This is a genomic window from Pedobacter kyungheensis, assembly GCF_000812965.1.
In the GTDB taxonomy this organism is placed as follows: Bacteria; Bacteroidota; Bacteroidia; order Sphingobacteriales; family Sphingobacteriaceae; genus Pedobacter; species Pedobacter kyungheensis.
Genome location: NZ_JSYN01000002.1, coordinates 460,758 through 518,428 on the forward strand (window position 1 = coordinate 460,758; position 57,671 = coordinate 518,428).

At 40.0% G+C, this 57,671-nt stretch carries 37 protein-coding genes (2 of these 37 cut by a window edge); 27 read left to right on the top strand and 10 right to left on the bottom strand.

What is annotated here, in order from left to right; translation table 11 throughout:
• The 14 genes from OC25_RS02915 to OC25_RS02980 form a co-directional block, all read left to right on the top strand.
• A protein-coding gene (locus tag OC25_RS02915; protein WP_039471467.1) for a cytochrome c oxidase subunit 3 crosses the window boundary here: on the top strand, positions 1–47 show its final stretch. The gene continues 661 nt to the left of window position 1, outside the view; 47 of the gene's 708 nt are visible here — the last part of the coding sequence; its start codon lies off the left edge, out of view; its stop codon occupies positions 45–47.
• 24 nt (positions 48–71) lie between these two features.
• Positions 72–425 carry a cytochrome C oxidase subunit IV family protein gene (locus OC25_RS02920; protein ID WP_039471469.1) on the top strand — a complete coding sequence of 118 codons (354 nt, stop codon included), beginning with the start codon at positions 72–74 and terminating at the stop codon, positions 423–425.
• Complete coding sequence (locus OC25_RS02925; RefSeq protein WP_039471471.1) at positions 425–1,120, top strand: SCO family protein; 696 nt, start codon at positions 425–427, stop codon at positions 1,118–1,120. Before OC25_RS02920 ends, OC25_RS02925 begins: the two co-directional genes overlap by 1 nt.
• Positions 1,121–1,199: 79 nt before the next feature.
• Entirely contained in the window at positions 1,200–1,742 is a 543-nt protein-coding gene (locus tag OC25_RS02930) for a DUF420 domain-containing protein (protein ID WP_039471473.1), read from the top strand.
• Between the two features lie 163 nt (positions 1,743–1,905).
• A complete protein-coding gene (locus tag OC25_RS02935; RefSeq protein WP_039471474.1) occupies positions 1,906–2,505 on the top strand; it encodes an RNA polymerase sigma-70 factor in 600 nt (199 codons plus the stop codon).
• A gap of 63 nt (positions 2,506–2,568) precedes the next feature.
• Positions 2,569–3,732 (top strand): FecR family protein, encoded by a 1,164-nt coding sequence (locus OC25_RS02940; RefSeq protein WP_039471477.1) that lies wholly within the window; start codon positions 2,569–2,571, stop codon positions 3,730–3,732.
• Positions 3,733–4,172: 440 nt separating this feature from the next.
• A complete protein-coding gene (locus tag OC25_RS02945; RefSeq protein ID WP_052265909.1) occupies positions 4,173–7,802 on the top strand; it encodes a SusC/RagA family TonB-linked outer membrane protein in 3,630 nt (1,209 codons plus the stop codon).
• Between the two features lie 13 nt (positions 7,803–7,815).
• Positions 7,816–9,276 (top strand): RagB/SusD family nutrient uptake outer membrane protein, encoded by a 1,461-nt coding sequence (locus OC25_RS02950; protein ID WP_039471479.1) that lies wholly within the window; start codon positions 7,816–7,818, stop codon positions 9,274–9,276.
• Positions 9,277–9,290: 14 nt separating this feature from the next.
• Positions 9,291–10,673, top strand: coding sequence for a substrate import-associated zinc metallohydrolase lipoprotein (locus tag OC25_RS02955; protein ID WP_039471481.1), 1,383 nt, complete (start codon positions 9,291–9,293; stop codon positions 10,671–10,673).
• Positions 10,674–10,676: 3 nt separating this feature from the next.
• A complete protein-coding gene (locus OC25_RS02960; protein ID WP_039471483.1) occupies positions 10,677–12,023 on the top strand; it encodes a DUF4302 domain-containing protein in 1,347 nt (448 codons plus the stop codon).
• 119 nt (positions 12,024–12,142) lie between these two features.
• On the top strand, positions 12,143–12,415 hold the full coding sequence (locus tag OC25_RS02965; RefSeq protein ID WP_039471486.1) for a hypothetical protein: 273 nt from the start codon (positions 12,143–12,145) through the stop codon (positions 12,413–12,415).
• Between the two features lie 4 nt (positions 12,416–12,419).
• On the top strand, positions 12,420–12,815 hold the full coding sequence (locus OC25_RS02970; RefSeq protein ID WP_039471488.1) for a hypothetical protein: 396 nt from the start codon (positions 12,420–12,422) through the stop codon (positions 12,813–12,815).
• 96 nt (positions 12,816–12,911) lie between these two features.
• A complete protein-coding gene (locus OC25_RS02975) occupies positions 12,912–13,571 on the top strand; it encodes a DUF2461 domain-containing protein (RefSeq protein WP_039471490.1) in 660 nt (219 codons plus the stop codon).
• 174 nt (positions 13,572–13,745) lie between these two features.
• Entirely contained in the window at positions 13,746–14,585 is an 840-nt protein-coding gene (locus OC25_RS02980; protein WP_039471492.1) for an OmpA/MotB family protein, read from the top strand.
• A 100-nt stretch (positions 14,586–14,685) separates the two neighbouring features.
• Here the strand turns inward: OC25_RS02980 and OC25_RS02985 are convergent, their stop codons facing one another.
• Positions 14,686–17,277, bottom strand: a complete 2,592-nt coding sequence (locus OC25_RS02985) for an NACHT domain-containing protein (RefSeq protein WP_156131377.1) — start codon at positions 17,275–17,277, stop codon at positions 14,686–14,688.
• Positions 17,278–17,523: 246 nt separating this feature from the next.
• On the opposite strand from OC25_RS02985, the gene OC25_RS02990 reads away from it, so the two are divergent.
• The 4 genes from OC25_RS02990 to OC25_RS03005 all read left to right on the top strand — a co-directional run bounded on the left by OC25_RS02990 (position 17,524) and on the right by OC25_RS03005 (position 36,209).
• Positions 17,524–30,186 carry an Ig-like domain-containing protein gene (locus tag OC25_RS02990; protein WP_052265910.1) on the top strand — a complete coding sequence of 4,221 codons (12,663 nt, stop codon included), beginning with the start codon at positions 17,524–17,526 and terminating at the stop codon, positions 30,184–30,186.
• A 37-nt stretch (positions 30,187–30,223) separates the two neighbouring features.
• Positions 30,224–31,225, top strand: a complete 1,002-nt coding sequence (locus OC25_RS02995) for a PorP/SprF family type IX secretion system membrane protein (protein WP_039471497.1) — start codon at positions 30,224–30,226, stop codon at positions 31,223–31,225.
• 71 nt (positions 31,226–31,296) lie between these two features.
• A complete protein-coding gene (locus tag OC25_RS03000) occupies positions 31,297–33,297 on the top strand; it encodes an OmpA family protein (protein WP_039471706.1) in 2,001 nt (666 codons plus the stop codon).
• A 110-nt stretch (positions 33,298–33,407) separates the two neighbouring features.
• Positions 33,408–36,209, top strand: coding sequence for a lantibiotic dehydratase (locus OC25_RS03005; RefSeq protein WP_039471499.1), 2,802 nt, complete (start codon positions 33,408–33,410; stop codon positions 36,207–36,209).
• Here OC25_RS03005 and OC25_RS03010 read toward each other — a convergent pair.
• Positions 36,206–37,321, bottom strand: coding sequence for a sensor histidine kinase (locus tag OC25_RS03010; RefSeq protein WP_039471501.1), 1,116 nt, complete (start codon positions 37,319–37,321; stop codon positions 36,206–36,208). The genes OC25_RS03005 and OC25_RS03010 overlap by 4 nt on opposite strands.
• A 145-nt stretch (positions 37,322–37,466) precedes the next feature.
• Here OC25_RS03010 and OC25_RS27790 point away from each other — a divergent pair, with 145 nt between their 5' ends.
• Genes OC25_RS27790 through OC25_RS27800 form a run of 3 tightly spaced genes read left to right on the top strand, consistent with a single transcriptional unit; the run spans position 37,467 to position 38,022 of the window.
• A complete protein-coding gene (locus OC25_RS27790) occupies positions 37,467–37,622 on the top strand; it encodes a hypothetical protein (RefSeq protein WP_156131378.1) in 156 nt (51 codons plus the stop codon).
• Between the two features lie 44 nt (positions 37,623–37,666).
• Positions 37,667–37,822 (top strand): hypothetical protein, encoded by a 156-nt coding sequence (locus tag OC25_RS27795; RefSeq protein ID WP_156131378.1) that lies wholly within the window; start codon positions 37,667–37,669, stop codon positions 37,820–37,822.
• Positions 37,823–37,866: 44 nt separating this feature from the next.
• Positions 37,867–38,022, top strand: coding sequence for a hypothetical protein (locus OC25_RS27800; RefSeq protein ID WP_156131379.1), 156 nt, complete (start codon positions 37,867–37,869; stop codon positions 38,020–38,022).
• A gap of 204 nt (positions 38,023–38,226) precedes the next feature.
• Here OC25_RS27800 and OC25_RS03015 read toward each other — a convergent pair whose 3' ends face one another.
• Positions 38,227–38,970, bottom strand: a complete 744-nt coding sequence (locus tag OC25_RS03015; RefSeq protein ID WP_039471503.1) for a LytR/AlgR family response regulator transcription factor — start codon at positions 38,968–38,970, stop codon at positions 38,227–38,229.
• Between the two features lie 391 nt (positions 38,971–39,361).
• On the opposite strand from OC25_RS03015, the gene OC25_RS03020 reads away from it, so the two are divergent.
• A complete protein-coding gene (locus tag OC25_RS03020; RefSeq protein WP_039471505.1) occupies positions 39,362–39,736 on the top strand; it encodes a hypothetical protein in 375 nt (124 codons plus the stop codon).
• A 19-nt stretch (positions 39,737–39,755) separates the two neighbouring features.
• Positions 39,756–40,232 (top strand): type I restriction enzyme HsdR N-terminal domain-containing protein, encoded by a 477-nt coding sequence (locus tag OC25_RS03025; RefSeq protein ID WP_052265911.1) that lies wholly within the window; start codon positions 39,756–39,758, stop codon positions 40,230–40,232.
• Positions 40,233–40,409: 177 nt separating this feature from the next.
• Here the strand turns inward: OC25_RS03025 and htpG are convergent, their stop codons facing one another.
• The 6 genes from htpG to OC25_RS03055 all read right to left on the bottom strand — a co-directional run bounded on the left by htpG (position 40,410) and on the right by OC25_RS03055 (position 49,622).
• Positions 40,410–42,296: a molecular chaperone HtpG gene (gene htpG / locus OC25_RS03030; RefSeq protein ID WP_209435556.1), complete on the bottom strand. Its 1,887-nt coding sequence runs from the start codon at positions 42,294–42,296 to the stop codon at positions 40,410–40,412.
• Positions 42,297–42,484: 188 nt separating this feature from the next.
• A complete protein-coding gene (locus tag OC25_RS03035; protein ID WP_039471507.1) occupies positions 42,485–42,877 on the bottom strand; it encodes a response regulator in 393 nt (130 codons plus the stop codon).
• Positions 42,878–42,986: 109 nt separating this feature from the next.
• A complete protein-coding gene (locus OC25_RS03040; protein ID WP_039471509.1) occupies positions 42,987–43,850 on the bottom strand; it encodes an N-acetylglucosamine kinase in 864 nt (287 codons plus the stop codon).
• Positions 43,851–44,099: 249 nt separating this feature from the next.
• A complete protein-coding gene (locus OC25_RS03045; RefSeq protein WP_039471511.1) occupies positions 44,100–45,410 on the bottom strand; it encodes a TolC family protein in 1,311 nt (436 codons plus the stop codon).
• Between the two features lies 1 nt (position 45,411).
• The gene (locus OC25_RS03050) at positions 45,412–48,522 is read right to left on the bottom strand and encodes an efflux RND transporter permease subunit (protein ID WP_039471512.1); all 3,111 of its coding nucleotides are present in this window, start codon (positions 48,520–48,522) and stop codon (positions 45,412–45,414) included.
• Between the two features lie 2 nt (positions 48,523–48,524).
• Complete coding sequence (locus OC25_RS03055; RefSeq protein WP_039471514.1) at positions 48,525–49,622, bottom strand: efflux RND transporter periplasmic adaptor subunit; 1,098 nt, start codon at positions 49,620–49,622, stop codon at positions 48,525–48,527.
• A gap of 420 nt (positions 49,623–50,042) precedes the next feature.
• Between OC25_RS03055 and OC25_RS03060 the strand changes: the two genes are divergently transcribed.
• On the top strand, positions 50,043–51,821 hold the full coding sequence (locus OC25_RS03060; RefSeq protein WP_245221872.1) for a M61 family metallopeptidase: 1,779 nt from the start codon (positions 50,043–50,045) through the stop codon (positions 51,819–51,821).
• Between the two features lie 118 nt (positions 51,822–51,939).
• Here the strand turns inward: OC25_RS03060 and OC25_RS03065 are convergent, their stop codons facing one another.
• Complete coding sequence (locus tag OC25_RS03065; RefSeq protein WP_039471518.1) at positions 51,940–52,404, bottom strand: hypothetical protein; 465 nt, start codon at positions 52,402–52,404, stop codon at positions 51,940–51,942.
• A gap of 255 nt (positions 52,405–52,659) precedes the next feature.
• On the opposite strand from OC25_RS03065, the gene OC25_RS03070 reads away from it, so the two are divergent.
• From OC25_RS03070 to OC25_RS03080, 3 genes are all read left to right on the top strand, one after another.
• A complete protein-coding gene (locus OC25_RS03070) occupies positions 52,660–54,435 on the top strand; it encodes an AMP-dependent synthetase/ligase (RefSeq protein ID WP_039471520.1) in 1,776 nt (591 codons plus the stop codon).
• Complete coding sequence (gene ggt, locus OC25_RS03075; protein WP_039471522.1) at positions 54,407–56,128, top strand: gamma-glutamyltransferase; 1,722 nt, start codon at positions 54,407–54,409, stop codon at positions 56,126–56,128. Before OC25_RS03070 ends, ggt begins: the two co-directional genes overlap by 29 nt.
• A gap of 75 nt (positions 56,129–56,203) precedes the next feature.
• Positions 56,204–57,671, top strand: the 5' portion of a protein-coding gene (locus tag OC25_RS03080; RefSeq protein ID WP_039471524.1) for a GAF domain-containing protein. The gene runs 869 nt beyond the window's last position; the window shows 1,468 of its 2,337 coding nt (coding positions 1–1,468); its start codon is at positions 56,204–56,206; its stop codon lies beyond the right edge, outside the window.

Sequence of the window (57,671 nt, forward strand, 5' to 3'; positions counted from 1 at the left end):
TAGATTTAGTGTGGGTATTTGTATTTACATTCTTCTATTTGGTTTAATTTCAACGAAAAAAAATATTTAACATGTCAGAACACGCACATACAACAGAAGGCCACGAGCATGGAGAACATGCAGGCATGAATAAAGCAAAAATCTGGAAAGTAGCAGGTATTTTATCGCTAATTACAGCTATCGAATTTATGATCGCACTTTGGGCAATACCAGGTGGTCATATGTCGCAACACGTTGGTAACTATGTTTACATTGCTTTAACACTTGTAAAAGCTTTTTATATTGTAGCTTACTTTATGCACTTAAAATTCGAAAAACTGGGCTTGCAGTTAGCATTAACAGTTTCATTCATTTTCATCATTTACTTTATTGTTTTAATGCTAATAGAAGGTGGGTTTTTAAACCTGCACATGATGAGCCATTAATGAAAAGAAGCCCTATAAAAAAGGTATTAATCCTGGTAAGCATTTTAGCTATACCGGGATTTTTATTTTTTTACTTATTGCCCCACTTTGCCAAAAACAGGTATAAGAGTTTACCAATCTATGGCAAGAAGATTGTGGCCACTACATTTCACAGTGTAAAGGGGAAGAAAATACCCGATACAATCTATCATCAGATTCCGGATTTTAAACTGGTTAACCAACATAACGATACCATCAGCTGGAAATCGCTCGAGAATAAGATTGTAGTCTTAAACTTATTCCATACCGGAGCCGGTAACCAGCAAACCAGTCAGTATATTAAACAGCTATCAGATGGTTACGAACAGAAACCGTTGGTTAAATTTTTAAGTTTATCAGTAGATCCGGCCGATCAAAGTAAGATTAAAGATTTTGCTGCCAGCTTTAAAGCAATAGAAGGTAAGTGGGATTTTTTAGCCGGAGATACCTCACAAACCTATCCGCTAATTAAAAATGGCTTATTGCTTGATGTAATTGAAGATGATTCCCGTACAAAGCCTACCTTCATTTTCAGTAACAAAATATTGCTTATCGATAACCTGCACCGCATTCGTGGTATTTATGAAGCCGATAACAAAGAGGCCAATGCCAGACTGGAAGATGAAATCAAGGTATTGATTGCAGAGTATCTGAGAAATGTTAAAGACGGACGGTAGTTAGTCTTGAGCCTACAGTCTTTAGTAGGTAGTCTGAGGCGATTAACTTATTCATAAAAAATAAAGAGATTTAAAACTCATGGAAAATAGCCCAATTGAGAAAAAATATAATAAATGGATCATTATCCTATCCATTTTAATTCCGGTTGCTGTAGCAGTCTTATTTGTTGTTAAATTAAAAGATTTAGGAATAGATGCACCACCGCTTCCTTTTTTGCCACCAATATATGCTACGATTAATGGTATAACAGCCGTCCTTTTAATTGTTGCCGTTTGGGCCATTAAAAATGGAAAAGTTGCGCTTCACCAAAATTTAATGAAAACTGCAATAGCTTGTTCTTTATTGTTTTTGGTAATGTATATAGCCTACCACATGACTACGCCTTCTACTAAATTTGGTGGCGATGGAACAATCAGGTATGTTTATTTCTTTATCCTTTTAACCCACATCCTGCTTTCGATTGCCATTATCCCATTGGTATTGGTTACCTACGTAAGGGCCTTGGCTGAGCGTTTTGACCGCCACAGAAAGATTGCTAAAATTACTTTTCCTTTGTGGTTGTATGTGGCTATAACCGGTGTAGTTGTATATCTCATGATCTCGCCCTATTACCAGTATTAATAGCACGGGAAGAAAATATTGATAAAGCCTTGCACCAAAAATGTAAGGCTTTTTTTGTTAAACATGGCTTTGGCCGGAATAGTTATTTGTTTTAACTCAATTTTTTTTTCACTTTTATGTGGAGTATATCGCTCAATATGCGGGAGTGTAGGTAAACTAAGGTATGGCGCTGGTAAATAAGGAAGATGATCTTAAGCTTATAGAAAAAATAGTAGCGGGGGATGAGCAGGCTTTTTCTGTGTTGTTCTTCAAATACCTGCCTGTACTCCAGATTTTCGCCACAAAATTTACAAAATCTGATGATGCCGCTGAAGAAATAATCCAGGATGCCTTTTTAAGGGTATGGCTTAACCGCGATAAACTGGCCGAAGTTGAAAATATCAAAGCCTATTTGTACAAATACGTATCAAACGAATGTTTAAGTTATCTGCGTAAAAAACTCAAAACCGATAAAATGGTCGATGCTTTTGCCGCTAAGCAAACAGATAGCCATAACAATACTGTTGAAGCCATTAATCTGAACGAAGTAACCAGGATTATTGCCGTTGCTATCGACAAACTGCCCGATCAGCGTCGGAAAATATACCAATTGAGCCGCCGTGATGGTAAAACCATTCCCGAAATTGCTGAAATATTGAAGGTATCTCCAAATACCGTTAAAAATGCCTTGGTATCAGCTTTAAAATCTATTCGAATTCACCTCGATCAGCATGGCATTGCTTTCCTTTTTCCGTTTGTATTCCTCTTTTTTAAAATAAAATAATTTTTTTTGAAAACCGGATAGTCCTAAATCTGATTTCCTGCTTCTTAGTATTGTAGCCCCATTATGGAACAACGTATAAATTACTTATTAAAACAGTTTACGGCAGATGCATTAAGCCCGGCAGAAAAGCAGGAGCTTTTGGCATTGGCTACTGATCCGGCATCTGTTGTTGGCGATGAAATCGTAAAGCTGATTGAAGCCGAAGAGGGAGCTGCTACTGAAGTAACCGAAACTGAAAAGTGGGTGTCTGTTCTAAATAACATCGTGGCTACAGATAAACCGCAGAAAACACCGCGCAGCATTTTGCTACGCCCTTTAAAATGGGCAGCAGCCGCGGCTGTATTGGTGGTGTTCTCGTTCACGGCTTATTTATCGCTAAATAAAAAGAAAGAGCATGTTTTTGCTTCTGATGTAGCACCGGGGAAGAATAAAGCGGTTTTAACTTTGGCTAATGGTAAGAAAATATCGCTTTCTGATGCTTTAACAGGTGATATAGCAAAAGAAGCAGGCTTTTCTATTACTAAAACTGCCAATGGTGAATTGGTTTACAACATTGCCGAAGCTGAAAATGCAAACGATACCCGCTTAAATACCATTTCTACACCAAATGGTGGCGAGTGGCAAATCCGTTTACCCGATGGTACAAGAGTGTGGCTTAATGCAGCCTCATCAATCCAGTATTCGCTTAATATTGGTACGGCTAAAGAACGTTTGGTAAAACTGGATGGCGAAGCTTATTTCGAAGTTTCAAAAAACAAAGCACATCCGTTTGTGGTAGAAACAGCAAAGCAAACCGTTGAGGTGTTGGGTACACACTTTAATATTAACAGCTATGAGGAAGAGCAAGTAACCAAAACCACATTACTGGAAGGAAGTGTACGCGTTTCGCATAACGATACCAATGAAAGTGAAGTGCTCGAACCCGGTGAGCAGTCGCTGGTAAGCGCGAGGGGTATTGCGGTTAAAAACGTAGATGTAGATGAAGCTGTGGCCTGGAAGCAGGGCTACTTTATGTTTAATAATGAAAAACAGGAGAGCATTTTACGAAAAATTGCCAGGTGGTACAATGTAGAGATAGAATATGCAGATCCTGAGGCAAAAGAGGTAATGTACTATGGAACAGTAAGCCGTTTCGAAAAAATATCGAAGGTACTACACAAGTTAGAGCAGACTGGTGAAGTGCGTTTTGATATTAAAGGCAATAAAGTAATTGTATATAAAGATTAACAATAAAGGATAAGGACTAACTAACCATTATTCTCAAAAAATAAAAGATTAACCAACTTAACCCGACAGATGATTGTCCATATCGGGTAATCGTAACGGTTTAAAGAAAAAAGATGGAGGAGTAACTAACCTTTATCTCTAAAAAATAAATTAAATAACAACCTTAACTTAACAAATTATGAATACACTTCGACAAAACTCCTGACGATCCAACAGTTAAACGCATAAAAAAGGAGTGCTCGTAACACCCCTTTTATGATCTGTTTAGCTATTCCGTAAACCGGAATCGATTAAAAATCAATTATTTTCTTGGATAACCGCGAAACGTATTTTAGCGTCCAAACCTTCTTGCGTTCCGCACAAAAACAGACTATTAAATGTACAAAATTTATATTAGAATTTTATGTACGCATCGCCGCTACATCCCTAAATTGCTATTGATGATGAAGTTAATTACGGTCGTGCTGCTTGCCTCCTTAATGCAGGTAAGTGCAGCTTCATTTGGCCAGCTGGTTACATTAAAAGAAAAAAATGTAACGCTCGAAAAAATGTTTCGCGAAATCAGATTGCAATCTGGTTATGATGTACTGCTTTCTACCAATAAAATCAGCAGTACCACCACTTTTAATGCAAATTTTAGCAATTCGACCATTGAGGAAGTAATGGCTAAAATTATTGCCGGAAATGATTTAACCTATACCATAGAAGATAAAACCATCCTCATTAAGCCAAAAGAAAAAACAATTTTGGATAAAGTGATTGGTTATTTTGTGGCAGTAAAAGTAACTGGTAAGGTAAGGGATAAAAGCGGGGCAGCGCTTCCGGGTGTAAGTGTTAGAGAGAAAGGTGCTGCCAATGCGGTATCAACTAATAGCTCTGGTGATTATACAATCTCTGTTAAAGAAGGTGCAGTTTTAACTTTCAGTTACATTGGTTACAAAACACTTGAAGTTCCAATTGGTGCTAAAACCGTTATCAATGTTACTTTAGAAGAAGACGCCGCCCAGCTTAATGAAGTAAATGTGGTGTCTACAGGTTATCAGCAACTAGACAGAAAATTATTTACTGGTTCTTCAACTCAGGTTAAAGCAGCTGATGCGCAGCGTAATGGTGTACCTGACATTAGTCGTATGCTTGAAGGGCAGGTTGCCGGTGTATCTGTACAAAACGTATCGGGTACTTTTGGTGCCGCTCCAAAAATTCGTGTGCGTGGTGCTACTTCAATCTCAGGTGATAATAAACCGCTTTGGGTAGTAGATGGGATTATTTTAGAAGATGTAGTTAATATTTCAAATGATGCCTTATCAACGGGTGATGCCAATACGCTAATTGGATCATCAGTTGCAGGTTTAAACCCTGATGATATTGAAAGCTTCAATATTTTGAAAGACGCTGCTGCAACAGCCATGTATGGTGCACGTGCAATGAACGGTGTAATTGTTGTTACTACTAAAAAAGGCCGTCAAACAGAAGGTGCTCCAAGAATTAGCTACACGGGTAACTTTACAACTTACTTAAAGCCTAATTATAATCAATTTGATGTGCTAAATTCAGCTGATCAAATGTCCGTTATGATGGAAATGCTGAATAAAGGGTATTTTCAACATACTTCGGCTTCGAGAGGAGCTGATGGAGGTCCATTTTATAAAATGTATAATGCGTTATATGATTATGACGCTGCAACAGATAGTTATGCATTAAAAAATACAGCAACAGATCGTGCTCAGTTTTTAAACAGATATGCCAATGCCAATACAAATTGGTTTGATGTTTTATTTAAAAATTCATTATTGCAAGAGCATTCTATGAGTTTTTCTTCAGGTACCGAGAAATTTCAAACTTATGCTTCTACCTCTTACCTGCATGATAATGGTCAGACCATCGGAAATAGTGTGGATCGTTTTACGGGTAATTTAAGATCGACCTTTAAAATGAGTAATAAGTTGAGTGGTGAATTTATCATTAATGGTTCTGTTCGCGATCAAAGAGCTCCGGGAACTTTAACCCGTAATTCAGATCCAGTTTACGGAACCTTCTCAAGAAACTTCGATATCAACCCGTATTCGTATGCTTTAAATACAAGCAGGGCCATGACTGCGTATAATGAAGATGGAAGCCTGGAGTATTTTAACAGGAACTATGCGCCTTTTAATATATTAAACGAGCTAGATAATAATTATTTAGAATTGGGTCAGATTGATTTTAAAGTACAGGGTGGACTAAAATATAAAATTATCCCTTCTTTAACCTATTCAATTGATGGAGCTTATAGATATGCAAAAACCGATCGTAAGCATTATATCAAAGAAAATTCCAATATGGCTTTGGCATTTAGAGCAGCTCAGGACGCTACGACGGTAGGTGATAATCCATTTTTGTACACAAATCCTGACGATTTAACTAAGTTACCGGTTGTGACCTTACCTGAAGGAGGCTTTTATAATGTTACTTATGATAATTTAAAGAATTATTATTTCAGACAGAACCTTGAATTTGATAAGAAGTTTAACGAAAATCATCGCTTAAATGTCTTCGGATCAATGGAGGTAAGATATATAGATCGTCAAAATTCTAAATTTGATGGAGTAGGCTATCAATACGATAACGGGGGAATTGTTAATGCAAACTATCTGTATTTTAAGAAGGCCCAGGAATCGAATGCACCTTATTATAGTATGGGATACGGAGCAGATCGTTTTGCCGCATTTGCTTTAAGAGCAGCGTATTCATATAAAGATAAGTATAGTTTTAATGCTACAACCAGATATGATGGCTCAAATTTAATGGGCAAAAGCAGAACAGCAAGATGGTTGCCAACCTGGAACGTTTCAGGTGCATGGAACGTAGACCAGGAAAGTTTCTGGGCTGAGAACCCTGTACTGTCTTCAGCCAGAATTAGAGGAACCTATGGTTTGGTTGCAAATATTGGTAACGCAAATAATTCCGGTGCACTTTTCTATAACAGGTTAAGTAGAAGGCCTTATGAAAATGAGAAAGAGACCCTTACTTATATATCTAGTTTGGCCAACAGCGAATTAACCTGGGAAAAATTAAAAGAGGCCAATTTGGGTTTTGATTTGACATTTTTTAAAGACAGGGTTAATTTAACTGTTGATTTATATCAGAGAAATATTTATGATTTAATTGGGGAGATTAAAACATCGGGTATTGGTGGAGAGTATACAAAAGACGCCAATTATGGTAAAATGAAAGCCAAAGGTATTGAGATTACCCTAGGTGGTAACGCAATTACCAGCGGAGATTTTAAATGGAGAACTCAATTTAACACAGCTTACAACAAAAACGAGATTACAGAATTACAAAACACACCTAGAATTCTTGACTTGGTAAGTGACAATGGAGGTTCTGTAGTTGGTTATTCGCAAGGAGGTTTATTCTCAATTCAGTTCGCTGGTTTAGATCATAATTTTGGTTATCCATATTTCATTGATGAAAGTGGTAGAAAAAATACTTACGTATATCTTCAAAGTACTAAAGTTGCAAATCTAAAATATGAAGGCCCGATTGATCCGAAGCTAACAGGAGGTTTTTATAACCAGTTCAGGTATAAACAATTCAGTTTATCTACTTTGTTCACTTTCGCTGCAGGAAATTATGTGCGTTTAGCACAAGAGTTTTCTTCTAGCTACCCGGATATTTATTCTATGACTAAATCTATGCTAAACAGATGGGTGCAACCTGGTGACGAGGCCTTTACCAATGTTCCTGCAATATTGGATCCATATACGGCCGCAAGATTAGTTACTGATGCAACAGGGGCTACTACATCTGCTGTTTACCCTTACAATATTTATAACTTTTCAACAGAAAGGGTAGCAAAAGGTGATTTCATTAGATTTAAGCAAATATCTTTAACCTATGACTTGCCAAAAAAAATCACGTCTAAATTAAATATGTCTAATGCATCTATATCCTTTGTGGGTAACAACATAGCCTTATTGTATTCAGATAAAAAATTAAATGGACAAGATCCCGAGTTTTTTGGAAATGGTGGTGTAGCCTTACCAATACCAAAACAATATACATTATCATTAAAGGTTGGATTTTAAAAGATATTTTGTTATGAAATTTAATAAATTAAAATACGCTGTTCTTTTTGGAGCTGTTACTTTAGTATCATGTAACAAATATTTAGATACAGCACCTGACAATAGAACTGAAATTAATTCAGTTGATAAAGTAGCACAACTGTTAGCTACAGCATATCCTGAAGGAGATTATTACACTTTCGCTGAGGCAGCATCCGATAATGCTGAAGATAAAGGCTCTGGTGTTGGAACCTTATCTGATGTTTCGAGTAAACCTTATTACTGGGATGATGTTTTAGGTGCTGACAGAGGATCGCCATCTAATTACTGGAATACCTGTTACCAGGCTATTTCAGCGGCAAATCAGGCGCTAGAAGCTATTGAAACCAATAACTTTGGTACATCAGCATTACCATATAAAGGCGAGGCTTTAGTAGCAAGGGCTTATGCACATTTTATGTTAGTAACATTTTATGCAAAAGCCTATGTAATTGGTGGAGCAAATGACTCTCCGGGTATTCCTTATGTAACAAGTCCAGAAACTGTTGTAATTAAACAATATGACAGGGAGACAGTTGCTGCCACTTATCAAAAAATTGAAAAGGATTTAACAGATGGGATGGCCTTACTTTCTGCATCTGCATACAAGGTTCCAAAATATCATTTTACCCCAGCTGCAGCCCATGCATTTGCTGCCCGTTTTTATTTGTTTAAAGGTGAATGGCAAAAGGTGGTAGATCATGTTTCTTTAATTTCGACTGAAAACTTTGCGAGTATTATCAGGCCAATTAACGGTGCTTTATATGATATGAGTTCGGAGGATTTTCGAGCAGCTTTCACACGTTCAGATCAGAAATATAACCTGCTAATAATAAATCTGTATTCCAGCTATCAGAGATTAACATCTCCAAGATATGGTTATGGCGAAACCTTAGTTAAAATGTTTGGTACCGGTACCAATATCACTGGTAAAGCATTTGCAAACAAAATTCTTTTCTATACTAAGCCAAGTTATACCACTTATAAGTATAAGGAATATTTTTATGTAACTAATCAGGTTTCAAACATTGGTATTACTTATTTAATGTCTCCCGCACTTACAACAGATGAGGCCTTAATGAATAGGGCAGAGGCTTACGCGAGGTTAGGTCAGTTCGATAAGTCGTTGGCTGATATTAATACAGGACTTGCCGCCTATGTAAGGGGATATACTCCTAGTGATGCTGCTACTTTAGCTAAAATTTCGACTTATTATGGTATAACCGATCCAAAAGATGGTTTAATTAAGTTAATCTTAGATACCAAAAAAGCACAATTCCTGCAGGAAGGAATCAGATGGTTTGATATTCTTCGTACCAGAATGACGGTTAAACATAATATCATTGATGCGCAGGGTAATGAAACATTTATCGAATTGAAGGCTGATGATAACAAAAGAGTATTTCAAATCCCTGAAGAAGCAAGACTTTCTGGTGTGCCATTAAATCCTAGATAATTAATAAGAATATTATGAAAAGAAATTTAATAAGAATATTAGGATTGTTTTTATTGTTTACAACAATACAATCTTGTAAAAAAGAAGATTCAGCTAGCATTGATTTAACTAAATATGTTGATAATCCGGTAGCCAATGCTGCATTGGATAATTGGTTAAAAGCAACTTTCCTGGATCCTTATAATATGGATGTAATTTATCGCTATAGCGATTTTTACAAGGATAATGATAAAGTGGTTAGCCCAGTTAATCCGGCTAATGTTCAGCCACAGATGCAGACCGTATTAGAAGGTTTTATAGATCCGTATAAAAAAGTAGCAGGTATTCCTTTTATTAAAAAAATGCTACCAAAAGAATGGGTACTATATGGATCAGGTGCTTACCAAACCGATGGATCGATGATATTGGCTACTGCATCTGCCGGAAAGCGTGTTACCATTTACGATTTAAATAATTTTGATGCAAATAATGCGGACGGTGTAACTAGAAAGCTAAGAACCATTCATCATGAATTTACGCATATTTTAAATCAATTGGTTGCAATGCCTACTGATTTTCAAACTATTACCAAGTCGACCTATGCGGCAACGTGGACTACGGTATCTGATGCCACGGCGAGAGATAATGGCTATGTAAGTCCTTATGCATCAAGCCAGCCCGGAGAAGATTTTGCTGAAACAACGGCTCATTTACTCGTATTAGGTCAAGCCTGGTTCGATGCCCGTGCAAATGCTTCTACCACAGTAGGTAAAGCAGCATTAAAGGCTAAAGAAGCCAGTGTGGTACAATATTTTACTATAAATTTAGGGGTTGACTTTAGAGCATTACAAAGAGAAGTTCAGAATGTTGTTAGAAATACTTATAAGCTTCCGTCAGCGAGTTTTCCTTACTGGATTGGCCAGGGCTTATTTAAAAACATTACAATCGATCTTTCTAAACCGGTTTATGCTTCATCTGGTATTTCAACAAATTTTAGTGCTGCTTACCAGGCATCAGTAACTGCTGTGGCAGCCGTAGGCAATGCGAATAGAAAATTGAACTACATAAGATTAGACTTTATATCTACTACTGCCGCAAATCTGTACTTAAATTATACCAATACTGCAGGAAGTACTTTTGATGCGCTGTATGCATTAAATATGACATTCAATTCTACTACCGGTGCTACTAAGTTTACTGCTGGAACACCAAGAGATACTACTACTCCATGGACTAATGCAACAGTAATTCAAGCAGGAGCTCAACCACTAATTAATTATCTAACTGGAAGCAATTTTATTGCTGACTGGATGCCAGCGAATATTAGTACCGATAATTACAATAGTTACGCTGGCTTTTATGTAAGCGGTACACCATCTAATTATTTTTATGGCTTATTAGGCCAAACTGCATTGTAAAATATGAAAAAGATACTATATTTTTTTATTGTATTACTGATCATTTCAGGATGCAAGAAATCATCATTTGTTTCTGATTTTGATCAGAAACCAGAAGAAAGAATAGCTGAATCCATTGCTTCAGTTACGAATACACTAACTTCGGCACCTAATGGCTGGATAGCTACTTTACCTACAAATGCTGGTGGTGCTTACGGATTTTATATGACATTTGATGCCAATCAAAATGTTACCATGTATGCAGATTTAAATGATAATACTGCAAAAACGCTTGGAAAGTCTACTTTCAGGGTTAAAGCCGTTTTAGGTACCGAATTAATATTCGATACTTACAATTATATCTCTATGCTGGCCGATCCTAATAATAGTGTTTTCGGCGGAGCAGGCAATACTGGTTTTAAGAGTGATGTAGAATTCATTTATGTCCGCTCTACAGCCGATAGCATATTTTTTGTAGGCAAAGCTTATCGCCAAACCTTAGCAATGGTTAAAGCAACTGCAGCTCAAAAAGCAGCATATACTGCTGAAGGACTGAAAACTTCTGCAGATAAACTTAAATCATTCTTTGCAACCACACAAAATCCTTATATCGAAGTAATTTCTGGTAGTACTACAATCAAAGCCGGCTTAAGTGTTAACTTTACCAATGTTCTGGCCAGTGGTAAAAGAACTACATTAACTGGTATATTGGCTGATGGTACAACAGTTGTTTCTGCTACTAATAAAATAGCCTTAACAACTGATGGGATTTCAATGACTTCTGGAGGCTTGATTTTTCAAGGCGTTACTTTGGTTAAGTTTGCCTGGAAAGATGCAACTACGCTTGCAATGTATGATGCTGCAGGGAAGGAATATATTATAAAATCAAGCCCGGTACCGTTAACGCCACTTCCATTGTTATTTGGTTTTCCGAGTAGTTATACCTATAGAAAAATAACTATTTCTTCTACAGGTTTACCAACTGGTGTTAGCTCAGGATTTACTGCAGTATATAACTCAATGGTCTCAAAATTTGCAGCCACAAATAGATCTATTTCATCAACAACTTTTACCTTAACCAGTAATAGTGTATTTGAAGTAGCTGTAAATTATATATCAGGTACTTCAGCTTTTGTGGCTTCTGCAACATATGGCTATACGCGTAATGGCGATGTAATTACCCTTGATAATAACCCGATAGGAAATGTAAACTGGCCAACAAGAGCAACCGAAATTAAGCCATTGGCAGATTATATGCTTACCGGACCTTTTAGAATTGATTGGGTTACCAGTACAACACCAAATGTTGGGTCGCTTGGCGGTCTTTACCGAACAGCCGATGCCAGCTCGTTTATATATGGAACACTGTAAATAGTTAAAATCTAAATTTTAATCTTTCTCTCCCGTGCCCCTTGTCCTAAAAAGCAAGGGGCTTTTTTATGACATAATTTTTAAACCCCTCCGACCGTTTATGCTTATATTTGTAATCCATGAAAAAGAAAGCAATTTTTATCCTGTTTATACTGGCACTTACGTTTGCAGTAAGCCCCAATGTGCATGCACAATGCTCAATGTGTACCATTAATGCCGAGCAAGGTGTTAAAAACGGCAATACACAAACGGCAGGCTTAAATACAGGGGTGCTGTATCTTTTATCTATTCCTTATTTAATGGCGCTGATTGTGGGCGTGGTGTGGTATAAAAAATACCGTAAAAAAAACATCCACCTCAATATGAAAAGAGAACCTTTTAATTTAAATTAAAAGTATGTCTGGCACTACGTCTAAACTTTATGCCATTGTGCATTGTAAATGTCCGCATTGCCGTAGGGGAGATATTTTTACCGGGAGCATGTATGGCTGGAATATACAGCATACCAAAGAAATTTGCGGGCACTGCGCACAACGGATTGAAATAGAACCAGGCTATTTTTATGCGGCCATGTACGTAAGTTACGCCATGAACGTGATCGAAATGCTGATAGCCAGTTTCATTACCTATTTAATATTCGGACCACTTACCGATAGTACTTTCTGGCATTACCTTATCGTAATTTTTACAGGCTGCTTTATCCTGTATCCCTTTAATTACCGATATTCGAGGATCATATTACTTCACGTTTTATCGCCAAATATTAAGTATAAGCCGTATTACGATAAGTAACTAGGGTTAATCGTAATTATGGTTAATCGTTTAAATTGTATAAACCGGTTAATCGTTAGGTCATCTATTAAACAATTAACCAGTTAACCTCAAAGTATGCTTAAAAAAGAAACCTTAAACTTTATAAAAGATGTTGCTGAAAACAATAACCGCGAATGGTTTGCAGCTAACAAAGCGGTGTACGAAGCCGCAAAAGAAGATGCTTTAGCCCTGGCAGCAGCCATTATACCCGAACTGGCAAAGATAGATCCTATACTTTCGGCAGAGGCCGACCCTAAAAAATGCCTGTTGCGTATTTACCGCGATGTTCGTTTCAGTAAAAACAAAGATCCTTATAAAAATAATTATGGCATGTGGTTCTCTACCAAAAAAGGTGGTAACGAACCAGGTTACTATTTGCATATTCAACCCGGAAAGAGCTTCATTGCCGGAGGTTACTGGATGCCTGATGTGCCACACTTAAAGTTAATCAGACAGGAAATCGATTATAACGCCGAAGATTTTAAGGCCATTATTAATGAAAAGGATTTTAAGAAAAACTTTAAACTGGGAGTTGATAATGCACTTAAAAATGCCCCTAAAGGTTACGATCCAGCCGATCCGAATATCGAATTACTGAAATTAAAAAGCTTTGAAGCAACGATGCAAATCGATGATGAAGAATTTTTTAAACCGAACCTCGTTAATAAGTTGATAAGTTCTTTTAAAACCGTACAACCTTTAGTTGCATTTTTACGAAACGCTATTGAACAGTAGCCAATTAACAGTTATCAGTAAACAATTAGCAGTTGTCAGTTTTTAATAACCAATACTCAATAACCAATTATGAAAAAGTAATTAGAAGCTTTAATCTTGATACTTGCTACCTAATACTTGCTACTTAACACTTGCTACATAATACCCAATAACCTTACTCTTGAACATAAAAAAATGAAAAACACCTTTCTTGCATTTGCCTTCCTCTTACTTATTTCTTCGCTTAGTTCCTGTGTAGTACTCTCGCCTAAAAAGTATAAAGCATTACTTGGTACAAAAGATTCGCTGTATACTGCCTTTAACGAGGGTTTGATTAAAATTGAAAACCTCGAAAAAGAAGTAAACAGGTTAAAGAAAGATACCACCCTGATGGCCGAAGAGCTTCGCGATTTGCAGAACAGTTACAACACCGTTGATGCGAATTATAAAAAACTAAAAAGCAATTCATCATCAGAAATTACCAAACTATCTGGTGATCTGGCAGCCCGCGAAAAACGCCTTAAAGAAGTAGAAGAAGTGCTGCGCAAACGCGATGAAGCAACCAATGCGCTTAAAGAAAAATTACAGCAGGCTTTACTGGGCTTTACCAAAAGCGGCTTAACCGTTGAAATTAAAAACGGAAAGGTTTATGTATCGTTAACCGATAAACTCTTATTCCCGTCAGGAAGTATTATTATCGATGAAAAAGGTAAACAGGCCCTTACCCAACTGGCCAATGTATTAAAACAACAGCCCGAAATTAACATTGCAGTTGAAGGCCATACCGATAACCAGAAAATAAACAACCTGGGCCAGATTAAGGATAACTGGGATTTAAGTGTATTGAGGGCAACTTCGGTTGTGCGTTACCTTACCGAAAACGAGAAGGTAGAAAGTGTGAGGATGACTGCTACCGGTAAAGGCGAATTCCAGCCATTGGGTTCAAATGCAAATGCTGATGGAAGAAGTAAAAACAGAAGAATTGAAATTGTACTCTCGCCAAAACTGGATGAACTTTACAACCTGATTAAATAATATATTGAGTCGAAAGTCTCAATTTCGGAGTCGGTTAACTGATTTGGCAACATACAGTTAACCGATTTTTATTTTACAGTTAACCTTAAGCCATTAACCGTTACAGGTTTTGGTGACGGCGATAAGACTTTAGAATCTTGAAAGTATGCTCAAATTCGCTGCCGCTCAGGTTGGCATAATCTGGCATAGAAAGTTTGTGTACCGTTAAGAAATTAAGAAGCTCTTTAATTACATTCGATACTTCTTCCGATTCTTCTGTATGTTTCAAAGTATCTATCTTGTTAAGCAGGAGCGAAATCTCAAACATTTTGAAATCATTTTTACTGGTTAATTCAAGACCAATGTTAGCTTCAACCAATGCCTGCTCATAGTTATTGGTGGCACTGTAAAAATTAGCTTTAAAAACACTGAAGCTTGCCAGTATAAAACTGGTGTAATAGGTATAATCGCTGCTGATGATCTTATCTACGAACTGAATAATGCGCTGTGCCTTTTTAAAATAATTGAGCTTAATGTAAGTATGTCCGAGATGGATAAGCAGAAAAGGTGAAAATACTGAGTGGCGTAAATAAAAAAGATTCGGATATTTGCTTAATATGGCCATAATAAAACGGTGGCATTCGGCGTAGCTCTTTTGAGAAAATAACAAAATCAGCACCATGCGGTACGACAAAATTTCGGCAGAAGTCATTTCCTCATTTTTGCATGGTGTACTGCGGTCTATATCCTGGCAAAGCCTGATAATTTTTTCTTCGAGCGTTTTGCTGTCGCCAGGCTTATTAGCCAGGTTATTGTAGAAATAAAGAATTAGATCATAAGGATTAATCGGGAAAAGCTCATTTAACCGCTTATAAGTTCTTTTAAGCGATTGCATGGTATTGGCCAGGGCATTTTTATCTACATCAATCAGGTTAACATTGCATTCGATTACATGCAACATAATCTGGATATCCTCGTTGAGCACATTTTCAGAAATTGTTTTTACCGTTTCTTTGTACAGCCGGCTCATTGTTCTTCCGGTAGCCATAATATCGATAAAATCCATTCCAATACTTAACTTGTTAAAGTTAGAATTGGCTTTGCCCAGCTCAAATTTGGAAACGTAGCAGATAAAATCAAAAGCACTGTTTTTTTCGGTGTTGCTAAATGGCAGCCTGAAAATGTTTTTGAGGGCTGCAATTTCGTTCCGGTTAATACAGAAGCGGATAGACCAGTTTAAAATGTGGTAACGGAGACTGCTCTGAACCGTAAAATAATTTAAAATGTATTCAAAAAATGACTTATCGGGTTTGTATGCAAACTTATCCGTTATTTGTATAAACAGAAAATAGGTGTAAATATCATCGTTCAAAAACCGCACAATCTCAGTGGGAATGGCGGTGCTCAATCTTTTTTCTTCTATAATAATACCTGCATGTAAAAGTTCTTCATATGCATCGGGATAACAGTTAATATAACTCAGTATTTTTTCCTTTGATACCCTTAGTTTTTTACTTCCTTCAGAGATCGAATCGCTTATTTTCTTAAGGAGGAATATTTTTTCGGTACTTTTCTTAGCCAGAAATACACGTCTTTCCAGAAAATAATTAATCAGTTCGTAACAAAGTAATGGGTTATCGAGCTCGAGATGGTGGTTTTCTTCTTTAAGCTTGAAATAAACCTGTAACCAGAATGGGGTTTTAAACTGCGTTAAGAGGGGAGGGCTAACATCAGCTTTATTGATTACTTTATTCTCGATATGACTGAGGGTGTAGAGTACTTCTTCGGTATTGAGTGACGGGACGTTGCTCAGGGTGTCGTCATCGTAAAAGAGACCTGTATACCACGATTTGGTTAACGATGCCGATCCGTAAATAGCGGGCTGGAGATTAATCCAGCTATTCGTTCGGAGTGCGAAAACGAGTTTAACAAAATTATTCTCTTCAATACTATATAAAAAATCGATAAACGTTTTAAAATAATTGCTTTTGGTTAAATGTTCGTCAATGCCATCCACAATAATTACAAAGCGCCCTTCACGTTTATCGGGGTTCTTTTTAAAAAAGCCAATCAGTTCGGTAAGGCTGTTAAATTTAAACTCTTTTAAAAACCATTCCTGCAAAGTGCTTCCGGTTTGAATAATGGTGTTAATACTGGTCGAATTAACCATTAAAACGATATCATTTTTATAAAGGGCATTTTCTGAGAGGAAAAAATACTCGATCATATGCGATAATAATATCGATTTGCCCTGTCCTGGCTGCGCACTAATGGTGGTAAACTGATAATTATTTTTTAAAAAATAATCGAAATCCGGAAAAAAGAAACTCCGGTTGGCGGTAGTATTAAAGGGAACGCCAGAGTTATTTTTATTGGCTATTAAAGATACTTCGGTAATGGCGTGTGTCTTTAATTTCAAATCCTGCCAGATGCTTTGTACAGAGGTTGTCTGATTTTCTTTGTCTTTACAAAACGAATCCCAGTCGTTGTAACCGATGTATTGTGATAAACTGTTTAGGGTAAAAAGTGAAAATTTATGTAACGTGTTGGCGAAGCCAAAGAAGCGTTTAATGGTGGTTTCGCTTACATAATTCTTGGTTTCCTGAAATACGTACTCAGAAATGATCTTACAATGGGCAGGATCGATATTTCTCAAGCCTGATTTTATAAGGACAAACTTCCTAAGTTCAATAAGGAGATCGTTAGTATTCATGAATTAACGTATGGGGATGACTAACGCTAATGTCATCATAATTTCACAATTGAGGAAATCTATTCACGAAGAATGCTCGCTATGAATAAAATGAATGGATTGGGTTTGCGGAAAATGAATAGCAATGGATGAAATAGCAACCTGTCCAAGATTTAGATTTGTCATGATTATATAATGCACCTATAAAAACATTTACCTAACGGCAGCATTACCACAACATAGTAAGTCTTCTAAACAACGCCTGACATGATGAAAACTCATACTTTTTCGTCCCGAATAGGGATAGTCCGCAATACATGTGTTGCAATCATCATTTTATTAACGCTCTTCTCATCAAAATCGTATGCGCAAACAAAAGTTTTTGCAAATACTGTATCTGCACAAAGCCATGTAGATAATGCAACTAATGCAACTTTGAACGACAACACGTTTGCTACCGTAAATTCTTATGGCGGCATTGCTGTTGGTTTAGGTAGCTATAGCGGTGAGTTGGAGCTCAAATATCCGGCAGCAGTTTCTGCGGGTGTTACTTCATACATCAGGCTTGATTTTGACGGAGATATATTAAACAGGCTACTGGGCGGAAGTCTTGGTGGCTTGCTGGCCAATGTAGGCGGAACAGTTGTACTGGGTAACCACTCTTTCGAGGTTGGTGCCAGAAATGGTGCTACCTCTGTATTAAGCGGGAGCAGCACTGCAGCCTTCTCTGCCGAAAACTTACGATTGGTTAAAGATGCCAATGGTTTCTTTTATGTAGCCATTACGCCGACACAGGCTTATGATAGGGTATATATAAAAGATGTAACCAATGCAGTATTACTCGGCGTATCTAACAATACCAAGGTATATTATGCATTTTATACATCTGGTACCGATCCCTGCGCCCAGGCATTTGCTACGGGATATGAGGGAACCGGAATAACGCTCGATGCGCTTCAGTTGGGTAGCTCAGGTGTTACCAACAGCGAAAGGGCCATTGATGCTGATCCGAATAATTTTTCTCAACTTAGTTTAGGTATACTTGGCGTGGCATCATCCATTAGCCAAAATTTTTATTTTGCAACCCCTTCAAATGTTGGAGATGATATTACCCTGAGGCTGAGCTCTACGCCAGCTTTATTGAATGCCGGCGTTTTAAAAAATATTTCAATTACTGCCTATAACGGCAACCAGCAGGTTTACACTTCAACGGTAGATCCGGCTTTGTTAAGCTTAGATTTACTGGGACTGTTAAACAGCGGTCAGCCGGCATCCATTCCATTCACGCCTGGTTCAAATATTGTTTTCGATAGGGTAAAAGTTACCCTTGGTTCGTTAGTTAACTTAAACCTTACACAAACCATTCAGGTTTATGGGGTAACCCGTTCGGCGGGCAGGCCTACTTTTACAGCTCCGGCAAGTAATGCCATAGCTGCATGTTATAATACCCCCGTTGCTTTACAGGCAACTACTTTAAGCGCAAACGAACTGATCTGGTACGATGCGATAGAAGGAGGAACTGCTTTACAAACAGTTGCATATAACGGTACTTTTACCACACCGGCCTTAACTGCAAATAAAACTTATTATGTTTCGGCCCGCAGGGTAGGTTGTACTGCTGAGTCGGTTAGGGTACCAGTTGTAATTACGGTAAACCCGCAGATTATTTTTAATGGATCGACCTTAACCAATGCCACTGCAGGCTTTGCCTATGCCAAACAACTGGATGTGGCCACAGGTGGTACACCAGGTTATACTTATGCCTTAGCTTCTGGCAGTACTTTGCCCGCTGGTTTAAGTTTATCGGCAAGTGGTGCAATAACCGGAACACCGAGTGTGCCGAATACCTACACTTTTTCTGTTGTAGCAAAAGATACTAAAAACTGTACCGCAACTGCAACTTATACTTTAACTGTTACCGCAACTTTGGCGCTTACGCCAGGTGCTTTGCCAGCAGGTATAACCGGAACAGTGTATGCAACACAAACCATTCCGGCTGCAACAGGAGGTACAGGGCCTTATACTTATTCGGCTACGGGTGTTCCTCCGGGGTTAACTTTCAATCCGGCTACAAGAGAAATCAGCGGAACGCCAACCCAACCCGGAACTTATACTATTCCGGTTACAGTTGTTGATGCCAACGGCAATACGCTTACTTCAAACTATACCCTAAAAATTACTGATCCGTTAATTTTACCGGCAGCAACATTGGCTAACGGAACTACCGGAACAGCATATACTACACAGGTTATACCTGCTGCAACAGGAGGTACTACGCCTTATACTTATTCGGCAACAGGACTTCCTCCGGGTTTAACCTTTAATCCATCAACCAGGGCCATTACGGGTACGCCAACAACTGCCGGTATTTATACTGTGCCTGTTACTGTAACTGATGCTGATGGTAAAACCGTAACAACCAGTTACAGTATTACGGTTAATAATCCTTTATTGTTACCTGCAGCTACTTTGCCTGATGGAACGGAGGGAGCAGTTTATGCTACTCAAACTTTGCCGGCAGCAACAGGCGGTGTTGGTCCGTATACTTATGTAGCTACCGATCTTCCGGCAGGCTTAACATTCAACCCGGCAACCAGAGAGCTTACCGGTACACCCACACAGGCAGGTAATTATGCCATTAGTGTTACCGTTACCGATAGTCAGAATACAACAGCAAGTAATACCTATCCGATTAAAGTAAACGGAACATTAAGCTTGCCAACCAAAACTTTACCTAATGGTGTGGTGGGTACAACTTATCCGACACAAACTTTACCAGCTGTAACAGGTGGTACTGCTCCTTATACTTATGCGGCAACCAATCTGCCTCCGGGATTAACATTTAATCCAGCCACGAGAGAAATTAGTGGAACACCAACACAAGGCGGAACTTATAATGTAGCTTTAACAGCAACAGATGCCAATGGAAACAAAGCCACTACAGCTTATGCCATAACTGTAGGTGTGAATGCACCGGTTGTAGCTTCTGCTACGGTATGTTCGGGTAGTACTGCGACTTTAACGGTAAGCAATTTACAGCCAGGCGTAACCTATAACTGGTATGCTTCAACCGGCAGCACACCATTAGCCACCAATAACAACGGTACTTTTGTAACACCAACAGTAAATGCCGCAACTGTATTTTATGTTGAAGCCGTTTCCGGAACAGCAGTAAGTACAAGAACGTCTGTTTCAGTTTCGGTTAATCCACCGGCTACGCTGGCAACAGTAACTACCAATAATCAGAATATCAATTCGGGCCAAAGCACAACATTAACTGCAACAGCCGATGCTGGTAATACCGTTGCCTGGTTCGATGCACCAACAGCCGGAACACAGGTTGGAACCGGAAACTCGTTCACAACGCCTGCTTTAACAGCATCTAAAACTTATTATATTGAAACAACCAGTTCAAGCGGTTGTAAAAGTGCGAGTCGTGTAGCAGTAACCGTTACCGTAATTAACGGAGGTGGTGCAACTGCATGTAACGCGGCAAACTCACAAAATTCGGGTATAAACGGCGTTTGTTTACTGTGCGGAATTACCGGTGCCGGAAATTCTACCGATGCGGATGCAACTAACTTTACCAGAATCAACTTAGCAGTAGGTGTAGGTGCAACAGGTTACCAACAGTTAATTTTCCCTGCGGCTGGCGTAGCTACCGATAGCATCCGTTTAGATTTGGCTTTACCAAGCGGCCTGGCCGATGTTGGTTTGCTAAACAATATTACGGTTACGGTATACAATGGTACAACGGTAGTAAAAACAACACAAATCAGTGCCGCGCTATTAAACCTTCAACTTTTATCGGCTAACCGTTTTGCAGCAACTGTTGCAGCAGGTGGTGTGTATGATAGGGTACAGGTAAGCTTTGGAGCCGTAGTTTCGGCATTAAGCAGTTTAGATATTTATGGAGCCACTGTGGTTTACCCGAACCCGACCTTTATTTCGGGAGCACAAACCATTTGCTCGGGTGGTACTGCAGCATTAAGTGCAACAGCAAACGGTGGTACTACTTTAGCCTGGTTCGATGCACCAACAGGTGGCACACAGGTTGGTACCGGAGCAAACTTTACTACTCCGGCTTTAACCGCTACCACAACTTATTATGTACAGGTAAGCAAAGGCAGCTGTTCAAATACAACAAGAGTGCCAGTTACCGTAACGGTTAACCCGGCAATTGTATTTGCAGGAACCACTTTAACCAATGCTACAATTGCATCGGCTTACAGCAAACAGCTTCCGGTTGCAACAGGTGGTACACCAGGTTATACTTACGCTTTGGCGGCAGGCAGTACTTTGCCAGCTGGTTTAACTTTATCGCCAGGTGGTTTAGTAAGCGGAACACCTACTGCTACTGGCAACCCAACTTTTGATGTGGTGGTTACCGATAGCAAAAATTGTACGACAACAGCTACTTTCGCCTTAACTGTAACACAATCACTGGCTTTAGCTCCTGGAGCATTGCCAAACGGTGTAACTGGTACAGCCTATACCACAAACGGAATTCCGGCTGCAACAGGTGGCACGGGTCCATATAATTATTCGGCCACAGGTTTGCCTCCGGGTTTAACCTTTAACCCTGCCACAAGAGAAATTACAGGTACCCCAACACAAGTTGGAACCTTTACCATACCGGTTACAGTAACTGATGCCAATGGCAATACCATTACTTCAAGTTATACCTTAAAAGTAACCGATCCGCTGGTATTACCTGCAGCAACTTTAGCTAACGGAACTACCGGAACGGTTTATCCAACACAAACTATTCCATCGGCAACTGGCGGCTCATCGCCATACACTTATGCAGCTACTGGTCTTCCTGCCGGATTAACCTTTAACCCTGCAACAAGAGAAATTACGGGTACTCCAACAACCGCCGGAACTTTCACAGTGCCGGTAACGGTTACCGATGCTGATGGAAAAACAATAACAACCAACTATAGCATTACGGTGGTTAATCCGCTATTGTTGCCAGCAGCAACCCTACCTGATGGAACAGAGGGAACAGTTTATGCCACTCAAACTTTACCAGCAGCAACAGGTGGTGTTGGTCCATATACTTACGTAGGTGCGAATTTACCAGCCGGCTTAACTTTTGATCCTGCTACAAGAACCATTTCTGGTACACCTACACAAGCCGGAAATTATTCGATTGGTGTTACCGTTACGGATAGTGAGGGCAGGACTGCAAGTAATACCTATGCATTAAAAGTAATTGGTGTATTATCATTACCAGGTGCAACCTTACCAAACGGTGTGGTAGGTACAGCCTATCCAACGCAAACTCTACCAGCTGTAACAGGCGGTACTGCACCATATACGTATTTAGCAACAGGCCTTCCTCCTGGATTAAGCTTTAATACTGCAACCAGAGAAATTACAGGTACACCAACATTAGGTGGAAACTACACCATTTCGTTAACGGCTACTGATGCAAACGGAAACAAAGCAACAACAGCTTACAGCTTAACCGTTACGGTTAATGCACCTGTGGTTGCGGCAGCAACAGTTTGCGCTGGCAGTCCGGCTACCTTAAGTGTTAGCAATTTACAGGCAGGTGTAACCTATAACTGGTACGCATCAACCGGAAGTACGCCATTGGCAAGCAATAACAATGGTACTTTTGTAACCCCGGCAGTAACTTCAGCAACTGTATTTTATGTAGAAGCGGTATCGGGAACTGCAGTAAGTTCAAGAACTGCTGTAAATGTTTCGGTTAACCCTGCTGCAACTTTGGCAACGGTTACTACCAACAGCCAGGTAATTAATAGTGGTCAGTCTACTACTTTATTGGCTACTGCCGATGCGGGTAACACCATTCAATGGTACGATGCCGCTACCGATGGAAACCAGGTAGGTGCAGGTACTTCGTTTACTACTCCGGCCTTAACTACCAATACAACTTATTACGTAGAAACAACCAGCAGCAATGGTTGTAAGAGCGCAAGCCGCGTAGCAGTAACCGTTACTGTTTTAAATGGTGGCGGTGGAACAGCTTGTAATGCTGCAAACGCACAAAACTCGGGTATTAACGGAATTTGTTTACTGTGCGGAATTACCGGTGCAGGAAACTCTACTGATGCTGATGCGAGCAACTTTACCAGAATATCGCTTGCGGTAGGTGTTGGTGCTTCGGGCTACCAACAATTAATATTCCCATCAGCTGGCGTTGCTACCGATAGTGTACGTTTAGACTTAGCCTTGCCAGGTGGCTTGCTAGATTTAACGGCCTTAGGTAATGTTACTGTAAATATTATGAACGGTGCTACAGTAGTTAGAACGGTTCAGCTTAATTCATCATTATTAAATCTTCAATTACTTTCGGGTAATCGCTTCGCTGCAACTTTAGCTGCAGGTGGCGTTTACGATAGGGTACAGGTTAGCTTCGGCGCATTGGTTTCGGCTGTAACCAGCCTGGATGTATATGGCGCTACTGTTGTTTATCCTAACCCAACTATAACCGCTGGCGCACAAACCATTTGTGCGGGTAGTACGGCTTCATTGGCAGCAACTGCAAATGGTGGTACTACACTGGCCTGGTACAATGCTCCAACAGGCGGCACTAAACTAGGTGATGGCGAAACCTTTACTACACCAGCCTTAACAGCCACTACTACTTACTACATTGAAGTAAGCAAAGGTACTTGTCCAAATCCAACACGTGTTCCGGTAACTGTAACAGTAACACCAGCACTTCCTACACCAGTATTGGCTACAATTGTTAATGTTTGTGAAGGTTCTTCGGCAACTTTATCGGTTGCTAACCCAGACGCTGCGGTAACTTACAAATGGTACGATGTAGCTGTAGCGGGTAACCTGGTATTTACAGGTGCAGTTTTCCAAACGCCAGCTTTAACTACTGCCACTACTTATTATGTAGAAGCATCGCAAGGTAACTGTACCAGTGCTGCACGTGCTGCGGCTGCGGTATCGGTAAACCCTCGTCCGGGATTACCAGTAGTAACCGCCAGCTCATCAACAGTAAGTGCTGGCCAGACTGCAATTTTAACAGCAACTTCGGCTGATGCAACCAATACATTTAACTGGTATACTTCGGCAACCGCCACCACTCCGGTATATACAGGTGCTACTTATGTAACGCCACCATTAATGGCAACCACAACCTACTACGTAGAATCGGTTTCAACCAACGGTTGTGCATCAGCTACGCGTGTACAGGTTACCATTACGGTAGATGGCAACGGATCTCCGAATCCGGTTCCATGCGAGGCTGCAACCACTCAGGTTAACGGTGTTACTGGTGTAGCCCTATTGTCAGGTGTGTTTAACCCTACATTAGCTATCGATAACGATACGCAGACTGCTTCATCATTGGTAATGCCGGTAGGTGCATTAGGTGCATCAGTTTACCAAAGAGTTGGTTTCGGTTCATTATCTAGCGTTGGCGATACCGTACGTGTATTGGTATCATCGCCAGGCAAACTATTGTCACTTTCATTATTAGGCAACGCATCGATCACCACATTTGTTGGCAGCAACAGCAACGGCGATTCGAAATTGTTGAACGATAACTTAATTAATATTCAACTGTTAAGCGGTAATACGCAGGCTTTAGTCACTTTTGTACCAACAACTGTGTTTGATGGTGTAGAGGTTAGATTAAATTCTGGCCTATTGGGAGCCTTAACATCAATAAACTTAAATTATGCACAACGGATATTGGTTGCACCAACAGTAACTGCAGCTAATGTTACAGCTTGTGTGGGCGCTACAACCCAATTGCAGGTAAGTAATCCATCAGCAGGCTTAACCTACAGATGGTACGATGCTACCGGTACTTATTTAACTGGTAAAGATGGCATTATATTTACCACTCCGGTTTTAACAGGCGATACTAAATTCTATGTTGCGGCTGTTTCTCCAACAGGTTGTGTGAGCTATAAAACAGTGGTTAACATCACTACTAACCCAGCTCCGGTAACACCTGATCTACTTTCGGCGCTGGTAAATACCTGTCCGAATACCTCGGTTACCTTCCAGGTTAAAAATCCGGTTGCAGGTACAACTTATAACTGGTACGATAGTGCAACATCGAATACGGTATTATTTACAGGCGATAACTTTACCACGCCACTAATTACTGCAAATACCAGCTATTTTGTAGCAGCAGTAAACAGTTGTGGTACTTCATCAACCAGAACTGAAGGTAAAATTGTACTGGGTACGATAGATATTCCGGTAATTACGCCGCCATCGATCACCATCAGCGAAGGCTCAGTTGCCGTGTTAAAAGCAACTTCGAGCACAGCAGGTGCAACCATTAACTGGTACACAACTGCAAACGGAGTAGTACCTGTATTTACCGGCGAAACTTTTGTAACGCCACAATTAACAGCTACTACAACTTATTACGTAGAGGCAACTGTTGCAGGTGGTTGTACAGCTACCAGCAGAGCCACTGTTACCGTTACGGTTATTCCTAACGGTACACCAGTTACTACCCCTTGCGGCGCTGCTACCACAACTGTGGCCAGCGGTGTAACAGGTGTGGCTGTTTTAGCGGGTGTTTTCAACCCAACTTATGCTGTTGATAATGATGTGAATACAGGATCGAGCCTGGTTATCCCGGCAGGTCTGTTAGGCGCGTCTGTTTATCATCAGGTTGGTTTTACCGGATTATCGAATGTAGGCGATACCTTAAGAGTGAAAATTACCACCCCTGGCACATTGCTTTCAGTTGCAGTATTGCCAAACTTAACGGTAACTACTTTCCAGGGAACCACTAGCAACAACGATGCAGTTTCGGTATCTAATCTTTTAATCAGCTTAAAATTATTAGCAGGCGGAAATTCAGCTATATTAAGCTTTGTTCCAACCAGTAAATTCGACGGTGTTGAACTGAGATTGAGCTCAGGTTTATTGGGCGCATTAACTTCTGTTAATTTAGATTATGCACAACGTGTAATTACTACACCTACAGTAACATCAGCTACAGCAACTGCTTGTCAGGGCTCATCGGCCACCTTAGGTGTGCAGAATCCACAGGCAGGTGTGGTGTACAAATGGTACTTGGGTACTACTTACCAGGCCGGAAAAGACGGTGCAACTTTCACCACGGACCCTACTTTAGCTGCAGGTACTTATACTTATTCGGTAACTGCAACAGCTAATGGTTGCGAAACTGTAGGTGCCAAAGTGGTTGTAACCATATTGCCTCCGGCGGCTCCTCCAATTGCTTCAACTACCAATCCGGCTACAACCTGTATTGGTACATCTGCAACTTTAAGCGTTCAGGCTGTTGCAGGCATAACTTATAACTGGTACGATGCAGCCGTGGGTGGAAACATGCTGGTTACTAACAACAGCAGCTTTACTACTCCTGCATCTCTTGCAGTTGGTCCGCACGATTATTATGTAGAAGCCGTAAGCGGAGCGGGTTGTACCAACCCAACCCGTACCAAAGTTTCTATTACGGTTAATCCATCAGCAACTGCTGCCGATTTAGCTGTAACCGGAACAACATCATTGTGTGCTTCGGGTACGGCAGTATTAACTGCAACCAGCACAACAGTAACCAGTCCAGTGTTTACCTGGTATAGCGATGCTGCCTTAACACAAGTGGTTAATGTGGGCGCAGTATTTAACACACCAGCCATTACGGTTACCACTAAATACTATGTTACCGTTAGCGGTACAAATAAATGTGCAAATGCCCCAGGTAATGCAAAAGAGGTTACCGTTACCGTTAACCCGGTTGCTGGTCCGACTGATATTAATTTAGCCGGAACAAGCACCATTTGCGGTGGTTCTTCAGTAACCTTAACGGCTAGCAGCACTACGGTTACCAATCCAATATTTACCTGGTACAGCGACGCAGCTTTAACTACGGTTGTAAACACAGGTGCAAGCTTTATTACGCCTGCACTTAACGCAACCACCACTTATTATGTAACTGTTAAAGGCGATAACAAGTGCGAGAATACAGCTGCTACAGCAAAATCGATTACCATTACGGTTAATCCACAAGCTACAGATTCGGATATTGCCATCAACGGTATAACGTCAATCTGTAAAGGATCTACTGCGTCGCTATCTGCTTCGACAACAACTGTAATTAACCCGGTATTTACCTGGTACAGTGATGCAGCTTTAACAACAGTGGCTTATGTAGGTGCAAGCTTTACTACACCGGCATTAAACGCAACTACTACTTATTATGTAACTGTTAGGGGCGATAATAAATGTGAGAATTTACCGGCCAATGCTAAAGTGGTTACGGTAACAGTTAAAGAATTTGCTACCGCTGCCGATATTGCAGTGAGCAATGCCCGTATCTGTTCTGGTACTACCGTAATGTTGATGGCTTCGAGCACAACAGTAACGCAACCGGTATTTACCTGGTACAGCGATGCTTCACTAACAAGTGTAGTGTTTACCGGTCCAACCTTTACAGTAAACGGCTTAACGGCTACTACCAGTTATTATGTAACCGTTAAAGGTGCCAATAAGTGCGAAAACGGTGCAGCAGATGCGAAGGTAGTAACCGTTACGGTGAATCCTTTGGCCACCTCAACCGATATCATCCTTAACGGAAGTACAGTGGCCTGCGCCGGATCATCGGCTGTGTTGACTGCCACCTCTCCAACAGTTACCAATCCGGTGTTTACCTGGTATAGTGATGCTGCTTTAACCAATGTAAGTTTCATTGGTGCAAATTATACCACTCCAGCCTTAAACAGCACGACTACTTATTACGTAACCGTTAAGGGTGATAATAAATGCGAAAACGCACCAGGTACAGCAAGGGTGATTACCATTACAGTAAATCCTGTAGCTACAGCAGCCGATATTACGGCAGCCAATGCTACTATCTGTTCAGGTTCTAATACTACCTTGGTAGCCAGTACTACTACAGTTACCAACCCAACCTTTACCTGGTATAACGATGCCAATTTAACATCGGTAGCTTATGTAGGTACATCGTTTGTTACACCAGCATTAACTGCAACCACTACTTACTACGTTACGGTTAGAGGCGATAACAAATGTGAAAATTCAAAAATTACAGCGAAAGTAGTAACCGTAAATGTAAATGCGGGTGCAACTGCTGCCGATATTACCTTATCGACCCCGGCTAAAATCTGTGGTTCTGGTTCGGTAGTAATCAACGCCAGTTCTACTACGGTTACCAGTCCGGTATTTACCTGGTACAACGATGCCTCACTAACCAGTGTAGCATTTACAGGACCAATATTTACTACGCCAAACTTAACCACCACTACAACTTATTATGTAACGGTTAAAGGCAGCAATAAATGCGAAAACAGTGCGGCTAATGCCAAAGCCGTAACGGTTACGGTTAACCCAATTGCAGTAGCAACGGATATTACCGTAAATGGTTCTACCTCAGTTTGTGCCAATACAGCAGCAACTTTAGCGGCAACCAGTACAACAGTAACCAATCCGGTATTTACCTGGTATAGCGATGCAGCTCTAACTACAGTTGTGTTTACCGGACCGGTATTTGTATCGCCGGCCTTAAGCACCAATACCACTTATTATGTAACAGTTAAAGGTGATAACAAATGTGAGAACTCTGCTGCTACGGCGAGATCAGTAAATGTTGTAGTAAATGCCACACCAACTACGCCAACCGTATCAGCTCCTGCAGGTGGTATTTGCGCAGGCGATGCGGCAACTTTAACCATAACCAACATTCAGCCAGGGGTAACTTACCAATGGTATGATGCTGCAACCGGTGGCAACCTGTTATTCTCAGGTACTACATTTAACACAACGGCGCTTACCGCCACAACCGATTTCTATGTAATTGCAACCGGAACCGGTGGCTGTACCAACAATGGTGGCAGGGTTAAAGTAACAGTTACTGTTAATACAAAACCAACTGTACCTACAGTGGCTTCATCATCGGTAAGTGTTTGTACCGGAAGTCCGGCAGTATTAACGGTTAGCAACCCACAAACAGGAGTTACTTACAACTGGTACACGGCTTCAACCGGTGGATCGCCGGTAGGAACCGGAGTTAACTTTACTACTCCGGCCGTGAATGCGAACGCAACTTACTATGTAGAAGGTGCCAACGGAACCTGTACATCTGCTTCAAGAACGCCGGTAAATGTTACCGCCTTGCCAGTACCAGTTGCACCTGCATCGGTAACAGCAGCAAACGGAACACTTTGCGCAGGTAGTTCAACCATATTAACGGTGAACAATCCGGTAACGGGCTTAGTTTACAGATGGTACGCTGCAAGCTCTGGTGGTACAGTGTTGGCCGAGGGTATCACTTTTACCACGCCTGCATTAAACGCTACAACTATTTACTATGTAGAAAGTATTGCGGTAGGTGGCTGTGCTAGTCCGAGTCGGACAGCAGTTACAGTAAATGTACTTCCGGTGCTCGATAAACCAGTGGTGGTAGTACAAAGCACTACACCTAATAGTGTAACATTTGGCTGGGCTGCGGTTGCAAACGCAACAGGTTATGAAGTTTCGCTTGATAATCGCTTAACATGGATTAGCCCAACCAGCGGATCAACAGGAACCAGCTATACAGCCCTGGGCTTAAAACCTGATCAAAGTGTTACCATTGTGGTAAGGGCAAAAGGTCAGTTAGATTGCCAAACCAGTGCAAACTCTACTCCGGTTACCGGCAAAGCAGCTAATCCGCTTGGAAATCAGGTGTACATACCAAATGCATTTACGCCAAATAACGATGGTAAAAACGATGTATTCCTAATCTATGGCAATACCATTGCAAGTGCTAAAATGAGCATTTACACCCAGTGGGGACAGTTAATATTCCAGTCAGATAACGTGGCAAACGGATGGGACGGAACCTTTAAAGGCGTTAACCAGCCAATTGGAGTTTACGTGTACATGGTTGAGGTAACCTTTAACGATGGAACAACCACCCTGAAAAAAGGAACAGTAACGCTGATTAGATAAGAAGAGGATTAATAATAAACAGATAAAATCATAGACCATGAAAATATTATCGGCTTTAAAAATATATGTTGCAATGTTCGGATTACTGCTGTGTACAGCAAAATCCTTTGCACAAACCGATCCGCATTTTTCACAATATTATGCTTACCCGTTATGGCTGAACCCAGCCTTAACGGGGGTAATTGACGGTGATTACCGCGGTTCGGTAAATTTTAAGCAACAGTGGAGTGCGTTAAACAGTTCTTTCTTAACTGGCGGTGCCTCGTTTGATATAGCGCCTAAAAAGAACTTTGCTTTTGGTGCAACAGTAATGAACCAAAGGGCAGGGGAGCTCGATTTTAACTACCTCACTGCGCTCGTTTCCGGATCGTACCGTTTACGCTTTGGTGCCGAAGGTTTGCAGATGATCAGTTTCGGCTTACAGGCTGGAATCATCAACCGCAGTTTCGATTTCTCACAAGCCAGGTTTGGTAACCAGTTTAACCCGATTTCTGGCTACGATGGTGGTATGATGAGTGGCGAAACATTATCTTCACAATCTTCTTTAGTGCCCGATGTTAATGCTGGTGTGATGTTTTTTGATGGTAATCCGAATAAAAGTGTAAACGTTTTCCTGGGCGCCAGTGCCGCACACTTAACCCGCCCAATGGATCGCTTTTCGGGGAGCAATTCAAGAATCCCTGTTCGCGTTACCGCACATGGTGGTGCCAGAATCCGTGCTTCGCAATTGTTAGATATTGTACCCAATGCTTTGGTAATGTATCAGGGTAATACAAACGAGGTTTCGTTAGGTGCTTATGCACAGTTAAATGTTAATCCATCAGCAAATGTTTTGTTTGGCGGTAACTACCGTGCCAAAGATGCTGCAATTGCTTTTGTTGGTTTACAGTTAAAAAACATGGTTTTTGGCTTGAGTTACGATGTCAATACCTCTACTTTTAACCGTGCATCAAATAGCAACGGCGGTTTAGAATTATCCATTTCGCTAATCGGCCGCAACGGAATAATCGGTCCAAACTTCTTTTGTCCACGCTTATAATTATTCTGATGAAACCATCATGGTTTTCGAACCATGATAGCTTCATCACCGTTGAAACCAAATTTAGAAAGATGAAAAAAATATTACTCTTTTTGCTAGTGGCATTTGGCAGTTATGCAAACGCACAGTTTGTGGTAAATTATAAAAAAGTTGCCGATACCTATTTTGAAAATAAGGATTACTATGCGGCCTCTACATTTTATAAAAGAGCCTTAAAAATTACGGGAGATACTACATACGCAATTTTACCCTATGGTAAAGAAAGAAATTCGACTTCTGATAATAGAGCGATAGAAGACTACGAAGGATCGGTTTATAACCTGGCCGAATCGAGCCGTTTATACCGTGAATATAACGAGGCCGAAAAGTACTATGCTGTGGCCATTACTTTTTCCAATACCAAGTACAGAAAAGCTCTTTTTTACTATGCGGAAAGTTTACGTGCTAACAAAAAGTTCAATCTCGCTATCGATGCCTTTCAACAGTATATTCAGAGAAATCCTGGCGATGCACTGGCCAAAGAAGCACAGAAAGAAATCGAATCATGCAATTTTGCCATTGAAGAAATGCGTTTTCCCCGCATGGTACAGGTAAAAAAGTTAGCCGCTAATTTAAACGGTTTGGGCTCTAACTATGCACCCGTTAAACTGAACAATGAGTTTTATTTTACCTCTTCGCGCCCGATTGCAGTGGCTAGCAAACGCGATTTAGTTAAAACCGATGCAGGTGATGTTCAGGTTTCGACGAAAAGCAACCCTTTCATCAATAACATTTATACTGCCAAAGGAGAATTAAGCGGTAGCAATATTGCCGTTAAAATGGTGGATATCAATTTCCCTAAAAATGTAGAAATCGCCGCGCCGGCTTTTTCGCCTAACGGAACTGTAGCTTATTTTACCGCCTGGAAGGATAAAGAAAAATATGGTATCTACAGTGCGAAAAAAACAGGCGATAAATGGTCTGATCCACAACCGGTTGGTTTGCAGGTAAACAGCAAAGATTTTAATTCAGCACAACCTTTTGTAACCAGCGATGGTAAATTCCTGCTTTTTTCATCAGACAGGAGTGGAGGTTATGGTAAATTCGATTTATGGTACTGTGCCATCCGCGAAGATGGGTCTTTAGGCCAGGCTGTAAACTTTGGTCCGGCAATTAATACCGCAGATGATGAGCGTGCGCCTTATTACAACAGTTTAACCAAAAAACTTTTGTTCAGTACCGATGGCAGAATTGGTTTCGGTGGCCTCGACTTTTTCGAGTCGGAAGGCGATTTGATTACCTGGTCAACGCCAAAAAATCTGGGCTATCCTTTCAACTCATCAAAAGACGATCTTTATTTCACTGCAATTGATGACAGGGGAACGAGAGGTTATATCAGCTCCGATCGCGAATCATCGTGCTGTTTAGAGCTTTTCGAGGTTAAAAAAGAATACCTTTCTATTTCGGGTATTTTAACCGATTGTAAAACCAAAGCACCTTTGGCAGATGCAGCAGTGACGCTAACCAATGCAGAAGGTCCGCAAAAATATACTACGGGTACCGATGGAGTTTACAGGTTTAAAGTAGATTCGAAAAGACCAATTAAATTACTTTTTGCCAAAGACAATTACTTCGCCATTACCCGCAATTACCCTTACGAAGAACTGGCTAAAGCCGATACCTTAATTTATAAAGATTATTGCTTAAGCCCTTTCAAACTGGGTATACCAATGGCTTTAGATAATGTGTATTACGAGTTTAACAGTGCCGAGCTAACCGAGCCTTCTAAAAAAGTGCTCGATTTCTTAATCCCGATTATGGAAGACAATCCGGAAATGGAAATTGAATTGGGCTCGCACACCGATAATATCGGAACCGACGAGTATAATCTCGATCTATCAAACAGAAGAGCCAAGTCATGTGTTGATTATCTGGAGAGTAAAGGTATTGCCGCATCGCGGATGACTTCTAAAGGTTATGGCGAATCGATGCCGATTGCTCCAAACGAAATTGTGGTAAAACGCAAGAAAAAAGATAACCCCGAAGGCAGGGCGAAAAACAGAAGAACAGAATTTAAAGTAACCAAAAAATAATAAAATTAGCATCCCGGTGAGCCATCTTCTTTTTAGGAGATGGCTTTTTTGTTTTTATCGCCACCCTTTTAAATTAATCTTTGTAATTTTCCGCCTGCCATTTAAAAACAATGAAACTTCAAATCCAACCAACAGTAATTTTTAGAACACCTAAATTTTCATATCAGGCAGAACTTGCTGATTGTTGGGAAGAATTAAAAGAAGCCATTTCCATTTCTTCTGCTGCCTTTTACGAAACTATAAAAGAGGTAAAGGCAAACGAATTGGCTGGTCTTCCACCGAAGATCCAGTTCACCATCTGGAAATACTTTAACAGGTCTAAGTTCCGGGCAACACCTTATGGTACTTTTGCCAGTTTTAGCATATTAAATAATGCCATAAAGCCAGTGGGTAGCGCTATAGTTATTCAGGAAGCATTACAGCTACGTAAGCTGGTAGATTGGCCGCATAAAAATAACATCCGTTTTAACCTGGCTGAACTATTCCAAAAAAACTGCATGCTTTTTAGCAATAGCAGTTATTATTTAACGCCAGATAGCATTCGTTATATCGCTTGTGCCGATGGAGTGTTCGAACTGGCAGAACTTGATTACGATAATACTGTAAAACAGATTTTAGATGCTTGTTTAGCCCCAATCCGGGTTAACGATCTGGTTAAAACCCTCGAACTGAAGGATACAGAACTTGATGGATTATTTGGTTTATTGCAGGATATGCACGATCTGCAGCTCCTGTTTACCAATTACGATCCAAACATTATTGGTGCCGATTATTTTGAGCGCATTGGCCTTACTGATACGGCGAATCTGCCAAAATACCTTCTGGCACAACGCGAAGTCCAGTCTGGAAATCTGGAAGAACGTTTACTTCAGTCCATTCCGGCATTAGCCAGATTAATGCAGGATATTTTGCCTGCTAAAGAGCAAGGCGCCCTTGGGCAGTTTACCGCACGTTTTAAAAAGAAATTCGAAGATCAGGAAATTCCGCTATTGGTAGCTTTAGATCCTGAAATGGGCGTAGGTTACGATGAGCTTGAACAGGCGGGGCAAAACGACGATTTTATTGCCAGGCTAAATAACAAACCCTCAAAAAAAGCAACCGAAGGCGAACAGATTAAAACCTTGTTGGGTACAAACCTCTCTCCGCAGGGCTTTGAAAAAGGTAAAACCGTTTTTTTGAATAAACTTGCTTTTACACCTAACGAAAAGCCTTTGCTTTTGCCCAATTCGCTGAGTATGATTATGTCTGTTCAGGACGATCTTATTTTTGCCGAACAGATTGGTGGTGCAACTTCGAACGCCCTAACAGGACGGTTTACCATGGCCAGCGCAGCTGTTGAAGATTATACCAGAAGCATTGCCCGCATAGAACAGGAGGCTAACCCCGATGTTTTGTTTTTTGATGTGGCCTATATGGTCGAAACCAATGTTGATAATGTAAACCGCCGGAAACTGATTTATGATCACCAGTTAGCTATCCTGAATTTCGATACCTCAGTTGCTCCGTTAACCTTAAACGATATTCAGCTTGCTGTGCGGGGGAATGAAATAATTTTACGTTCTAAACAGCTAAATAAGCGCCTGGTGCCACGCTTAGCCTCGGCTTATAACTATTCCCGTTCCGATCTTTCTGTATTCAGGTTGCTGTGCGATCTGCAGTATCAGGGTTTACAGAGCAACCTTTCCCTACCGCTCGATAGCATATTCCCTGATCTGGATTACTATCCGCGCCTGCAATTCCAGAATATTGTTTTAAGCAACAACAAGTGGAAAATCCAAAAGGAAAAACTGTTGGAGCCTGATAAAAAGTTTTTGCCTGTTACCAACTGCCGGGAATATCTTAAAACAGTTGGGGTGAGCCCTTACTTTAGAACAGGTGTTTCCGATCAGACATTATGTTTCGCACTCGATAGCGATGAAGATTTAATTGCTTTTCAACAGTACATGCAAAAACAAAGCAGTATTTATGTAGAAGAAGTTACTTTCCCTCAGCAAAGTACAGTGGTTGATGAAAAATCGCAACCTTATATTGCCCAGTTTATTTTAAGTCTCACACATAACCAGCAGCGCTATGCCGGAATTACAAGCAGGAGCAAATCTGCAGAAGTAACCCGTTTTTTCCCGCCAGGTAAAGAATGGTTGTATTTCGAAATTTATACACACCAGCAACGGTCAGATCAGGTTTTGGCCGAAATTATTGCGCCTTACCTGGAAAAGCATGAAGCTGATATCAAAAACTGGTTTTTTATCCGGTATAACGAAAATGGAAACCATATTCGTTTCAGGCTGCGATTAAATGATGAACTTAAAGCACAGCAACTCATTTCAGACCTGATGACAGATCTGGCCGGACTTTTAAATAGCGGTCTGGTATCTGATGTACAGATTAAAACCTATAAACGCGAACTGGAACGTTACGGAAGTGATAACATAGAGCAGGTAGAAAAGCATTTCGCAGTGGATAGCGATTTTGTGCTATCACTTTTTGAAACTCAACCCGGTCATTTCGATAAATATAAGCTTTGTGCTGCTTTGGTATCAACTCTGGCAACTTCAAAAATAATAGACAGGACAAGTCTGTTTAAACTGGTTGGCGGAATTTCCGATGCATTTAACCGCGAACATCAGTTAGAGGCTGCTGACTTTAAACAGCTGAACAACCAGTATCAGGAATTCAAAAAAGCCTCGTTTGGTGGGTTAAATGAAAATCAGCAACAAAAATTCAATGCATTATCGGCTTCGTTAATTCACATTCTGAAGTATTGCGATCCGGCGCAGCAAGCAAAGCTGTTTAGCGATTTAATGCACATGCATGTAAACAGGCTGTTTAATAAAGATCAGCGCACACATGAAATGGTGATGTATTATTTTCTTTTAAAAGAAATTCAGCGTCAAAATGCAATGGCCCGCTAGCGGTTTAACCTGGCCATTGGATTAACAATATTTACATCAATTTCTGTAATATATCGGTTTAACGGGTCCTGATAATACCTGAATACATAGTCTTCGCCATAAAAATTGCTCAGGCGTTTAGCAATATTCTCTATCCCCACATGATGGCTTTCTGTTTGCTTACCCTTATTATCATTTATCATGTTAATGGTGGTGATATTCAGGTTGTTGTTCTGGTAAGCAATTTTAATCTGGGCAGGTTGGGTAGAGTGCGAAACATTTCCATGTTTAAAAATGTTCTCTACCAAAGTTAACAAAATAAGGGGCGGAAATCTCAGTCCGAATAAATCGCCGGTTACATCAAGTTCGAGGTTAATGTTGTTGGCTGTACGGAGTTTATGCAGGTTAATCAGGTGTTCAATCTGCTCAATCTCTTCACTTAAAGGCACTACCTCCGATGCTTCAGGCCGTTTAAGGGCATAACGCATCATTTCGGCAAGGTTCATAATGGCATCGGCTGCCATAGGGGCCTTTTTACGGGCATCGTTGTAGATGAAATTTAGGGTATTAAATAAAAAGTGCGGATTAATCTGGCTCCGCAGGTAATTGTTCTGTGATTGTATCAGGTCGTTTTCCAATGCCTGTTTTTCAATTTGGGTAACCAGGTTCTGTCTTTCGAGGGCTTCTACTTTCTTTTGATCCTGAAATGATTTAACGAGATAAACATAACCTGTAGCAAAACCAATATAGTAAATAGAACGGTATAAGCAGGAAAGGATAAAGTTACGGCTATCAAAATTTGCCATGTCGAATTTTACAATGCCGATCTTTTGAAATGCCAATAACAGCAAAAAGCTTAATGCGATATAAGCTGCACCCATCACCACAATAAGTAATAAAACTTTAAAGAACCTAAGCAATTGGTTTTGGCTATTCAATACTTTTTTTAACAAAAATGCATGGGTATAAAACGCCGTAATGTTGGTGATGTATATGAGGAGGTATGTTCCGGCAGGCTTGAATTGTTTAGATGCCAAACCTAAAATAAATACCTCATAAATGATATAAATAATCCAGATAAACAGGTGAAGTTTATACTTTTTATATAATGATTTGATGATTGGTAACGTCATTTTTTCGCTTTAAATCTATTAAAATGTGGGTTTTTGTCTACTAAAATTAGGGTTTTGTGTAAAAAAATGGCAGCGGTTTGTTTTCAGCCGCATCTTTACAGAAAATTAATCACAACGATAAATACAAAATTAAAATAATAATATCATGAAAGCTCAACACACTAATACATCAGCTAAACTTGCTAAAAAAACTGTTTTTGTTTATAAAAACATCAAAGCTAAAAACAGTCTTTTTGAAACCACTCCAACCGGAGATCAAAGTCACACTGTTGTAATGACCAGCTGGATCGATGTAATCTAATACCTAATTAATTTTTTCTATAATCTATTTCAAATAATAATATCATGAAAGCTCAACATACTAATACCTCAGCTAAACTTGCTAAAAAAACTGTTTTTGTTTATAAAAACATCAAAGCTAAAAACAGCCTTTTTGAAACTACACCAACCGGAGATCAAAGTCACACTGTTGTAATGACCAGCTGGATCGATGTAATCTAATACCTATTTAATTTTTTCTATAATCTATTTCAAATAATAATATCATGAAAGCTCAACATACTAATACCTCAGCTAAACTTGCTAAAAAAACTGTTTTTGTTTATAAAAACATCAAAACTAAAAACAGCCTTTTTGAAACCACGCCAACCGGAGATCAAAGTCACACTGTTGTAATGACCAGCTGGATTGATATAATCTAATCAACAATTTAATTTTTTAAATAATCTTCTATATTTTAGTGTCATACCATGAAAGCTCAACAAATAAACACATCGGCTAAACTTTCCAAAAAAACTGTTTTCGTTTATAAAAACGTTAGAGCGCAAAGTAATTTTCAGACTACTCCAACCGGCGATCAAAGTCATACAATAGTAATGACCAGCTGGATCGACGTAATCCTTTAATTACTGATTTCGGTTTGATTTTAATAAGCTGCTTTGAACGTACGCAAAGAAAGCATCTTTATAACCTTCACCAATCTGTATCATTTCATTGTTTACCAAACGGATAATATTGCCATCTACTTTTTTTATGGCGCTTTTGGCAACAATATTTGATTTGTTTACCCTGATAAATGCGTGAGTTTCGAGCGCTTTTTCAATCTCCTTTAAAGTAAGGTAAGTGGTATGGGTTTCAGATTTGGTAATAATCTGAATATAGTTTTGTAAAGCTTTGATATAAAGGATTTCATCGATCGCAATGTTTGAAAACGCATACTTGTGATCGCCTTTAATGTAAAGGGCAGCAACTTGCTCGGCTTCTCTGGGAGTAGCTTTTGCAGCGTTAGCCTCTTTCTTTAAAATCCGGTCAATGCCTAGTGCAAATTTTGCGAATGAAATGGGTTTAAGTAAGTATTGATCTGATTGTACATCAAATGCTTGCAGGGCATAGTCGGGATGTGCGGTGGTAAATATCAGATATTTAGCTTTCTCTCTGATGTTTTTAGCCAGCTCCAGACCATTTATGCCTGGCATGTCAATATCCATAAACAATAAATCAATCTCATCGTCAACACTAATTTCTGTAAGTGCCTGTACAGGACTGGTGAAAGTCTTAAAAACAGTTAAACCAGGCATTTCGGCAATGTGATCAGTGAGTACCTCAATTGCATGCTGCTCGTCGTCAATAACAACGCATTTTAGATTCATGATTATTAAAATATGTTTGTTTTTATGATTTGTTGCAAGTTAAATAAAAATGCAATGATTTAGCAATTGCGCTTAAAAAAACTTCTACCCTGGTTTATCAGAAAAAACCGGGGGTTTCGTGTAAAATTCTCCGGGGTTCATGTAAAAAACTTACCATCCCAACTTCTTTTTCTAATCTTTAAACTGTTTGCCAAAAACAAATAATTGGAAGTGTTAAAAAGCTCCCGATGAAAAACATCTGCCTACCCAATTTTGTGTAGCCTGTAGATAAGCCAATTAAAAACAGGCCATACAATGCTGGGTTAGAAATTAAAAGAATTGAAAACAATAAAAAGATTTAAATAATACCGAGAAACAAGAAAATATTCCCCTACATCTATCTTCCTCCAAAATGAAACACAACGAATACGAGTATTTACTTAATAAGATCTACTACAACGGCATCCTTAAAAAACAAGGAATGAACGCAGATATTTATCAGAGAATGCAGAACGAATACAGCAATCTTGATATGAAAAATCTGGTAGAGGGCAAGCTGGATAGCGAATATGCTTTCAGAAAATCTTTCCTGGTTGTGCGTAACTATGTGCAACAAGCCATCAAAGATGGAATGAAAAGTTTTCAGTTCACCATGCGTGCCGGTGATATTACTAAGCTTACTTATATGGTTGATATGTTGAACAGGAATTTTTTCGATAAACAAAGTTTAGATCAGATCATCATCACTGCCAATTCGGTATTCAGTCAGTATAATTTAAAAAATTAATTATCAATAAGATATAACCATGGAATTAAAAGACGAAATCGGGCAATTTGCCGTAAGAATTAAGAAAATGCTTCCACAAGTTCAATCTGAAGATTTAACGCGGAATGCCTTAGTAATGCCTTTTATTCAAATCTTAGGATTTGATCCTTCTGAGGTTCAATCTGAAGCCGTTTTAGATTTTGGTGTTAAGAAAAGCAAAAAGGTTGATTATACCATTATGAAAGATGGCGAACCAACTATTTTAGTAGAGTGTAAACACCATAACGATAATTTAGATATTCACGATTCACGCTTGTCTAAATATTTCCGTAAAACTAAAGCTAAATACGGTTTATTAACCAATGGTTTAGTATACCGCTTTTATACAGAGAAAATGGTTAGATCTAAGAAAAACCAGGAGCCTGCTTTTGAATTTAAAATTACAGATACAAAAGCTGCTACCATTGCAAAAATGATCGAAGATCATAAAGATTACTTTAACGTAAATCAGAAATAAGCCGCTTTAAGTAGCTAATACAATATTAATTTTAATCTAAGAGTTCCCGAAAATTCTTACCTAAAGTCCTGATGTAAATCAGGACTTTTTTTTTGCCCTGATTTGCTGATTAATCCACAAAAAAGGGGAGCAACCCAATTGGTGCTCCCCTTTATACAAAATCAGCTTTAAGGCTGCTTAAATTAACGCTACGCTTCTGCTCACAAAAGCGGTTAATTCTGCTCCTGTTAACATACCTTGTGCCAATAGCGCTAAATCTACCGCTTGTTTAGCTAAGGTGCTTTGCTCTGCCTCATCCGATTTAAGGATTTTGCTAATCAGCTTGTGGTTACCGTTAATGGCCACCTTATAATTGTCTGGCATTTGGCCATAAAAGCCCATTCCACCTCCCATGGCAGCCATATCTTTCATACGGCGTATAAATTCATCCATGGTAATGGTAACAGGTAGTTCTTCAGGGTGTAAAGCCACAATCTCTACATGCATGCCCGGTTTAGTAATTGCCTTTTCGAAAATGCCGGTTACTTCCTTAACCTGATCTTCGGTTAAAACATGTTCGTTCTGCTCATCTTTCTCAATTAATTTGTCAGCAACACTCGAATCAACACGTTTGATCGAAGTTTTTTCCAGTTTTTGCTCTAATTGATTGATGAAATGGTTGTCGATCGGTGAATCGAGTACCAGTACATCGTATTCCTTTTTGTTAGCAGATTGGATAAAGGCATCCTGTTTAGCTGCATCATTGGTGTATAAATAAACCACGCTGCCATTTTTGTCGGTTTGTAAAGGCGATATCTTCTCCTTGTATTCGGGTAAAGTATAAAGTTCATTTTTGGTGTTACCAACCAAAGCGAAATCTTTAGCCTTGTCGTAAAATTTCTCTTCGCTAATCATACCATATTTAACAAAAAGACCAATGTCTTTCCATTTTTCTTCGTATGCTTTGCGGTCTTTAGTAAACAGTTCGGCCAGTTTATCAGCTACCTTTTTGGTAATGTAGTTGTTAATCTTTTTAACGTTGCTATCAGCTTGTAAGAAACTACGCGATACGTTTAACGGAATATCAGGCGAATCGATTACACCGTGCAACAACATCAGGAACTCAGGCACAATATCTTTTACCTCATCAGTAATAAATACCTGGCGCGAGTATAATTTGATTTTGTTGCGTTGCATTTCGAAGTCGTTTTTCAACTTAGGGAAATACAATACACCGGTTAAGTTAAACGGATAATCAACATTTAAGTGAATCCAGAATAAAGGCTCTTCTGAAAATGGATATAACTCGCGGTAAAAACTCAGGTAATCTTCGTCTGACAAATCTGCAGGAGCTTTTGTCCAGATGGGGTTCGTGGTGTTGATGATGTTATCAACAGTTATATCGCTGTATTTTGCTTTGCCTTCTTCATCAACACCATCTTCAACAGATTCGGTTTTAGTACCAAACTTAATTGGAACCGGTAAAAATTTAGCGTATTTATCCAGGATTTCCTGTAGTTTCGATTCTTCTAAGAATTCTTCTGAATCTTTGTTTACGTGAAGAATAATATCGGTGCCACGGGTGGTTTTAGTGCCTTCGGTGATCTCAAATTCGGTGCTGCCATCGCAAACCCAACGAGCAGGTTCTGCACCATCCTGATAAGATAGGGTCTGTATTTCTACCAAATCAGCTACCATAAAGGCCGAATAGAAACCTAAACCGAATTTACCGATGATTTCGTTAGCATCTTTGGCATCTTTGAATTTCTCTACAAACTCACTCGCTCCTGAAAATGCAACCTGGTTAATGTATTTTTTAATTTCTTCGGCAGTCATACCTAAACCGTTATCGCTAATGGTAATGGTTTTTGCTGCTTTATCAACTGCAACCTGTACCAATGGCTGACCAACTTCGCCGTTAAACTGGCCCAGTGAACCTAGCCTTTTAATCTTTTGAACTGCATCTACTGCGTTAGAAACTAACTCACGAAGAAAAATTTCGTTATCAGAGTATAAAAACTTCTTAATTATAGGGAAAATATTCTCGGTATGGATGGAGATATTTCCTTTTTCCTGTATGCTCATATGTAAGTAAATTGTTTAATCTATATCCTGCATAACAAGGGTTGTTCCAAAGGGTTTTATTTGCCAAAATGACAGATTGGTTAAGGAAGGAAGGAAGGAAGGAAGGAAGGAAGGAAGGAAGGAAGGGGGCAAAAAAAGAAAAGCCAAAAAACAATATGTCCTTTGGCTTTAAAATCGTGTATGATGTTCTAATTTAAAAGAAAACTTGGCTGGTCTTCTTCCAGGGAAAGAATTTTTGAAATTTTCTTCAGGAGTACATCCATCTGGAAAGGTTTGGATAAGAAATCATCCTGACCATAGTTCAGGGTTGTAAAATCTTTCGGATCGTATAAGCCCGAAATCAGTAAAATCGGAATTTTTGAAGTGCTTTCTATAGATTTTAACTGTTCGCACAAAATACGCCCATCTATGTGGCCCAGCGAAATATCAAGTAAAATTAAATCCGGGTTAAATTGTGCTATACGGTTAAAAATTTCTTCTCCATCGTTCAGTGCTGAAACTTTAAATCCGCCAATTTCCAGTATCAATTGTATGGTTTCTAAAACCTCAATATCATCATCTACTACCAGTATTCTCTTCATATGTGTTAGCAATTATATGCTTTTAAACGTATAACAAAAGTTTGTGTCGTTATGTTTACAATCTTAAACATATTTTAACAATTTATGATAGCATTAAGTAGATTTAGATTTAGCTGGCCTGTTGTACAATGCCTTCTTTATGTAAGATGAAGTTAAATAATTCATCTATAGGTTTTTGCAGTATTTTGCCAGGTTCGATGCCATTTTCAAGCAATACCGAAATAAGTGCATCCTGATAATAATAAGCAATAGAACCTACAAAATGACAAGGCACATTTTTATGTTTCGGGTAATCTTTAACGTTGGTGTCTACAAATTCCTGAAATCCTTTTCTTAATATTTCCTGAATAAATGGGTGGTCTTTATGGCTGGCCATAAAACGGCTAAAACCTGCCAAATAAATATTTGGAAATGGTTTTTGGTATACATTGGTAATGATCTGCTCTTTTTCTGCCGGAAAGGCTTTTTTAAATTCGGCAGCTAAGTTTGAAGGCATTTTATTGTACAGGTAGCTTAACAGTACTTTTTTTCCGAAGAAAGTACCAGAACCCTCATCGCCCAAAACATAACCCAGGCCATGATGACCATCATGTATTTTCTTCCCGTCGAAATAACAAATATTAGAACCCGTACCTAAAATGCAGTTTAAGCCTTCGGCATTTCCACATGTAGCGTATACCGAACCTAAAAGATCGTGATCTACTGAAATAAAGGCTTTTGTGAAAACAGTTGATAACCCGTTCGAAACCACTTCGTGCTTATCAGGAGAAGAGCAACCCGCGCCAAAAAAGTAAATTTCTTTAACCTCATCTGCATACTGGATTAGGGATTCATTTTTAGCAATTAACTTGGAAATTTCCTGCTCATTTAAAAAATAAGGGTTTATTCCCGGCGTACTAAACTTAAGCGTTTCGCCATTGTGATAGCCCATCCAATCGGTTTTTGAAGAGCCACTATCTGCAACAAGTATCATGGATTAAATATAAAGATAAATTACAGAATTTTAAACTTGCAATAATTTCGTTACCTCATTTTAACGCTTATTGGCAGTATTTTAACTGCGTTGTATTTTGTTAAAGGTTTTTAATCAATTGTTTAGGTATTTTAAACATCAGTCAGAAATTATTGCCGTTTTTAATTTAAAAAGAGCCCATGCAGCAATAACCGATAGTTTAAGCCTTGACATCACCCTGATTAAACTACTTCATACAAGCTTAAAGGGCTAATTAATCAAATCAATACTTCCACTAATCATTTTTAAAGTGGTTTCGGCTATTTTGGCCTGGTATTGCATCTCGATGAAACGGTTTTGAGCATCAATGGCATTACGCTGTGCTTCCCGCAGTTCTAAAGGGGCAATGCTCCCTAAACGGTATTTGGCTAAGGTAATATCCAGGTTTTCTTTGGCAATATCTACATTGCGTTGTTCCAGCTTAATCAGATCCAGATAGGTGCTGTAATTTTCGTATGCACTAAGCAATTGCGAGTTTACATCCAGCCTGGTTTTGTTTAAGGTAATGGCCGAATTATCGATCTCTATTTTGGCATTGCGTTCCTGCTGGCGTTGTAAAAAGCCATTAAACAGATTAATGCTGGCAGTTACGCCATAGGTAAATCCGTTCGCCGCAAACTTTTGGTTAAAACCCGTTGGACTGGTACTGTTTGCCCTGCTGTAGCCTGAATTTAAGCTTACTGATGGATATCGCGCTCCGCGGATTGATTTTAGGTTTAAAGCGGCAATGCGTTGGTTAATAAAAGCATTTTGCACATTCGGATTTTGCTGTTGGGCCATTTCGGCCATTTTGCTAAATGAAATGGCTTTATCCACATCAATTTTATTATCTACCGAAAACGAAGTGCCAACATCCCTCACCATTAATTGGTTTAAACGCACTTTGGCAACCTGTAAGGTGTTTTTAGCCTGCAAATAGCTCGAAGTATCGGTATTATAATCTACCTGTGCACTTAACACATCCAGTTTAGAGCCCCGGCCGAGCTGTAGTTTTGTTTTGGCGATATTGGCGCGCAATACGGAAACATCCATCGCACTATCGGCTGCAATAACCAACTGCTGCTGCCTTACAATGTCATAATACGCGTTAATTACATCGGCAACGGTAGTTAAAATGGTTAAGCGGGCATTTAGTTCTCCTTGTTTTTGCAATTCTTTTAAGCGGTCGTAATTGGCAAACATGCTAAAACCATCAAAAATAGTCCAGTTTAAATCGGCACCATAGCTGTTATTGGTACTTTTAGCACCGGTAATTACCCTGTCTGGTCCGGTTGCGGGTGTTTGGCGGGTATTCTGGATACTTCCGCCGTTAGTATAACTTCCTGTTAGGTTGGGTAGCATACCTGCATTACCAATGTTGGCATTGTTTTTTGCAATATCAACCTGGTTTTTGCTGATTTTAATATCGTAGTTATTCTGTAAAGCAATGGTAATGGCTTCTTGCAGGCTTAGCTTTTCTTGCGCAAAACCCGAAAGCGATAAGCTTATCAGCAGGATAAATATTCTTAATTTCTTGCTCATCTTATTCTTCTATATGTAAAGCTTCCTGTTCAAAACGATGGGCTTCTTTTAATTCTTTATTTGGCTTGTAAGGTTTGGCCCAGTAAGAGTAAATGGCCGGGATTACAAACAGGGTTAATACCAAAGAGAACGTGGTGCCACCCACAATTACGGTTCCCATACTCATACGGCTTTTTGCCGCAGCACCTAATGCAAGTGCAATGGGTAAGGCACCAATGGCAATGGCTAAACTGGTCATTAAAATGGGGCGTAAACGCGAAACAGCAGCTTCTCTGATGGCCTCGGGAATGGCAATACCCTTCTCCTTAAGCTGGTTGGCAAATTCTACAATTAAAATACCGTTTTTAGTTACCAAACCAATAAGCATAATGGTACCGATCTGGCTAAAGATATTCCAGCTTTGACCACACAACCAGAGCGATAAAAAGGCCCCGGCAACCGCCATTGGTACGGTTAAAATGATAATAATCGGATCTTTAAAGCTCTCAAATTGTGCCGAAAGGATTAAATAAACCAATAGAAGGGCCAGACCAAAAGCGAAGACGGTGTTAGATGAACTTTCTTTAAAATCGCGCGATTCGCCACTCAAGTCGGTAGAGAAAGTCTCGTCTAATACTTTTTTCGAAATGGCATCCATGGCATCTATACCTTCGCCAATACTTTTGCCTGGAGCTAAACCTGCAGAAACGGTAGCAGCAATAAACCGGTTGTTGCGGTACAATTGCGGCGGACTGCTTTCTTCTTTAGCAGTTACCAGGTTATCGAGCTGAACCAGTTCGCCTTTATCGTTACGTACGTAAACCGAACTTAAATCCAGTGGATCTTTCCTGTCGCCCCGATCAAACTGGCCAATTACCTGATATTGTTTACCGTTCATGAAAAAGTAGGAGAACCTTTGTCCGCTTAACCCTAAATTCAGGGTTTGAGCGATTGCTGAAATAGAAACGCCTAAATTTTTGGCTTTATCCCTGTCAATCGTCAGGTTAATTTCAGGTTTGTTAAATTTCAGATTCACATCAGAAACAGTAAATGTAGGGTCTTTGGCTACGGCATCCATAAACAATGGAATTTTCTCGCGCAGCTTTTCAAAATTTTGTGCCTGAATAATGTAACTGATAGGCAATCCACCACGGCGACCAACGGAAATGGTCGGTTGCTGGCTCACAATGGTTTTACCTTCGGTATATTTTTTGGTTACACGGGTGAGCATATCGGCAATGTCCTTTTGCGAACGTTCCCTTGACTCCGGATCGGTTAAACCCATTCTTACGAAACCAGAGTTTACCGCACCCGAACCGCCAAAACTAGGCGAGCTGATGGTAATGTTCACATTCTTTTCGGGAACAGAATCAATTACCAGCTGGTTCAGTTTCATGATAAACTTATCGGTATAGGCAAATGAGGCACCCTCTGGGGTAGATACGTTGATGTTGATGGCACTGCGGTCATCATAAGGGGCAGTTTCTTTTGGCAATATCTTCCAGAAAAGGAAAATGAGACCTATACACACCAGGATGATTGGCACCGAAAGCCATCTTCTATCTAAAAATTTATTCAGGTTCGCTTCGTAGGCATCGTTCAGCTTTACAAAATAAGGTTCGGTCCAGTTGTAGAAACGTGATGGTTTATGTCCACCTTTTTTCATCAGGTAGGCATTTAGCATCGGGGTTAGCGTAAGCGAAACAAAGGCCGATACCAATACGGCAGCACCGATTACCACACCAAATTCGCGGAATAAGCGGCCCACAAAGCCCTGTAAGAAAATTACAGGTAAGAATACTGCGGCTAAGGTGATAGAGATGGAGATTACGGCAAAAAAGATTTCGTTCGATCCTTTTATCGCGGCCTCAAATGGCGACATACCTTCTTCTACCTTTTTAAATATATTTTCGGTAACTACAATACCATCATCCACCACCAAACCAGTTGCCAGTACAATAGCCAGTAAACTCAACACGTTTATCGAAAAGCCAAAGGCATACATGATAAAGAAGGTGAAAATCAGTGATACCGGAATATCGATCAACGGCCTGAAAGCAATGGCCCAATCTCTAAAAAACAGGTAAATAATTAAAATTACCAATACCAGCGATAAACCGATGGTTTCAGCTACTTCAGTAACAGAACGTTTAATAAAGAGCGTATTGTCTAAGGCTACTTTTAATTTAATATCCTGCGGAATATCGGCCTGCAATTTATCGAAACGTTTGTAAAACTCTTTACTGATATCGAGGTAATTGGCTCCTGGTTGTGGAATAATGGCAACCGCCACCATCGGTCTGCCCGATTCGCGTAAAACAGTTTCTTCATTTTCTGGTCCCAAAACGGCATAACCCACATCTTTTAATTTAATCACCTGGTTGCTGTCTGATTTTAGGATCAGGTTATTAAACTGGCTTTCGTTGGTTAGTTTACCCAATGTTTTAACCGTAAGTTCGGTGGTTGCGCCGGTAATTTTACCCGATGGCAGCTCTACGTTTTCGTTATCTAAAGCGGTAACAATATCCTGAGAGGTTAAACCATAAGCACTTAATTTATTCGGGTCCATCCATATACGCATGGCATATTTACGCTGACCCTGAATTTGAACACTACTTACCCCCGGAATGGTTTGAATACGATCGGCAATTACGTTTTCAGCAAAATCGCTCAATTCGAGTGTATTGCGTTTATCACTTTGGATCGTCATCGATAAAATCGGGTCGGAGTTGGCATCGGCCTTACTTACAACCGGTAATCCGTCAATATCTTTAGGCAGGTTTCTGGCGGCCTGCGAAACTTTATCGCGGACATCATTAGCTGCCTCTTCAATGTTTTTATCGAGGTTAAATTCTATCGTAATGTTACTTGCGCCCTGGTTACTGGACGAAGAAATATTCCTGATCCCATCAATGGAATTGATCGATTTTTCAAGCGGTTCGGTAATCTGCGATTCGATGATATCTGAGTTGGCACCAGGATAAGAAGTTCTTACCGAAACCACCGTCGGATCGATAGAAGGGTACTCGCGTACACCCAGAAAGGTATAACCGATGATCCCGAAAAGGACAATCAGCAGGTTCATTACAATGGCCAGAACCGGCCTTTTTATACTCGTGGTGGAGATACTCATAATTATTCTTTAACCAAATGAACTTTAACCGGTGCATCTTTCTTTAAGGCCATCGATCCGGTTGTTAAAACGGTATCGCCTGCTTTTAAACCAGAGGTTATCACGATGTTTTCATCCGTGCGGGTACCAGCTTCAACATTAACTTCCTGTGCTTTGCCATCCTTTTGGATATAAACGATCTTGCCCTTTAAAACCGGAATAACGGCTTCGTTAGGGATCAGGATCGCATTTTGAAGCGTAGTTAAGGCCAGTTTAATTTTAGCAAAAGATCCTGGTAACAGCGCATTATCTGCATTGGGGGCTAAAGCCCTGATTTGTAAAGTACGTGTAGTGGCATTGATGCCGGGTTCTATCGCATATACTTTTCCTTTGTTTTGTTTAGCAGAGCCATCAGTGGTAAAACTAATTTCTGAATTGATTTTAACCTGACCAGCATATTTCTCCGGAACTGAAAAAGTAATCTTAACCGGATTGGTACTTACCAGATTGGCAATTACGGTGGCAGGCGTTAAATAGGTGCCGGCAGAAATGCTGCGCAAGCCCACACGGCCGGTAAAAGGCGCACGGATTGTGGTTTTAGCCAGCTGTGCCCTGATTAGTTGTGCCTGTGCCTGCAATGATTTTAGATCTGCAAGCGCAGTATCGTATTCTTCCTGACTGATTGCTCCTTTGGCCAAGAGTTGTTTTGCCCGGTTTTCGTTAGTAGCCGAGAGTTTTTGTTTCGTTAAGGCATCCTGCAATTGTGCCTGTATATCTCTGTCGTTTACTTTTACCAATATACTGCCTTTAGATACCGTGGTACCCTCCTGAAAATAAATGCCGGTAACCAATCCCGATACTTCACTTTTTAGCACTACCGATTCATTGGCTTCGATAGCACCTGTTACTTCCAGATCATTATCAAACGATACTGGTTTAACCACAATACCATCAACCACAAGCGGTGCCTGTTTGCCATCTTTTCCACCTGATTTACCTTTCCCTGCACCAGCAGATGCGCCACCTTTTCCCTCTAGTTTTTTGTTTGCGTTAATTCTGTAATATACCAGATAGGCCAGGCCCAGTGCTAAAACAGCATAAAATATATACCTTTTCTTCATGTTTAAATTTGTGTCGTGCGTGTTCAAAACATTAAAATAACATTAATGTTCTAACATTAGAGCGCAAAAATATCCAAATAGTTTAGTCCTAAATTTGTTGTATTAAGGATGTTACCGATTTTAGTCCGAAGTCTGTAGTCGGAAGTCCACAGTCCCGGCGCAAAATTGTTGTTCCCGATCAATCATTATGGTAACAAAAATCGTTAAATTGAAGTCTGGTGCCACTAGATGAATCAACTTTGATCCACTTTCCGTTTATCGCTTTGCGCCAAGTGCAAGGCGAACAGAAACAACTATTTTACATCACATTTAGCTATTTCATACCGAAAACCCGTCAATAAATCTAAATTTGCAGCAAAGCAAGTAAATATGTTTAATAAAAAATCAATTTTAAGTTTAGTTTTACTACTAACGTGTATTATGGCAGCGAAGGCGCAGGTAAAAATAGGCTTTGAGGTTTCTTTCAAAGAGCCGCAAGCGCATTATGCTGAGGTGCAGATGAATATTTCTGGCCTGGCAAAAGATTATGTAGATGTAAAAATGCCGGTTTGGACACCAGGTTCTTACCTGATTCGCGAATTTGAAAAAAGCGTAGAGGAATTTAAAGCCACTGCAGCTGGGAAAGCTGTTAAAGTAGAAAAAGTAAGAAAAAATACCTGGCGGATCTTTTCGGCAAAAGCCAAAGATATTCAGGTTAATTACCGCGTTTATGCATTCGAAATTTCTGTTCGCACAGCATTTATCGATGAGTCGCATGCATTCTTATCGCCTACGGCAATTTTTATGCATCCTGATGGCATGATTAAATCGCCAAGTACAGTTAAAATTATTCCATTTAATACCTGGTCTAAAGTTTCAACCGGTTTAACCCCGGTTGCCGGTGAGCAGTTTACCTATAAAGCTACCGATTTCGATATCTTGTACGATAGCCCGATTGAAGTGGGTAACCAGGATACTTTTGAGTTTACCGCTGCAGGTGTGCGACATGAGGTAGCCATGTATGGCGGAGGTAACTACGACAAAGAAAAACTTAAGGTAGATATGGCCAAAATTGTAGAGAAAGAAACTGCAGTGTATGGCGAAAACCCCAATAAATATTACTTGTTCATCGTTCACAACTTTTTAAAAGGTGGCGGTGGTTTAGAGCATTTAAACTCTACAACTTTAGGTGCAAGCAGAAATGCTTACAACACAGCTGAAGGTTACAAGGGCTTTTTAGGTTTGGTTGCGCATGAGTATCACCACCTTTGGAATGTGAAGCGTTTGCGCCCGATTGCTTTAGGCCCATTCGATTACGATAACGAAAATTACACCACCAACCTTTGGGTTGCTGAAGGTTTTACTTCTTATTACGAAAACAAATATTTGCACCGTGCAGGTTTTACCGATGTAAACGAATTTTTAAAAGATTTGGCAGGTGGTGTAGGTACAGTTCTAAACACACCGGGTGCTAAATATCAATCGGCAGCTTCTTCCAGTTATGATGCCTGGATTATTGGCTACCGCCCAAATGAAAATTCAAAAAACAATTCGATTTCTTACTACAATAAAGGTGAGGTAATTGGTATTTTGATGGATCTCGAAATTATTAATGCCACAAAAGGTGCTAAAAGCTTAGATGATGTGATGAAAGCGATGTACCTGCAATGCAAAACTTTAAAACGCGGTTATACCGATGCAGAATTTAAAGCTATGGTCGAAAAAATATCGGGCATTAGTTTCACCAATTTCTGGGCAAAATATGTTAACGGCGTTGATGATGTAGAATATGTTAAATATTTCGGTTATGCTGGTGTTGATGTTTCGACCGAAAATGCTACCCCAGGTAAACCGGTTACTGGTGCTTCCGGACAGTTAACCAACGATGGTTTGGCAATTACTGCTACAGTAAGAAATTCTGCAGCCTGGACCAGTGGATTAAATGTGAACGATATAGTATTGAGCTTGGATGATACCTCATTGAGCGATGCATTATCAACCGTGAGGTTAAAAAGCCCTATGATTTCTTTAGATGCAATTCCGTTGGTTGCCAAAAAGAACATTGGCGATGTGCTTAAACTTAAAGTTAAACGTGATGGACTGGAAAAAGAGATTTCCTTAGCCCTGAAAGAAAATCCGAATGTACGCTTAAAAGCAACTGTGAACGAAAATGCAACAGCAGCTCAAAAAGCAGTATTGAAAAAATGGACGGGAGTTTAGTCAGCCTGCAATTAAAAGTTTTCAATTTGCAGTTAACTTAAAACGCCATAAAAAATCCCGTAAGATTAATTTCTTACGGGATTTTTTTATGCATAGCGCCATGCGCGCTGCGCTTAGCTTAGAAAGTATATCTAAAACCTAAACCAAATCTGCCGGCATTAAAATCACTGTCGTTAGATCCGATATAAAGTCTTGGTCTCCAGTCTAAGGCAAGTGCCAAAGGAGCTCCTGAAAATTTATAGTCTAAACCAACCATTGGTACCAAATAGAAGTTAGAACCACCATCATACAATTGAATAGATGGACCACCACCAAGATACCAATCTAAACCTTTTGCTCCTGGAATTGAAGAGTTATACTGTAAAAATCCCTGGATGATGGTAGAATTACCACCAAATAACACATCGCCTTGAATAGCAGCTTTTGAGCTGAAGTGGTGTCTGATCGATGGACCTACCAAAGTAGCACCATCGCCAAAATCGATACCTAAACCTAACCCGGTTTTATAGTTTTGAGCTTTAACGTTTGTTGTACTCAGCGCGAATAATGCAATGCATCCTAAAATTGTAAATAACTTTTTCATAATTGATATGTTTTTGTAAAATAATTATCTGCCTAACAACTTTAATGCCGTTTCTGTTTTTAAGGTCAAAATCATGAATGATTAAAAAACAATGCTTGCATAGTAATTTTGTAATTGCTAAGTTTAGTTTTAAATTTTTGATCAGAATAAATACGGCTTTTGATTAAGCTGGATGTATTATTTTAATTAAAGAGGAGCATAATGATCAATCTTAAAGATTGATTTTTTAACTTAACCAAATAATAACAATTCAATATGGCGGCAGAAATTAAACGGGTTTTTGATCTTTTGAAATATAGCCTCGAAAATCCCAAGCAGGAATTCATCAGCGGAAAAATTAAAGGGAAATGGATAAATTATAGTACAGCCGATTTTTGTGCAGCGGTAGATAATTTAAGTCGCGGGTTAATTAAACAAGGTATTAATAAGGGTGGAAGAGTGGCTGTAATGTCGCACAACAGGCCCGAATGGAACATTGCCGATTTTGCTGCTAACCAAATAGGGGCTTACCAGATTCCCTTGTATCCTACGCTGGCTGAACACGATATCCAGTTCATATTAAAGGATGCAGAGATTTCGATTGTTTTTGTAGCCGACGAAGAATTGTATAAAAAAATAAAACCCTGTGCCGATGCCGTAAACCCAGCCATTAAGATTTACAGTTTCAATGAAATTGCCGAAGCCGAAAACTGGAATGTGCTGATAACCGAAGGCAAAGCTGCTACAGATATCAACCTGGATGATTATCGTTCGAAAGTTGAACCTGAAGACGTTTTAACGCTGATTTATACTTCAGGTACAACAGGTACGCCTAAAGGGGTAATGCTTACGCACAACAACCTGGTGGCTAACTTTGTCAACTCATCTGTAGTGATACCCGAAGGCGTTAAAAAAGGATTAAGCTTCTTGCCTTTGTCGCATATTTTCGAACGGATGATTATTTACCTCTACCTGTTCAATTCTACCGCAGTGTACTATGCCGAGAGCATGGAAACCATTGTAGCTGATATTCAACAGGTTAAACCCAACGCATTTTCTACCGTACCGAGGTTACTCGAGAAGGTGTACGATAAGATTATGGAGAAGGGAAAATCTTTAACCGGTATTAAAAGAGGCATTTTCTTCTGGTCCGTTGCTTTGGCCGAAAAATATTCGGTTAACGCAGGTGCCTGGTATAACTTTCAGCTGGGCATTGCCCGCAAACTGGTGTTTAAAAAATGGCAGGAAGCGCTGGGCGGTGAGATCGTTGTAATTGTATCAGGCGGGGCGGCACTGAATCCACGTTTAGCGCGGATATTTTGGGCTGCTGGCATGCCTGTTTTTGAAGGTTATGGTTTAACCGAAACTTCACCCGTAATTACCGTAAACCATTTCGGTGGTACCATGTTTGGCACTGTTGGCGAAGTGATTAAAGGTGTTGAAGTTAAAATTGCCGAAGATGGCGAAGTATTAACCCGCGGGCACCAGGTAATGAAAGGCTACTACAACCGGCCTGATTTAACCAGTGAAGCGATAGATCAGGATGGCTGGTTTCATACGGGCGATATTGGCGAATTGGTAGATGGCCGTTTTTTAAAGATTACCGATCGCAAAAAAGAAATGTTTAAAACTGCAGGTGGCAAATATGTGGCCCCTCAGATACTTGAAAATAAATACAAGGAATCGATTTTTATTGAACAGATTCTGGTTTTGGGCGAGAACAGGAAATTCCCTTCTGCACTGATTGTACCTAACTTCGAAACCTTAAAAACCTGGGCTGGACGGAAAGGTATTAGTTTTACAGCAATAGACGAGTTGATTAAAAACGAACAGGTTTTAGCCAAATACAACGAAGTGATTGAAGCGGCTAATGCAAATTTCGGTAAATGGGAGCAGGTAAAAAGATTTGCACTATTGCCTAAAGAGTGGAGTATAGACGGCGGAGAACTTACCCCAAAATTAAGCCTGAAAAGAAAAGTAATTACCGAGAAAAATAACGAAGTAATTGAAAAGATATACAAAGATGCTGAAAACTATAAAGCCCCTCAATAATTTAAAAAAATCGGTAGGCTTCCTCAGCCTGGTCGTTTTATTGGCCGGTTGTGTAACCGGGCAATTAGGCAAAAACAACAGTGGCGAATATAAGAACGGCATGGTGGTTTCTGCCCATCCGGAGGCTTCGCAGGTGGGGATTGAGATTTTAAAAAAAGGAGGAAATGCCGTTGATGCGGCTGTAGCCGTACAGTTTGCCCTTGCTGTTGTTTATCCCAATGCAGGTAACATTGGTGGCGGTGGCTTTATGGTATACCGGGGAGCGAATGGCGAAATAAATGCTTTAGATTTTAGGGAGAAAGCAGCAGCTGCAGCTAGCAGGGATATGTACCTGGATGCCGCTGGCAATCCGATAGTAGATAAGAGTTTGTATGGGCATTTGGCTGCCGGAGTACCCGGATCTGTTGATGGCATGGTAGAAGCCCATAAAAAATATGGAAAACTCACCTGGGCTCAGGTACTGCAACCAGCTATAGATTTGGCGAAGAATGGTTTTAAAATCACGAGCCGCCAGGCTAGCGAACTGAATAGCTTGCACAGAAAATTAATGGATTTTAATCCTAACGGAACAGCGCTTATAAATTTAGAACACCCATGGCAGGAAAATGATGTATTGGTGCAGCAGGAATTAGCCAATACTTTAAAATTGATTCAGGAAAAAGGCAGGGCAGGTTTTTACGAAGGTGCTGTAGCCGATTCGGTTGTGGCCGAAATGCAACGCGGTAAAGGCTTAATTACCCAGGCCGATTTAAAAAACTACCATGCAACCTGGCGAAAACCAATTACTGGTAATTATAAAGGTTATAAGATTATTACCATGCCCCCAACCAGTAGCGGAGGCATTGCTTTAATTCAATTGCTTCAATCTGTGGAGCCCTATCCTTTAAAAAAATGGGGGCACAATGCCGATTCTACTGTGCAGGTAATTGTAGAGGCTGAGCGGCGGGTATACGCAGACCGTGCAACACATTTAGGCGATCCTGATTTTTATGCCGTTCCGCAACAACAGTTATTAAATGCTGCCTATAATAAAAACCGGATGGCAAACTTTAACTGGGCTACGGCAACCCCCAGCAGTAGCATAATGGCCGGAGAAATTAAGGGCGCTGAACATGAAGAAACAACACATTTTTCTATCGTAGATCGCGATGGGAATGCCGTTTCTATTACCACTACACTAAATGGATCTTATGGGTCGTTGGTTGCGGTAAAAGGAGCTGGTTTTTTGTTGAACAACGAAATGGACGATTTTTCAGTTAAACCCGGTGCACCCAATATGTATGGTTTAGTTGGTGGCGAAGCCAATGCCATAGCGCCCAATAAAAGAATGTTAAGCTCCATGACGCCTACAATTGTGGAGAAAGACGGGAAACTGTTTATGGTGGTAGGTACACCTGGTGGCTCAACCATTATTACCTCCGTATTTCAGACCATCATTAATGTAATTGATTTCGATATGTCGATGCAAAAAGCCGTGGCTGCTAAAAAGTTTCACCACCAATGGTTGCCAGATGAGGTATATGTGGAAAAAGATGCAATTGATAGCCTGGCTACACAAAAATTAAAAGCTAAAGGCTATAATATTGTACAAAGGGGATCGATAGGAAGGGTAGATGCCATATTAAGAACTCAATGGGGTAACTATCAGGGCGGGGCCGATCCCAGGGGAGATGATAAGGCCATAGGCTGGTAGCTGAATATCGCTTCAATTTTTTATCTTAGCTTTAGGCATTCATGTTGCGAGCCGGCTGATGAAAAATTAATAGAGATGAAAAAGCGCATATTTAACATTGCTTTGAATTTTCCGGATGTACACGGTGTAGATTCGGCCATCTCTTTTGGCCCCTTTATACAATACCTGCGCCGGAAAATTAAAGAAGAGCAGACCGTAAAGTCTGCCCTTTACCACAACGCCTTAAAAGAATTTGAAAAGCAGGGAATCGATAATCAGGTTATTCCCCTGGAAGACATTTACCAGCACGAGTTACTGTTGGAGCACATGTACGCCTGTCTTTCGTCGACACTTTTAACCGAAGATCATCAGGCCTGGGGCCTTTGTGCACCCATGCAGCCCATCACTTTCTACGGAACCGGGCTGATGTATGAGCTGCTCGAACAGAAAGAAAAAGATAACAAAAGTTTTGCCGGATCGAGAAGCCCCGAACAGCAGCAACAGGATCGACTGCATTTTATCTATTCTTTTATCCTGAATGAACTGTATGCTTTCCATGCACCGTTAAAGGAAAAATATCATGCCGGAATCAATTCAGATACGGCTTTGCCCGGTTATTTTCATATTGGCGTAAACACAGATTTTATCGGGGTCAAAGCTAAGCAACCCTTGCCCGAGCTCAGTTATCGCGAACTGCAACAATATTTAAGCGATGAAGCCGGACTTGAAAAACTGCAGCAGATATTGCCTTTGTCGCTTTTCGAACTCAGGGGGATTTCGGTACTTACCATTACCGATGTTACAGCAAGGCAGGCCGTCGAAAATATTAAAGCCGTAAGGTTGGGTCGGGCTCCAGGTAATGAAGGGGTGGCTTATGCAGAAGTCATTCAATCGCTTAAAGTCCTGGTTCAAAATGCCAATATCCAGTTCGATCTTTTCCCTTTTGTAAGGGTTAACAATAAAATGGTTTATGGTTATGTAAAAGGAGGTAGTGGATTGCTTTTCTCGGTTTGGGGCGAAGAAACCTTAAGCCCCGAAGCTTTTCAGCAAATTGCAGAAGGCTACGCAGCAAACCCGAATTCCTTTTATTCGCCAGATATCTGGGCCGAAAGCCGGGAAATGTTTCCCTGGTTAGAACGCTTTAGAGAACTTAATGTGAAATCGATGGCACTTTTGCCAGTATTTCATAATCAGGTTTTGGTTGGGGTATTGGGCATGCATACTTGGGTCGGCGAAACTTTCGATGAAAAGAAAATCACTTTATTGGAGCAGGTATTGGCACCCATTGCCCAGTTGCTGCAGGTTTATATTGATGAATTTAATCTCGAGATTGAAAACATAATTAAAGAAAAATATACGTCTATTCAACCTGCTGTACAATGGAAATTTAATGAGGCAGCCTGGCATTACCTGCACGATAGGAAAAAGAATTTGCCTCTGCGTACCGAAGATATCAGCTTTACAGCAGTTTATCCATTTTATGGAGCAATAGATATCAGAAATTCTACAACCGAAAGAAATGCCGCGAGTAAGGCTGATCTGAATCTACATCTGAGCCTGCTTC

Bases quoted from the DNA above. Each gene is read 5' to 3' on its own strand.
- OC25_RS02920 (WP_039471469.1), top strand. From the start codon at position 72: ATGTCAGAACACGCACATACAACAGAAGGCCACGAGCATGGAGAACAT.
- OC25_RS02925 (WP_039471471.1), top strand. From the start codon at position 425: ATGAAAAGAAGCCCTATAAAAAAGGTATTAATCCTGGTAAGCATTTTA.
- OC25_RS02930 (WP_039471473.1), top strand. From the start codon at position 1,200: ATGGAAAATAGCCCAATTGAGAAAAAATATAATAAATGGATCATTATC.
- OC25_RS02935 (WP_039471474.1), top strand. From the start codon at position 1,906: ATGGCGCTGGTAAATAAGGAAGATGATCTTAAGCTTATAGAAAAAATA.
- OC25_RS02940 (WP_039471477.1), top strand. From the start codon at position 2,569: ATGGAACAACGTATAAATTACTTATTAAAACAGTTTACGGCAGATGCA.
- OC25_RS02945 (WP_052265909.1), top strand. From the start codon at position 4,173: ATGATGAAGTTAATTACGGTCGTGCTGCTTGCCTCCTTAATGCAGGTA.
- OC25_RS02950 (WP_039471479.1), top strand. From the start codon at position 7,816: ATGAAATTTAATAAATTAAAATACGCTGTTCTTTTTGGAGCTGTTACT.
- OC25_RS02955 (WP_039471481.1), top strand. From the start codon at position 9,291: ATGAAAAGAAATTTAATAAGAATATTAGGATTGTTTTTATTGTTTACA.
- OC25_RS02960 (WP_039471483.1), top strand. From the start codon at position 10,677: ATGAAAAAGATACTATATTTTTTTATTGTATTACTGATCATTTCAGGA.
- OC25_RS02965 (WP_039471486.1), top strand. From the start codon at position 12,143: ATGAAAAAGAAAGCAATTTTTATCCTGTTTATACTGGCACTTACGTTT.
- OC25_RS02970 (WP_039471488.1), top strand. From the start codon at position 12,420: ATGTCTGGCACTACGTCTAAACTTTATGCCATTGTGCATTGTAAATGT.
- OC25_RS02975 (WP_039471490.1), top strand. From the start codon at position 12,912: ATGCTTAAAAAAGAAACCTTAAACTTTATAAAAGATGTTGCTGAAAAC.
- OC25_RS02980 (WP_039471492.1), top strand. From the start codon at position 13,746: ATGAAAAACACCTTTCTTGCATTTGCCTTCCTCTTACTTATTTCTTCG.
- OC25_RS02985 (WP_156131377.1), bottom strand. From the start codon at position 17,277: ATGAATACTAACGATCTCCTTATTGAACTTAGGAAGTTTGTCCTTATA.
- OC25_RS02990 (WP_052265910.1), top strand. From the start codon at position 17,524: ATGATGAAAACTCATACTTTTTCGTCCCGAATAGGGATAGTCCGCAAT.
- OC25_RS02995 (WP_039471497.1), top strand. From the start codon at position 30,224: ATGAAAATATTATCGGCTTTAAAAATATATGTTGCAATGTTCGGATTA.
- OC25_RS03000 (WP_039471706.1), top strand. From the start codon at position 31,297: ATGAAAAAAATATTACTCTTTTTGCTAGTGGCATTTGGCAGTTATGCA.
- OC25_RS03005 (WP_039471499.1), top strand. From the start codon at position 33,408: ATGAAACTTCAAATCCAACCAACAGTAATTTTTAGAACACCTAAATTT.
- OC25_RS03010 (WP_039471501.1), bottom strand. From the start codon at position 37,321: ATGACGTTACCAATCATCAAATCATTATATAAAAAGTATAAACTTCAC.
- OC25_RS27790 (WP_156131378.1), top strand. From the start codon at position 37,467: ATGAAAGCTCAACACACTAATACATCAGCTAAACTTGCTAAAAAAACT.
- OC25_RS27795 (WP_156131378.1), top strand. From the start codon at position 37,667: ATGAAAGCTCAACATACTAATACCTCAGCTAAACTTGCTAAAAAAACT.
- OC25_RS27800 (WP_156131379.1), top strand. From the start codon at position 37,867: ATGAAAGCTCAACATACTAATACCTCAGCTAAACTTGCTAAAAAAACT.
- OC25_RS03015 (WP_039471503.1), bottom strand. From the start codon at position 38,970: ATGAATCTAAAATGCGTTGTTATTGACGACGAGCAGCATGCAATTGAG.
- OC25_RS03020 (WP_039471505.1), top strand. From the start codon at position 39,362: ATGAAACACAACGAATACGAGTATTTACTTAATAAGATCTACTACAAC.
- OC25_RS03025 (WP_052265911.1), top strand. From the start codon at position 39,756: ATGGAATTAAAAGACGAAATCGGGCAATTTGCCGTAAGAATTAAGAAA.
- htpG (WP_209435556.1), bottom strand. From the start codon at position 42,296: ATGAGCATACAGGAAAAAGGAAATATCTCCATCCATACCGAGAATATT.
- OC25_RS03035 (WP_039471507.1), bottom strand. From the start codon at position 42,877: ATGAAGAGAATACTGGTAGTAGATGATGATATTGAGGTTTTAGAAACC.
- OC25_RS03040 (WP_039471509.1), bottom strand. From the start codon at position 43,850: ATGATACTTGTTGCAGATAGTGGCTCTTCAAAAACCGATTGGATGGGC.
- OC25_RS03045 (WP_039471511.1), bottom strand. From the start codon at position 45,410: ATGAGCAAGAAATTAAGAATATTTATCCTGCTGATAAGCTTATCGCTT.
- OC25_RS03050 (WP_039471512.1), bottom strand. From the start codon at position 48,522: ATGAGTATCTCCACCACGAGTATAAAAAGGCCGGTTCTGGCCATTGTA.
- OC25_RS03055 (WP_039471514.1), bottom strand. From the start codon at position 49,622: ATGAAGAAAAGGTATATATTTTATGCTGTTTTAGCACTGGGCCTGGCC.
- OC25_RS03060 (WP_245221872.1), top strand. From the start codon at position 50,043: ATGGCAGCGAAGGCGCAGGTAAAAATAGGCTTTGAGGTTTCTTTCAAA.
- OC25_RS03065 (WP_039471518.1), bottom strand. From the start codon at position 52,404: ATGAAAAAGTTATTTACAATTTTAGGATGCATTGCATTATTCGCGCTG.
- OC25_RS03070 (WP_039471520.1), top strand. From the start codon at position 52,660: ATGGCGGCAGAAATTAAACGGGTTTTTGATCTTTTGAAATATAGCCTC.
- ggt (WP_039471522.1), top strand. From the start codon at position 54,407: ATGCTGAAAACTATAAAGCCCCTCAATAATTTAAAAAAATCGGTAGGC.